This is a genomic window from Mycolicibacterium nivoides, from assembly GCF_003855255.1.
Classification (GTDB): domain Bacteria; phylum Actinomycetota; class Actinomycetes; order Mycobacteriales; family Mycobacteriaceae; genus Mycobacterium; species Mycobacterium nivoides.
Window position 1 is genome coordinate 4,439,872 of sequence record NZ_CP034072.1, and the last position, 57,671, is coordinate 4,497,542.

The 57,671-nt window shown below is 67.2% G+C and carries 45 protein-coding genes (2 of these 45 only partly in view); 19 read left to right on the forward strand and 26 right to left on the reverse strand.

Going from position 1 to position 57,671, the window contains the following annotated elements; all coding sequences use genetic code 11:
- Positions 1-473 carry the 5' portion of a MarR family winged helix-turn-helix transcriptional regulator gene (locus EH231_RS21635; protein ID WP_064957336.1) on the reverse strand. Its footprint begins 40 nt before the window's first position, so the window shows 473 of its 513 coding nt (coding positions 1-473); its start codon is at positions 471-473; the stop codon falls past the left edge of the window.
- A 67-nt stretch (positions 474-540) separates the two neighbouring features.
- Here EH231_RS21635 and EH231_RS21640 point away from each other — a divergent pair, with 67 nt between their 5' ends.
- On the forward strand, positions 541-1,518 hold the full coding sequence (locus EH231_RS21640; protein ID WP_090429961.1) for an NAD(P)H-quinone oxidoreductase: 978 nt from the start codon (positions 541-543) through the stop codon (positions 1,516-1,518).
- A 22-nt stretch (positions 1,519-1,540) separates the two neighbouring features.
- Here EH231_RS21640 and EH231_RS21645 read toward each other — a convergent pair whose 3' ends face one another.
- Positions 1,541-2,737 carry a cysteine desulfurase-like protein gene (locus EH231_RS21645; protein WP_090429959.1) on the reverse strand — a complete coding sequence of 399 codons (1,197 nt, stop codon included), beginning with the start codon at positions 2,735-2,737 and terminating at the stop codon, positions 1,541-1,543.
- Positions 2,738-2,861: 124 nt separating this feature from the next.
- On the opposite strand from EH231_RS21645, the gene EH231_RS21650 reads away from it, so the two are divergent.
- Genes EH231_RS21650 through wzm form a run of 5 tightly spaced genes read left to right on the forward strand, consistent with a single transcriptional unit; the run spans position 2,862 to position 7,892 of the window.
- Positions 2,862-4,823 (forward strand): DUF6541 family protein, encoded by a 1,962-nt coding sequence (locus EH231_RS21650; protein WP_090429957.1) that lies wholly within the window; start codon positions 2,862-2,864, stop codon positions 4,821-4,823.
- 35 nt (positions 4,824-4,858) lie between these two features.
- Positions 4,859-5,374, forward strand: coding sequence for a bacterial proteasome activator family protein (locus EH231_RS21655; protein ID WP_090429955.1), 516 nt, complete (start codon positions 4,859-4,861; stop codon positions 5,372-5,374).
- A 7-nt stretch (positions 5,375-5,381) separates the two neighbouring features.
- Entirely contained in the window at positions 5,382-6,179 is a 798-nt protein-coding gene (gene wzt, locus EH231_RS21660; protein WP_090429953.1) for a galactan export ABC transporter ATP-binding subunit Wzt/RfbE, read from the forward strand.
- Positions 6,169-7,065, forward strand: coding sequence for a galactofuranosyltransferase GlfT1 (gene glfT1, locus EH231_RS21665; protein ID WP_124713315.1), 897 nt, complete (start codon positions 6,169-6,171; stop codon positions 7,063-7,065). Before wzt ends, glfT1 begins: the two co-directional genes overlap by 11 nt.
- Positions 7,062-7,892, forward strand: coding sequence for a galactan export ABC transporter permease subunit Wzm/RfbD (gene wzm, locus EH231_RS21670; RefSeq protein ID WP_090429950.1), 831 nt, complete (start codon positions 7,062-7,064; stop codon positions 7,890-7,892). The genes glfT1 and wzm overlap by 4 nt, the downstream gene beginning before the upstream one ends.
- Before the next feature lie 4 nt (positions 7,893-7,896).
- Here wzm and EH231_RS21675 read toward each other — a convergent pair whose 3' ends face one another.
- Positions 7,897-8,316, reverse strand: a complete 420-nt coding sequence (locus tag EH231_RS21675) for a pyridoxamine 5'-phosphate oxidase family protein (protein ID WP_124713316.1) — start codon at positions 8,314-8,316, stop codon at positions 7,897-7,899.
- Positions 8,317-8,413: 97 nt separating this feature from the next.
- Positions 8,414-9,061, reverse strand: a complete 648-nt coding sequence (locus tag EH231_RS21680) for a porin MspA (protein WP_124713317.1) — start codon at positions 9,059-9,061, stop codon at positions 8,414-8,416.
- 674 nt (positions 9,062-9,735) lie between these two features.
- Here EH231_RS21680 and EH231_RS21685 point away from each other — a divergent pair.
- Positions 9,736-10,071, forward strand: a complete 336-nt coding sequence (locus tag EH231_RS21685; protein ID WP_090429945.1) for a TFIIB-type zinc ribbon-containing protein — start codon at positions 9,736-9,738, stop codon at positions 10,069-10,071.
- Here the strand turns inward: EH231_RS21685 and EH231_RS21690 are convergent.
- Together EH231_RS21690 and EH231_RS21695 are read right to left on the reverse strand one after the other, a co-directional pair.
- Positions 10,029-10,808, reverse strand: a complete 780-nt coding sequence (locus tag EH231_RS21690; RefSeq protein WP_090429943.1) for a phosphotransferase family protein — start codon at positions 10,806-10,808, stop codon at positions 10,029-10,031. The two genes, EH231_RS21685 and EH231_RS21690, sit on opposite strands and share 43 nt — an antisense overlap.
- Before the next feature lie 20 nt (positions 10,809-10,828).
- Positions 10,829-11,299, reverse strand: coding sequence for a carboxymuconolactone decarboxylase family protein (locus EH231_RS21695; RefSeq protein WP_090429941.1), 471 nt, complete (start codon positions 11,297-11,299; stop codon positions 10,829-10,831).
- A gap of 49 nt (positions 11,300-11,348) precedes the next feature.
- Here EH231_RS21695 and pdxR point away from each other — a divergent pair, with 49 nt between their 5' ends.
- Positions 11,349-12,758 carry a MocR-like pyridoxine biosynthesis transcription factor PdxR gene (gene pdxR, locus EH231_RS21700; RefSeq protein ID WP_124713318.1) on the forward strand — a complete coding sequence of 470 codons (1,410 nt, stop codon included), beginning with the start codon at positions 11,349-11,351 and terminating at the stop codon, positions 12,756-12,758.
- On the opposite strand, the gene EH231_RS21705 is transcribed toward pdxR, so the two are convergent.
- A complete protein-coding gene (locus EH231_RS21705; protein WP_090429937.1) occupies positions 12,755-13,381 on the reverse strand; it encodes a trimeric intracellular cation channel family protein in 627 nt (208 codons plus the stop codon). The genes pdxR and EH231_RS21705 overlap by 4 nt on opposite strands.
- A 48-nt stretch (positions 13,382-13,429) precedes the next feature.
- On the opposite strand from EH231_RS21705, the gene EH231_RS21710 reads away from it, so the two are divergent.
- From EH231_RS21710 to katG, 4 genes are all read left to right on the forward strand, one after another.
- On the forward strand, positions 13,430-13,852 hold the full coding sequence (locus EH231_RS21710; protein WP_090430774.1) for a GtrA family protein: 423 nt from the start codon (positions 13,430-13,432) through the stop codon (positions 13,850-13,852).
- Between the two features lie 38 nt (positions 13,853-13,890).
- The gene (locus EH231_RS21715) at positions 13,891-15,273 is read left to right on the forward strand and encodes a decaprenylphosphoryl-beta-D-ribose oxidase (protein WP_090429935.1); all 1,383 of its coding nucleotides are present in this window, start codon (positions 13,891-13,893) and stop codon (positions 15,271-15,273) included.
- A 101-nt stretch (positions 15,274-15,374) separates the two neighbouring features.
- A complete protein-coding gene (locus tag EH231_RS21720; protein ID WP_164481235.1) occupies positions 15,375-15,779 on the forward strand; it encodes a Fur family transcriptional regulator in 405 nt (134 codons plus the stop codon).
- Between the two features lie 33 nt (positions 15,780-15,812).
- On the forward strand, positions 15,813-18,011 hold the full coding sequence (gene katG, locus EH231_RS21725) for a catalase/peroxidase HPI (protein ID WP_090429932.1): 2,199 nt from the start codon (positions 15,813-15,815) through the stop codon (positions 18,009-18,011).
- Positions 18,012-18,093: 82 nt separating this feature from the next.
- Here the strand turns inward: katG and EH231_RS21730 are convergent, their stop codons facing one another.
- The 3 genes from EH231_RS21730 to EH231_RS21740 are packed head-to-tail and all read right to left on the reverse strand — an operon-like array spanning position 18,094 to position 20,017.
- A complete protein-coding gene (locus EH231_RS21730) occupies positions 18,094-18,717 on the reverse strand; it encodes a TetR/AcrR family transcriptional regulator (protein ID WP_090429930.1) in 624 nt (207 codons plus the stop codon).
- Positions 18,718-18,727: 10 nt separating this feature from the next.
- Entirely contained in the window at positions 18,728-18,943 is a 216-nt protein-coding gene (locus tag EH231_RS21735; RefSeq protein WP_090429928.1) for a hypothetical protein, read from the reverse strand.
- Positions 18,944-18,946: 3 nt separating this feature from the next.
- Entirely contained in the window at positions 18,947-20,017 is a 1,071-nt protein-coding gene (locus EH231_RS21740; RefSeq protein WP_090429926.1) for an oxygenase MpaB family protein, read from the reverse strand.
- 147 nt (positions 20,018-20,164) lie between these two features.
- On the opposite strand from EH231_RS21740, the gene EH231_RS21745 reads away from it, so the two are divergent.
- The 5 genes from EH231_RS21745 to EH231_RS21765 all read left to right on the forward strand — a co-directional run bounded on the left by EH231_RS21745 (position 20,165) and on the right by EH231_RS21765 (position 32,768).
- Positions 20,165-20,929, forward strand: coding sequence for a decaprenylphospho-beta-D-erythro-pentofuranosid-2-ulose 2-reductase (locus EH231_RS21745; RefSeq protein WP_090429924.1), 765 nt, complete (start codon positions 20,165-20,167; stop codon positions 20,927-20,929).
- On the forward strand, positions 20,929-22,809 hold the full coding sequence (locus EH231_RS21750) for a galactan 5-O-arabinofuranosyltransferase (protein ID WP_124713319.1): 1,881 nt from the start codon (positions 20,929-20,931) through the stop codon (positions 22,807-22,809). Before EH231_RS21745 ends, EH231_RS21750 begins: the two co-directional genes overlap by 1 nt.
- Positions 22,799-26,077, forward strand: a complete 3,279-nt coding sequence (locus EH231_RS21755; protein ID WP_409544609.1) for an arabinosyltransferase domain-containing protein — start codon at positions 22,799-22,801, stop codon at positions 26,075-26,077. The genes EH231_RS21750 and EH231_RS21755 overlap by 11 nt, the downstream gene beginning before the upstream one ends.
- A gap of 215 nt (positions 26,078-26,292) precedes the next feature.
- Positions 26,293-29,559: an arabinosyltransferase domain-containing protein gene (locus EH231_RS21760; RefSeq protein ID WP_241177786.1), complete on the forward strand. Its 3,267-nt coding sequence runs from the start codon at positions 26,293-26,295 to the stop codon at positions 29,557-29,559.
- The gene (locus EH231_RS21765; protein WP_124713320.1) at positions 29,556-32,768 is read left to right on the forward strand and encodes an arabinosyltransferase domain-containing protein; all 3,213 of its coding nucleotides are present in this window, start codon (positions 29,556-29,558) and stop codon (positions 32,766-32,768) included. The genes EH231_RS21760 and EH231_RS21765 overlap by 4 nt, the downstream gene beginning before the upstream one ends.
- Positions 32,769-32,812: 44 nt before the next feature.
- Here EH231_RS21765 and EH231_RS21770 read toward each other — a convergent pair whose 3' ends face one another.
- On the reverse strand, positions 32,813-33,259 hold the full coding sequence (locus EH231_RS21770) for an SRPBCC family protein (protein ID WP_164480976.1): 447 nt from the start codon (positions 33,257-33,259) through the stop codon (positions 32,813-32,815).
- Between the two features lie 40 nt (positions 33,260-33,299).
- Here EH231_RS21770 and EH231_RS21775 point away from each other — a divergent pair, with 40 nt between their 5' ends.
- A complete protein-coding gene (locus EH231_RS21775) occupies positions 33,300-33,932 on the forward strand; it encodes a TetR/AcrR family transcriptional regulator (protein ID WP_090430772.1) in 633 nt (210 codons plus the stop codon).
- On the opposite strand, the gene EH231_RS21780 is transcribed toward EH231_RS21775, so the two are convergent.
- The 5 genes from EH231_RS21780 to EH231_RS21800 all read right to left on the reverse strand — a co-directional run bounded on the left by EH231_RS21780 (position 33,917) and on the right by EH231_RS21800 (position 39,683).
- Positions 33,917-34,363, reverse strand: coding sequence for an RDD family protein (locus tag EH231_RS21780; RefSeq protein ID WP_090429913.1), 447 nt, complete (start codon positions 34,361-34,363; stop codon positions 33,917-33,919). The genes EH231_RS21775 and EH231_RS21780 overlap by 16 nt on opposite strands.
- Positions 34,360-34,818, reverse strand: a complete 459-nt coding sequence (locus EH231_RS21785) for a hypothetical protein (protein WP_409547956.1) — start codon at positions 34,816-34,818, stop codon at positions 34,360-34,362. The genes EH231_RS21780 and EH231_RS21785 overlap by 4 nt, the downstream gene beginning before the upstream one ends.
- A gap of 190 nt (positions 34,819-35,008) precedes the next feature.
- Positions 35,009-36,439: a phytoene desaturase family protein gene (locus tag EH231_RS21790; protein ID WP_124713322.1), complete on the reverse strand. Its 1,431-nt coding sequence runs from the start codon at positions 36,437-36,439 to the stop codon at positions 35,009-35,011.
- Positions 36,436-38,202, reverse strand: a complete 1,767-nt coding sequence (locus tag EH231_RS21795; RefSeq protein WP_124713323.1) for a DUF3556 domain-containing protein — start codon at positions 38,200-38,202, stop codon at positions 36,436-36,438. Before EH231_RS21795 ends, EH231_RS21790 begins: the two co-directional genes overlap by 4 nt.
- Positions 38,203-38,225: 23 nt before the next feature.
- On the reverse strand, positions 38,226-39,683 hold the full coding sequence (locus tag EH231_RS21800; RefSeq protein WP_124713324.1) for a class I adenylate-forming enzyme family protein: 1,458 nt from the start codon (positions 39,681-39,683) through the stop codon (positions 38,226-38,228).
- 106 nt (positions 39,684-39,789) lie between these two features.
- Here EH231_RS21800 and EH231_RS21805 point away from each other — a divergent pair, with 106 nt between their 5' ends.
- Complete coding sequence (locus EH231_RS21805; RefSeq protein WP_090429909.1) at positions 39,790-41,055, forward strand: PucR family transcriptional regulator; 1,266 nt, start codon at positions 39,790-39,792, stop codon at positions 41,053-41,055.
- Between the two features lie 15 nt (positions 41,056-41,070).
- On the opposite strand, the gene EH231_RS21810 is transcribed toward EH231_RS21805, so the two are convergent.
- From EH231_RS21810 to EH231_RS21855, 10 genes are all read right to left on the reverse strand, one after another.
- Positions 41,071-42,624, reverse strand: coding sequence for an acyl-CoA carboxylase subunit beta (locus EH231_RS21810; RefSeq protein ID WP_090429907.1), 1,554 nt, complete (start codon positions 42,622-42,624; stop codon positions 41,071-41,073).
- A complete protein-coding gene (gene pks13 / locus EH231_RS21815) occupies positions 42,621-48,044 on the reverse strand; it encodes a polyketide synthase Pks13 (protein ID WP_164480977.1) in 5,424 nt (1,807 codons plus the stop codon). The genes EH231_RS21810 and pks13 overlap by 4 nt, the downstream gene beginning before the upstream one ends.
- A 63-nt stretch (positions 48,045-48,107) precedes the next feature.
- Entirely contained in the window at positions 48,108-49,997 is a 1,890-nt protein-coding gene (gene fadD32, locus EH231_RS21820; RefSeq protein WP_090429905.1) for a long-chain-fatty-acid--AMP ligase FadD32, read from the reverse strand.
- Between the two features lie 254 nt (positions 49,998-50,251).
- Entirely contained in the window at positions 50,252-51,265 is a 1,014-nt protein-coding gene (gene culp6 / locus EH231_RS21825; RefSeq protein ID WP_090429903.1) for a carboxylesterase Culp6, read from the reverse strand.
- Positions 51,266-51,306: 41 nt separating this feature from the next.
- Positions 51,307-51,756, reverse strand: a complete 450-nt coding sequence (locus EH231_RS21830) for a hypothetical protein (RefSeq protein ID WP_090430765.1) — start codon at positions 51,754-51,756, stop codon at positions 51,307-51,309.
- A 74-nt stretch (positions 51,757-51,830) separates the two neighbouring features.
- Entirely contained in the window at positions 51,831-52,742 is a 912-nt protein-coding gene (locus EH231_RS21835) for an alpha/beta hydrolase-fold protein (RefSeq protein WP_090430763.1), read from the reverse strand.
- A 168-nt stretch (positions 52,743-52,910) separates the two neighbouring features.
- The gene (locus EH231_RS21840; protein WP_044513844.1) at positions 52,911-53,906 is read right to left on the reverse strand and encodes an esterase family protein; all 996 of its coding nucleotides are present in this window, start codon (positions 53,904-53,906) and stop codon (positions 52,911-52,913) included.
- A gap of 320 nt (positions 53,907-54,226) precedes the next feature.
- Positions 54,227-56,272, reverse strand: a complete 2,046-nt coding sequence (aftB, locus tag EH231_RS21845; protein WP_277425611.1) for a terminal beta-(1->2)-arabinofuranosyltransferase — start codon at positions 56,270-56,272, stop codon at positions 54,227-54,229.
- Positions 56,250-57,191 carry a decaprenyl-phosphate phosphoribosyltransferase gene (locus EH231_RS21850; RefSeq protein ID WP_090429901.1) on the reverse strand — a complete coding sequence of 314 codons (942 nt, stop codon included), beginning with the start codon at positions 57,189-57,191 and terminating at the stop codon, positions 56,250-56,252. Before EH231_RS21850 ends, aftB begins: the two co-directional genes overlap by 23 nt.
- On the reverse strand, positions 57,188-57,671 hold the 3' portion of the coding sequence (locus EH231_RS21855) for a phosphatase PAP2 family protein (RefSeq protein ID WP_090429899.1). It continues 50 nt past the right edge of the window; only the last 484 of its 534 coding nucleotides appear in the window; the start codon falls outside the window, past its right edge; it ends in the stop codon at positions 57,188-57,190. Before EH231_RS21855 ends, EH231_RS21850 begins: the two co-directional genes overlap by 4 nt.

The window sequence follows — 57,671 nt, forward strand, 5'->3', positions numbered from 1 at the left end:
AGTGCGACGCTGATCCGGCGACAGTTCTCCCCCATCGCCGCGATCTGCGGACGCGAGAGCCTGCCGAGGAAGTGTGACCGGACACCCTGCCCGTAGGTCACCATCGCCTCACGAACAGCGGCCCTGCCCTCTTCGGTGATCGTGGCGACCACCCCGCGCCCGTCGTCGGGACTGGCACACCTGGTCACCAGGTTCTGGACTTCCAGCCGCCGGATCTGCCGGGTCACCCGGCTGGGCAGTGACATCAGCCGTTCGGCCAAGTCACCCATCCGGGCCGACCCGGTCGATGACTTGTCCAAGATGTCGAGCAGGCGCACATCATTGAGGGTGAGGTGATGTGCGTCCACCAGCGACCGGTTCAAGGTCGCATACATTCGCAAGGCCGAGTCGAGGTAGTTCTGCCATGACCTCTGCTCGGCGATGTCCAGGCCCGGCATGTCACCCGCCGTGCGCCCCGCAATCATCCCCGCCATGGGCGCAATCGTAAGGGACGTCAGTATTGCTGCGCTTGGGAAACAGCATGCTTGTAGCGTGGAAATAATGCATGCAATTGTCGCCTCCGTTAACGGCCATCTGACCTGGGAAAATGTCGCTGATATCGAAGCAGCAAACGAAGAAGTTCTGATCCGCGTTCACGCCGCGGGCGTCAATCGCGCCGACCTGCTCCAGGCCGCGGGCAAGTATCCGCCCCCGCCAGGCGCCAGTGAGGTCATCGGATTGGAGGTGTCGGGCACCGTCGCCGCCCTCGGCTCGAATGTTACCGACTGGTCAGTTGGGCAACCCGTGTGCGCATTGCTCGCAGGCGGCGGTTACGCCGAGTATGTCGCCGTACCCGCCGCACAGGTGCTGCCATTGCCCGATGGCGTTGCTTTCAACGATGCCGCCGGACTGCCCGAGGTGGCCTGCACGGTGTGGTCGAACCTCGTCATGACCGCAGGGTTGACACCCGGTCATCTCGTCCTCTTGCACGGCGGTGCGAGCGGCATCGGCACCCACGCAATTCAGGTGGCCCACGCGCTCGGCGCGCGCGTCGCGGTGACGGCCGGCTCCGCCGACAAGCTCGCGCTGTGCCGTGAACTGGGCGCCGACATCACCATCAACTATCGCGACGAGGACTTCGTCGAGCGGGTCCGGGCCGAGACCGGCGGCGCGGGGGCCGACGTGATCCTCGACATCATGGGAGCGGCCTACCTGGACCGCAATGTGGACGCCCTGGCCACCGGCGGACGCCTGGTGATCATCGGCATGCAGGGCGGCATCAAGGCCGAACTGAACATCGCCAAGCTGCTCGGCAAGCGGGCCGGGGTCATCGCCACCTCGCTGCGCCCCCGGCCGGTGGACGGACCGGGCGGCAAGGGGGAGATCGTCCGTGCGGTGCTCGACAACGTCTGGCCGATGATCGCCGACGGACGGGTACGTCCGATCATCGGCGCCGAACTGCCCATTCAGCAGGCCCAGCGGGCCCACGAACTGCTGGCTTCGGGTGAGGTGTCGGGGAAGATCGTGCTTACCGTCTAGCCCACCGCGACGGGAGGAGCAATCAGCCCAGCGAGGCCAGTGCCCGCACGAGCTGGTCGACCTCGGCGCCCGTCGAGTAGTGGGACAGCCCGACGGTCACCGCGCCGCCGATGTCGTTCACACCGATCACGTCGAGCACGCGGGAGCTGGCATTCGAGATCGCCAGGATGCCGTTGTCGGCCAACCGCTGCACCACCCGCTCGGCCGGGATGTCGCGCACCACGAAACTGAGCACCGGAATCTGCGACTCCGGCCTGCCGATCACCATCACCAACGGCAACGAGCGCAGCGAGGTCACCAGGTACTCGAAAAGGCGGTCCAGATACGCGCCGGCCGACTGCATCGAGACGGTGAGCCTTTCGCGGCGCGAGCCGCTGGCCGTGTCGTCGAGGTTGGACAGGTACTCGATGCTGGCGACCACGCCGCCGAGCAGTCCGTACTGATGCGCGCCCACCTCGAGGCGGGCCGGACCCGTCGCCTGCGGGTTCAACGACACCGAGGCCAACGAATCGATCGTCGAGGGGTCGCGGAACACCAGGGCGCCGATCGGCGGGCCGCCCCACGGCACAGCGTTGAGGGCGACCACATCGGCATCGATCTCGTTGATGTCGATCAGCCGGTACGGAGCTGCGGCCGAGTGGTCGACGACGACCATGCCGCCTACCTCGTGGGTGAGCTTGGTCACCTCACCCAGGTCGGTGATGGTTCCCAGGGTCGACGAGGCCGACGCGATGGCCACCAGGCGGGTGGGCTTGTCGATCAGCCCTTCCCACTGCCAGGCCGGGAGCTCACCGGTCTCGATATCGACCTCGGCCCACTTGACCTTGGCGCCATAGCGATTCGCCGCCCGCAACCACGGCGCGATGTTCGCCTCGTCATCCAGGCGGGTGACCACCACCTCGTAGCCGAGCCCGACCCGGCTCGAGGAGGCCTCGGCCAGCGCGGTCAGCAGCTGGGCCCGGTCCGCGCCCAGGACCACGCCCCGCGGATCCGCGTTGACCAGATCTGCGATGGCCTGGCGGGCTGCGGTGAGAACGGCCGCGCTGCGGCGTGCCGATGGGTGCGGTCCCACAGCGGTGGGCATCGAGCCGCGGAAGGCGGTAGAAACCGTCGTCGCGACCGAATCGGGCACCAACATGCCGTTCTGGGCATCGAAGTGGACCCACCCATCGCCCAATGACGGATGCAAGCCACGCACCCGGGCGACGTCGTATGCCATGCCAGCCACCTTAGAGCGTCCGCAAATATCACAAACCGACACGATTTGGTGAGCGCCCGACCGCACGTTTGCACTTCCGAGACCATGCTCGGACCGGGTCACCCTGGGCAGCCATACTAGTCCAGTGGGCTTCGGGTTCGGAGTGCTAATCGCACTGTTGTTGCTGGTGATCCCCGGGGCACTGATAGCCAGGGCGGGCGGACTGACCGCGTCGACGGCGGTCGCAGTGGGTCCAGCCTTGACCTACGGCACCGTCGCGCTGACGATCGTTCCGCTCGGGGCCGTCGGTGTGCCGTGGAACGCGTGGACGGCGTTGTTTGCTGTAGCCGTCGTTTCCGCCATTGCGGCGGGGTTGCGGAGGGTGCTGGCCCGCTACCGTGACCGCGATGCCGAGGCATCGGGCCTGTCGCGGCGGCCGGCCCTGGTGGTTGCGGCGGGAGTGCTGCTGGGGGCCGCGCTGATCGCCGCCGCCGCGTTCGCCGGACTGCCGCACTGGCAATCCATCCCCAGCACCTGGGACTCGGTGTGGCACGCCAACACCATCCGGTGGATCCTCGACACCGGCCAGGCCTCACCCACCCACATGGGCGAGCTGCGCAACGTGGAGACCCATGAGGCGCTCTACTACCCGTCGGCCTTCCACGCGCTGGCCGCCGTCTACTGCCAGCTCACCGGCGCCGCCGCGACCACCGCCTACACCGTGAGTTCGGTCACCGCCGCCGTGTGGCTGTTCCCGGTCAGCGCCGCGGTGCTGACGTGGAAGATGGTCCGCCCGCACGCCTGCGAGATGCGCACCGCCGTCGCCGCGGCCACCGCGGCAGCGCTCACCGCGTCGTTCACCGCGGTGCCCTACGTCGAATTCGATGTGGCGGCAATGCCCAACCTGGTCGCCTACGGGCTCGCCGTGCCGGTGTTCGCCCTGATCATCTCGACACCGGCGCACCGCGACCGCATCGGTCTGGCCGTGCTCGCGACTGTCGGCGTCTTCTCGGTGCACCTCACCGGCGGTGTGGTGACCGTGCTGCTGGTCGGCGTCTGGTGGCTGGTGGAAGCGCTGTGGCACCCGGTGCGCAGCCGGCTGACCGACTTCCTGGCGCTGGCCGCCGTCGCGCTGCCGACCCTGCTGATCATGCTTCCCCAGTTTCTCGGGGTCCTTCAGCAAGCCGACATCATCGTGGGCCACGCCTTCGTCAACCACCTCGGCAAGAAGCACTCGCTGTTCGCGGCGATCGTCCAGCACACCCGCCACCTCAACGACTTCCCGATCCAGAACGCACTCATCGCGCTGGCCGCCATCGGCGGACTGGTCATGCTGGTCAAGAAGATCTGGTGGCCGCTGGCCGTGTGGCTGCTCCTCATCGCGTCGATCGTGCATTCCGGCGCACCGTTCGGGGGACCGCTGGGCGTCATCACCGGCAAGTTCAGCGACCTGTTCTACAGCGACCCGCGTCGCTTGTCGGCCGTCGTCGCGATGCTGTACGCACCCATGGCGGCGATCGGCCTGTGCGCACTGGTCCTGCTGGGCGCCGCTGCCCTGCGCCGAACCGGTGCCCGCCCGGCCTGGATCCGCGCGACGGCCGCCGTCGCGCTGGTCGCCACCACGGTGGGGCTGGCCTGGCACTACTTCCCCCGGCACAAGTACCTGTTCGGGCAGAAGTACGACTCGGTGATGATCGACGCCAAGGACCTGGAGGCCTTCGCCTACCTGGCCACGCTGCCCGACGCCCGCACCACGCTGATCGGCGACGCCAACACCGACGGCACCGCCTGGATGTACGCGGTGTCAGGGCTACACCCGCTGTGGACCCACTACGACTACCCCATGCAACAGGGCCCCGGGTACAACCGGTTCATCTTCTGGGCCTACGCCGACGACGCGGACACCGATCCGAGGGTTGCCGAGGCAGTCGAGGCGCTCAACATCCGCTATGTGCTCACCAGCACCCCGGTGGTTCGAGGGTTCGTCATGCCCGACGGGCTAGTGTCGCTAGACAGCTCACGGTCGTGGGAGAAGATCTACGACAACGGTGAGGACCGCATCTACCGCTGGCGCGGAGAGAACGCGGCCACCAGGGCGACAAACTGACACGACCCAGAACTGACGAGATCCAAGGGAAGGCAATGACGATCAACCCCGACGATGACAACATCGAGATCCTGGCGAGCACGCCTGATGAGACCGATGCCGACGCGGACGGCAAGTCGCTGACAGACCTCGTCGAACAACCGGCGAAGGTCATGCGCATCGGCACCATGATCAAGCAACTGCTGGAAGAGGTGCGCGCGGCTCCGCTCGACGACGCCAGCCGGGAGCGGCTACGCGACATCCACCGCACCAGCATCCACGAACTCGAGGACGGTCTGGCCCCCGAGCTGCGTGAAGAACTCGAGCGGCTGACGCTGCCCTTCACCGAGGACAATGTGCCGTCGGACGCCGAACTGCGCATCGCGCAGGCGCAGCTGGTGGGCTGGCTGGAAGGCCTGTTCCACGGCATCCAGACGGCGTTGTTCGCCCAGCAGATGGCCGCCCGCGCACAGCTCGAGCAGATGCGCCAGGGCGCCCTTCCGCCAGGGCTGCAGGTCCCCGGCGGACAGCGCGGCGGGCCGTCCCATCCCGGCACCGGTCAGTACTTGTAGGCCTGAGTTGTCTGATCCGTACATCTCGACGCGCGAAGCATGGGTGGAGTTCCCCATCTTCGACGCCAAGACGCGTTCGCTGAAGAAGGCGTTCCTCGGCAAGGCCGGCGGCGCCATCGGGCGCAACGAGTCCAACGTCGTCGTCATCGAGGCGCTCCGCGACATCACGATGTCACTGAAAATGGGTGACCGGGTCGGGTTGGTCGGCCACAACGGCGCGGGCAAATCCACACTGCTGCGGCTGCTTTCGGGCATCTACGAGCCGACCCGCGGCTCTGCCACGGTCAGCGGCCGGGTGGCCCCGGTGTTCGACCTCGGCGTCGGGATGGACCCGGAGATCTCGGGTTTCGAGAACATCATCATCCGCGGGCTGTTCCTCGGGCAGACCCGCAAGCAGATGCTGGCCAAGGTCGACGAGATCGCGGAGTTCACCGAACTCGGCGAGTACCTGTCGATGCCGCTCCGCACCTATTCGACCGGCATGCGGGTGCGCCTGGCTATGGGCGTGGTCACCAGCATCGACCCCGAGATCCTGCTGCTCGACGAAGGCATCGGTGCGGTCGATGCGGAGTTCCTGAAGAAGGCGCAGTCACGGCTGCAGAGCCTGGTCGAGCGGTCCGGAATCCTGGTGTTCGCAAGCCATTCCAATGAGTTCCTGGCCCGGCTCTGCAAGACCGCGATGTGGATCGACCACGGCACCATCAAGATGACCGGCGGCATCGAAGAAGTCGTCGGCGCCTACGAGGGACCGGACGCTGCGCGTCACGTGCGCGAGGTGTTGGAGGAAACGGCCCGTGGAGCCTGAATCCGTCGTCGCGGTGATCGTGACGCACCGGCGTCGGGAACTGCTGACCAAGTCCCTTGCCGCAGTGGTGAACCAGGATCGCAGACCCGACCACCTGATCGTCGTCGACAACGACGACGACGAGGCCGTGCGCGATCTGGTCCTCGGCCAGCCGGTGCCGGCCACCTATCTCGGTTCCCGCCGAAACCTCGGCGGCGCAGGCGGTTTCGCACTGGGCATGCTGCACGCCCTGGCTCAGGGTGCCGACTGGATCTGGCTGGCCGACGACGACGGCCGCCCCGCCGACGACACCGTGCTGTCCACCCTGCTGGCCTGCGCCGAGCAGTACACCCTGGCAGAGGTCTCGCCCATGGTGTGCAACCTCGACGATCCCGAACGATTGGCGTTCCCGCTGCGCCGAGGACTGGTGTGGCGGCGGTTTGTCAGCGAATTGCGCACCGAGAGTACGAGCGACGTGCTGCCCGGCATCGCGTCGCTGTTCAATGGCGCCCTGTTCCGGGCCGCCACGGTCGAGGCCGTCGGTGTCCCGGATCTGCGCCTGTTCGTCCGCGGCGACGAGGTCGAACTGCACCGGCGCCTGGTGCGCTCCGGCCTGCCGTTCGGAACATGCTTGACCGCAAGCTATCTGCACCCGTGCGGCACCGACGAGTTCAAACCGATCCTCGGCGGCCGGATGCACACTCAGTACCCCGACGACGAGACCAAACGGTTCTTCACCTACCGCAACCGTGGCTACCTGCTGTCCCAGCCGGGGTTGCGCAAACTCCTGCCCCAGGAGTGGGTCCGGTTCGGCTGGTACTTTCTGGTGTCCCGACGCGACCCCGCGGGTCTGCGCGAATGGATTCGCCTGCGGCGGTTGGGCAGGAGCGAAAGGTTCCAGAGATGACATTCACCGACGCGGCGTCCGAGTCCAAGACCATGACCCGGGCCGTACGCGATCTCACCGAAGGCTTCAGCAAGCGCGAACTGTGGCTGCATCTGGGCTGGCAGGACATCAAGCAGCGCTACCGGCGCAGCGTGCTCGGACCGTTCTGGATCACGATCGCCACCGGCACCACCGCAGTGGCGATGGGCCTGCTGTACTCGAAGCTGTTCAAGCTGCCACTCGAGGAGCACCTGCCCTACGTCACGCTCGGCCTGATCATCTGGAACCTGATCAACGCCTCGATCCTCGAAGGCGCCGACGTCTTCATCGCCAACGAAGGTCTGATCAAACAACTTCCGACGCCGTTGTCGGTCCACGTCTACCGGCTGGTGTGGCGGCAGTTGATCCTGTTCGGCCACAACATCGTCATCTTCGTGGTCATCGCGATCATCTATCCGAAACCGTGGAAGTGGACCGATCTGGCGGTCATCCCCGCGCTGGCGCTGATCGTGCTGAACTGCGTATGGGTGTCGATCTGTTTCGGCATCCTCGCCACCCGATACCGCGACATCGGGCCGCTGCTGGCCTCGGTGGTGCAGCTGCTGTTCTTCATGACACCCATCATCTGGAACGAGTCGACGCTGCAGCAGCAGGGCGCCGGATCCTGGGCCAAGATCGTCGAGATCAACCCGCTGCTGCACTATCTGGATATCGTGCGCGCACCATTGCTGGGCGCCGATCAGGAAGTGCGGCACTGGGTGGTGGTGCTGGCACTCACGGCGATCGGGTGGACGTTCGCGGCGTTGGCCATGCGCCAGTACCGCGCACGCGTCCCGTACTGGGTCTGAGCCGCTACCCGTCCCCCGGCACGCCACCGAACACGAACCGGCGCCCGGAGACCTCTTTGGGCTGGATCCGCACGTAGCGCCGCTTCGTGGTGGCGATCCACGACAACAGCTGGGCGCGCTCGGCCTCGGCGATCTCCTCCGGTGTCTCAAGGAGCTGCGGTACACCCCGCACGATCACACTCCACCCGCCGACGCCCGTGTGGTCGTCGGCCTCGAACAGCACCCGGTCGTTGAACAGGGTGCTGATCAGCTTGGTGCCCTCGGCCGTACGGAACAGCACCGTGCGGTGCTGGACGACGAAGTTGACCGGGAAGATCTCCAGTCTGGTGCCGATCGTCGAGACAAGGCGGCCCAGGGTCACGCTGGACAGCAGCTGCCAGCTCTCGTCCTCCCCGAGCACCGAAACCGGGCTCTGCGGCGTCATGAGGCCACCGTAGCCGTCATATGACAATCGGCGCGCCCTGCTTCTCAGGAGAAGCGGGACGCGCCGATGCGAAGGTGCCTACTGGACGTTCATGTCCTCAGTTCATGTTCCAGGGCTCGCCGTAGGTGGTGACGCTGTCACCGGTGGAGGCGATCAGGCGGGCGAACGGACGCAGCAGCACGCCACCGGCAGCACCGGTCACGGTGCCGTGCGCGTTGGACACCGCCACACCGCCGGCCGGACCCTTGACGTCCACCGAGAAGGTCGCCACTTCCTGGATACCCGGGCCGTTGCCCAGGTCAGCGCTGATCGACACACCCGGGAACAGGTTCGGGGTGATGACCGAGTTCAGGCCAAACGGCGGGCCGGTGATGTCACCATCGTCGATCAGGATGTTCGGGGTGGTGTAGGAGAAGTTGATCCCCACACCCAGCGACCAGGGGAAGCCGATCTGGTAACCCAGCTCCAGCGTGCCCGCGAAGTCGTCGGCACCCGGACCGGCCACCGTGTACTTGGCACGACCGGAGTGGAACCACTCACGGGTCAGCCGGTTGCGGTCCAGGGGGAACACACCGTTGAGGAAGGTGTCCCACTGCTGAACCGTCAGGGTCCGGTCCTGACCATCAACCAGGCTCAGTTCATTGTCCAGACCCGCATGAGAAGTGCCCGTGCCTATGAAGAGGCCAGCGATGACCCCGGCCATTGCGGTCACCAATGCGACCAGCACCCGACTGAATGCCTTCATGTTCTCCCTAGCTATGTCGGTGATCCGATTCGTTCCTCACCAACCAGGGCCCCCGCCCTAGAGATCCATCGGCTGCCGACCGCCCGATTAGGGAGATCACACCCGGTTCTCATGCCTTGCTCATGATTGGCAGGAGGAAACGTAACCGGGCGGCATCCGGGCGGCAACGGCAACGGTTTCCCGTTACCGGACATACAAATAGCGATACAAAGTTTGCTAGATCAGCACCGGCGTGCGTCACACCGTCGCTGCCGGTTACCTGTGAACACCGAGTCCTCAGCGCACATCGCACCGGCGTCCAGAAACCGGGGCAAGCCTTCACCAAGCGGCCGGAGCTGGCATTTCTCCCGTTCCGCAGAGCGCGGAACGGGCAATCACGCTGAGCGGAATGATTGCCGGCACAATCGTCAATATCGCGGACCGGCCCGCCAACCGCCCCAGGTTTGCGCTTGCTGTGTAAACGTCCCGTTACACGGTGCCGAACACCGGGATTAACTGAACGGCCGCGGATCGATTCAACGGACCCGCGGCCGATATTCCGAATAGTGTCGGACATCACACCGAAAGCGGCGGCGCAACCGCCTTCGAGTCCGGCCGAGGCCCCCGATCGGGCCTTACGCAACCCCGCACATACCTCACAGGCACTTCACAGCACGGTGGGACGTTATGCCGATATGAGCATCCCGCCATATGAGCCCCCGAAATCCCCGCCGCCTTCCGGTATCGGCAACACCTTGCTGTGTCCGAAGTGCGCCGGGGTCATGAAGACCTATGAGCGCAACGGCATCCACCTGGAGCAATGCGACACATGTCGCGGCATCTTCCTGGACTTCGGCGAGCTCGAGGCGCTGACTCAGATGGAGAACCGGTTTGTCCAGGCGCCGCCACCGCCGCCGCAGGCGCACTCGGGCTACGACCAGGGCTACTCGGACTATGGGCCGGGCTGGGGCCACCGCGGCAACAAGCACTACCGCAAGCAGGGCTTCGGCCGGCTGTTCTTCTCCAGCTGAGGCATCCGCGCGCAGGCCGCCGCCAGCAGTTCGTCATCGGGATCGTTGGCGGCGGACTGGATGACGGCGGCCCGGGCGAACGGCTCGAGCACGGGCCACGGATCCCCGGGCGGCAACGCCGGGCCACCGGCCGCCCGGTAGGCATCGAGGAACAGGAACCAATCGGCGTCGGGAACAAGCCCGGCCGCCCAGAACCCGGCGGGACGCGCCAAATCCCAAGCCGGATCGCCCAATCCGAGGTCATCGACATCGATGAGCAGCCAGCGCCCGTCGTGCCGCCCCACTTGACCCAGGTGAAAGTCGCCGTGGACGAGGGTGAGTGGCCGGTCTGTTGACCCCGGCCGCCACGCGTCGTCGGGCAGACCTGCCGCGGCGCGCGACACCACCCGGTCACCACGCCGCCGGGCCTGCCCGACCGCGCGCCTCAGCCTCGCTGGCCAGCCGTGTGGTGGCAGCCGCGCGGTGACCGGTTCGGTGTGCAACGCCGCCAGCAGCCGCCCGATGTCGGCCCACGGCACGCTTTCGGGTTGCACTGCAAGGGTTTCCGCCAGGGGCCACCGGGTCAGCCAGTGGCCGTCGACCGCATCGGGCAATTCGGACACCGGACTCAGCAGGGCATCGATGCGGCCGGCTGCGCGGAGCCGGACGCGCAGTGCGCGCGGATCGGTCCCCGGCCGGTGCAGCTTGTGCACGACTGCGCCGTGCACAGTGACATCTGCACCTGACCGGGTCCGCACACCTCCAGTTTCCCGCGGGATCAACGCCGCGGGGCAGGCATCCGCACGGTGACGTTGATCCGGTTCCACGCGTTGATGGTCACGGCCATCGCGATCACCTGACCGAGCTCGCGTTCGGTGAACACGGCGGCGGCGCGCGCGTACACGGCGTCGGGAACGTGGCCGTTGCCCAGTTCGGTGATGGCCTCGGTCAGGGCCAGCGCCGCCTGCTCACGTTCGGTGAACAGGTCACCCGCCTCCTGCCAGGCTGCGATGAGCGCGAGCCGCTGCTCGGTCTCGCCCTGCTTGCGGGCGTCGTGGGTGTGCATGTCGAGGCAGAACGCGCAGTGGTTGATCTGCGACGCCCGGATCTTGACGAGCTCGCCGATCGTGGGATCGACGTCCTTGGCGGCGGCGTTCGACAGCGTCATCATCGCGTCGTAGAGCTCGGGAGAAACCTTGTAGATCTTGAGGCGGTCGACGGTGGCGGCGGGTTCGAGTGTCTGTGTCATGCCGTCAACGCTAGCCGGGAAAATACCGCCTAGATGGTTCAATATTGCAGTGACTTCGCGGGCCAATTCCGACCGGGACTTGCATCTCGACCTGCGCGCGATGATCGAGCCCGGCAGTCGCACCGCCCGCGAGCAGCTGATCACCGCGCTTCGGGAGGGGATTCGCAGCGGAAGGTTGGGTACCGACACGCGGCTGCCGCCATCGCGCGCGCTGGCGTCCGATCTGGGATTGGCCCGCAACACCGTCGCCGAGGCGTACGCCGAACTGGTTGCCGAAGGCTGGCTGGCCTCCCGCCAGGGCGCGGGCACCTGGGTCGCGCGCGCCACCGCACCGGGGCCGGCGCCGCGCCCGCGCCGCATTCCTGCCGTCCCCCGGCACAACCTCATGCCCGGCTCCCCCGATGTGTCGGAGTTTCCGCGGTCGGCCTGGTTGGCGTCGGCGCGCCGAGCCATCACGGACGCGCCGGTCTCCGCACTGCGGATGGGCGACCCGCGTGGACCGGTCGTGCTGCGCGAGGCTCTCACCGAATATCTGGGCCGCGTGCGCGGCGTGCGGACCACCCCCGAGTCGATCGTGATCTGTTCCGGGGTGCGCGACGGCGTCGACCTGCTGGGCCGGGTGCTCGGAACCCAGCGACCGATCGCCGTGGAAGCCTACGGGCTGTTCATCTTCCGCGACGCGCTCGCGGGCCTGGGCGTACCGACAACGCCGATCGGCGTCGACGCCCACGGCGCGGTGATCAGCGATCTGGGCCGGCTGGACACCCCGGCGGTACTACTGACTCCCGCGCACCAGAGCCCCTTCGGGATGGCACTGCACCCGGCGCGCCGCACCGCGGTCATCGACTGGGCCCAGCGCACCGGCGGGTACGCGGTGGACGACGACTACGACGGCGAGTTCCGCTACGACCGCCAACCCGTCGGCGCCTTGCAGTCGCTGAACCCGGAACGCGTCGTCTACCTGGGTTCGGCCAGCAAGAGCATGGCCCAGGTGATGCGGGTGGGCTGGATGGTGCTGCCCGACGCATTGATCGATCCGGTCATCGCGGCGGCCGGCGGGGCGCAGTACCACGTCGACGCGCTCACCGCGCTGACCCTGGCCGACTTCATCCGCAGCGGCGGCTACGACCGGCACATCCGGCGGATGCGCAACCGCTATCGGCGGCGACGCGACACCCTCGCCGCCGCACTGGCCGGGTTCGACCTCGGCATCGGCGGGCTGGCCGCGGGCGTCAACATGCTGCTGACCCTGCCCGACGGCGCCGAACCCGAGGTGCTGCGCCGGGCCGGTGAAGCCGGGATCGCGTTGAGCGGACTGTCGATCATGCGGCACCCCCTGGCCGGACCGGATACCCCCGACCCCGACGGGGTGATCATCGGATTCGGGGCGCCCGCGGACCACGCCTTCGGGCCTGCCGTCGACGCTCTGTGCGGCGTGCTGTCAGCGGCGCTGCGCTAGGAGTCCTCACCCGCGATCAGGTCCGACGGGCCGGTGGGCAACCGCCAATGGAATGCCAGACCGGCCAGGCGCAGCGTCGTGGCCAGCACCGTGCCCACCGCCAGTCCGACCCACTGCGGGCCCAAGTAGTCGATGACCGCGTACGTCGTCGCACCCATCAGCGCCGGGACGGCATACAGATCGTCCGGCCGCATCAACATCGGGATCTCCCGGACCAGCACGTCGCGGATGATGCCGCCGCCGATCGCGGTGGTCATCCCGATCAGCACCGCCGCGAACCAGCTGGCCCCGTGGTCGACGGCGAACGCCGCGCCGGAGGTCGCGAAGAAGCCCATGCCGATGGCGTCCAGCGGCAGCACAATGTGGTTGAACCGGATCAGGTGCTTGGCGGTGAGGGTCGCCACAGCTGTCGCGGCCACCGCAACGGTGATGTTGGGCCAGTGCTGAATAGAGGTGGGTGGATGGACGCCGAGGAAGAGGTCGCGGATCACCCCGCCACTCACGCCGGTCAGCACCCCGAGGGCCGCGATACCGAACAGGTCGAAGCCCTTGCGTATCGCGACCATCGCCCCCGACGACGCGAACACCGCGATCCCGAGGTCGTTGAGCACCGTCTGCAGCACGAGTGCACCGTACGGCCTCGCTAAGCTGCCCAGGTGGCCGAACCCGTGATGTCGCCGACCCTGAGCCTGAAGACCCAGGCGGTCAGATTCATCATCACGGGCGGACTTGCCGCGATAGTGGACTTCGGCCTGTACATCACCTTCCTCCGGCTCTTCGCCACGTTCTGGCACGTCGACGAGGACATCCGGGTCAACGTCGCGAAGACCATCAGCTTCATCGCCGGCACCGCCACGGCGTATCTGATCAACCGGCGCTGGACCTTCCAGGCACCTCCGAGCACTGCCCGTTTCATCGCCGTCTGTGTTCTCTACGCGGTGACCTACGCGGTGCAGGTGGGCATCAACTTCGTGTTCTACATGCAGTTCGAGAACCAGCCCTGGCGGGTGCCGGTCGCGTTCATCATCGCCCAGGGCACCGCCACGGTGATCAACTTCATCGTCCAGCGCGCGGTGATCTTCAAGCTGCACTGAGGTCCGGGACCGGCTACTGCCGGGTACGCTTCTCTGCGATGTCGACTACCGATTTGCCGACCACTCCCAAGCGCCTGACAGGCTGGGGCCGGACCGCACCGACCGTGGCACAGGTGCTTTCAACCAGCGATCCCGAGGTCATCGTCCGGGCCGTAGCGCGCGCCGCCGAGCAGAAGGGCCGGGGTGTGATCGCCCGCGGACTGGGCCGCTCCTACGGCGACAACGCGCAGAACGGTGGCGGTCTCGTCATCGACATGTCGTCGCTGAACCAGATCCACTCGATCGACGCCGGCACAAAGCTGGTCGACGTGGACGGCGGGGTGAACCTCGACCAGCTGATGCGGGCCGCGCTGCCCCACGGACTGTGGGTTCCGGTGCTGCCGGGCACCCGCCAGGTGACCATCGGCGGCGCCATCGGCTGCGACATCCACGGCAAGAACCACCACAGCGCAGGCAGTTTCGGCAACCACGTGCGCTCGATGGATCTGCTGACCGCCAACGGCGAGGTGCTGCACCTGACCCCGGAAGGCGACAACGCCGACATCTTCTGGGCCACGGTCGGCGGCAACGGCCTGACGGGCATCATCCTGCGCGCCACCATCGAGATGACGCCCACGGAGACTGCGTATTTCATCGCCGACGGCGATGTCACCAAGTCGCTCGACGAGACCATCGAGTTCCACAGCGACGGCAGTGAGTCCAACTACACCTATTCGTCGGCCTGGTTCGATGCGATCAGCAAGCCACCGAAGCTCGGCCGCGCCGCGATCTCGCGAGGTTCACTGGCAACCCTGGACCAGCTGCCCCCGAAGCTGCAGAAGGACCCGCTGAAATTCGATGCGCCGCAACTACTCACGTTGCCGGACGTGTTCCCGAACGGGTTGGCCAACAAGCTGACGTTCATGCCGATCGGCGAGTTGTGGTACCTGAAGTCGGGTACCTACCGCAACAAGGTGCAGAACCTGACGCAGTTCTATCACCCGCTGGACATGTTCGGAGAATGGAACCGCGCCTACGGTCCGGCGGGTTTCCTGCAGTACCAATTCGTGGTTCCCACCGAGGCCGTCGAGGAGTTCAAGGGCATCATCCTCGATATCCAGCGCTCGGGGCACTACTCGTTCCTCAACGTGTTCAAGCTGTTCGGCCCCGGCAATCAGGCACCGCTGAGCTTCCCGATCCCCGGCTGGAACGTCTGCGTCGACTTCCCGATCAAGGCCGGGCTGAACGAGTTCGTCACCGAACTCGACCGCCGGGTACTGGAATTCGGTGGCCGGCTGTACACCGCCAAGGATTCCCGCACGACGGCCGAGACGTTCCACGCGATGTACCCGCGCATCGACGAGTGGCTGGCCGTGCGCCGCAGGGTCGATCCCGACGGCCTGTTCGTGTCCGACATGGCACGCCGGCTGGAGCTCGTCTAGCCCTCACCGTTCCCCTCGAATTGGCGAGAATTTTATTCTTGACTAATTCCAGAAAAGGGACAAGACTTCGGTCCGTGGCGACAACCGCGGACTTCCAGCAGATGCTGAGAAGCGCCGACATGCGTGTGACCCGCCCCCGAGTGGCGGTCCTGCACGCGGTCCATGCGCACCCACACGCTGATACGGACACCATCATCCGTTCGGTGCGCAAAGACCTGCCCGACGTCTCCCACCAAGCCGTATATGACTCATTGCATGCGCTGACCGCGGCAGCACTGGTACGGCGCATCCAACCATCCGGTTCAGTCGCCCGGTACGAATCACGTATCGGCGACAACCACCACCACGTCGTGTGCCGATCGTGTGGCGCAATCGCCGACGTGGACTGCGCGGCCGGGTCGGCCCCATGCCTGACCGCGTCACACGACCACGGTTTCGAGATCGATGAAGCCGAGGTCATCTATTGGGGTACTTGCCCCGAATGTTCCACTGCCCCAACTAGATAACCCTTAACCCGCCAGCCCCGGAAAGGATTTGTCATGGCCGACGCCGAAACTCACCCCCCGATTGGTGAAGCACAAACCGAACCCGCCGAAAGCGGCTGTCCGATGCGGATCAAACCTCCCGTCGAGGGCGGCAGCAACCGCGACTGGTGGCCCAACGCGGTCAACCTGAAGATCCTCCAGAAGAACCCGCCCGCCATCGACCCGACGGACGAGGGCTACGACTATCGCGAGGCCGTCAAGACCCTCGATTTCGAGGCCTTCGAGCGCGATTTCGATGCCCTGCTGACGGATTCGCAGGAGTGGTGGCCGGCCGACTTCGGTCACTACGGCCCGCTGTTCGTCCGGATGTCATGGCACGCGGCGGGCACCTACCGCGTGCAGGACGGCCGCGGTGGCGGCGGTCGCGGTATGCAGCGGTTCGCCCCGCTGAACAGCTGGCCCGACAACGTCAGCCTGGACAAGGCCCGTCGTCTGCTCTGGCCGCTGAAGAAGAAGTACGGCAAGAAGATCTCCTGGTCCGACCTGATCGTCTACGCGGGCAACCGGGCGATGGAGCACATGGGCTTCAAGACCGCCGGCTTCGCCTTCGGCCGCCCGGACTTCTGGGAGCCCGAGGAGGACATCTACTGGGGCGCCGAGCACGAGTGGCTCGGTTCGCAGGATCGCTACGCCGGCAACAGTGACCGCACCAAGCTGGAGAACCCGCTGGCCGCCAGCCACATGGGTCTGATCTACGTGAACCCCGAAGGCCCCGAAGGCAATCCGGATTACCTGGCAGCAGCCATCGACATCCGCGAGACGTTCGGCCGGATGGCGATGAACGACATCGAGACCGCGGCGCTGATCGTCGGTGGTCACACCTTCGGCAAGACCCACGGCGCCACCGACATCGAGAACGGCGTGGAGCCCGAAGCCGCACCGCTCGAGCAGATGGGCCTGGGCTGGGCCAACCCCGGTCTGGGCAACGAGACCGTCAGCAGCGGCATCGAGGTGACCTGGACGCACACCCCCACCAAGTGGGACAACAGCTTCCTGGAGATCCTCTACAGCAACGAGTGGGAGCTGACCAAGAGCCCGGCGGGCGCCAACCAGTGGAAGCCCAAGGACAACGGCTGGGCCAACTCGGTGCCGATGGCGCAGGGCACCGGCAAGACCCACCCGTCGATGCTCACCACCGATCTGTCGATGCGGTTCGACCCGATCTACGGCGAGATCACCCGCCGCTGGCTGGATCACCCGGAGGAGCTGGCCGAGGAGTACGCCAAGGCCTGGTTCAAGTTGCTGCATCGCGACCTGGGTCCGGTGACCCGCTACCTCGGACCGCTGGTGCCCAAGCAGACCTGGCTGTGGCAGGACGTCGTTCCGGCCGGTAAGACCCTGAGCGACGCCGATGTCGACGCGCTCAAGGCCGCCATCGCGGACTCGGGTCTGACTGTCCAGCAGCTGGTTTCGACGGCATGGAAGGCAGCGTCGTCGTTCCGTTCCAGCGATATGCGCGGTGGCGCCAACGGCGGCCGGATCCGCCTGCAGCCGCAGCTGGGCTGGGAGGCCAACGAGCCCGACGAGCTGGCCCAGGTGATCCGCAAGCTGGAGGAGATCCAGGCCGCGTCCGACACGGGTGTGTCGTTCGCCGATCTGGTGGTCCTCGGCGGGGCCGTCGGTGTCGAGAAGGCGGCCAAGGACGCCGGATTCGACATCACCGTGCCGTTCCTCTCGGGTCGCGGCGACGCCACCCAGGACCAGACCGACGTCGAGTCGTTCGCGTGGCTGGAGACCCTGTCCGACGGGTTCCGCAACCACGTCGGCAAGGGTGACCCGCTACCCCCGGAGTACCGGGTGATCGACAAGGCCAACCTGTTGGGCCTGTCAGGTCCGGAGCTGACCGTGCTCATCGGTGGCCTGCGCGTGCTGGGCGCCAACCACGGTGACTCGGATCTCGGTGTGCTGACCGCCAACAAGGGCAAGCTGACGAACGACTACTTCGTCAACCTGACCGACATGGGCATCAAGTGGGCGCCGTCGCCGGCCGATGACGGCACCTACGTCGGCTCCGACCGGGCCAGCGGTGCGCAGAAGTTCACCGCCAGCCGCGTCGACCTGCTGTTCGGCTCGAACTCGCAGCTGCGGGCCCTGGCCGAGGTGTACGCCGAGGACGATTCCAAGGAGAAGTTCGTCAAGGACTTCGTCGCCGCCTGGAACAAGGTGATGAACGCCGACCGGTTCGATGTCTGATCTGTCGGCTCAGCCGACGGTCTGATCTGACCAGTAACTCAACACCCCGCGGGCCTGAAGCTCGCGGGGTGTTGTTGTTGCACTAGGGTTTTGCGCGCATCGCCCGATAGGCCGCCTTGCCGAAGGTTTCGGCCACCAACTCTGAATCGCCGTCGGCGTCGAGCATCTTCCGGACGGCGGCCTCGCAGATCGCCAGGAACACCTCGACCAGCATGGGCAGTGCGATGTCGAGGTCAGCGACCTGCCACCGTTGCAGCAGCGGGCGCATCACGGTCGCGAGCTGGTTGCGGAGACGGTCCCGGCCACGCACGATGGCCGCGGTGAGCACCGGGTCGGGATCCGCGCCGAACATGATGCGCCACGACGCGGGACGCTCGCGCACGGTGCTGTGCAGCGCGCGGAACCCGTCGACGAACAATTGCTCGATGGAGCCGGTGCGCTGCGGCGGCAACAGTTCGAGCAGGCTCGCCAGCACCTCGTCGGTTTCCCGATCCAACAGTGCGGCAAGCACTTCCCCACGCCCGGGGTAGCAGGCGTAGACCACCGGCCGGGTGACACCCAGACGGTTTGCGATGTTACCCATCGTCACATCGGCCAGCCCCTGCTGCGCGGCGATCTCCAATGCGGTGTCGAGGACCTGCGGCCGGCGCCGGTCCGGGCCCAGATGCTCGGCGCGGCCCCGGTTGGCGATCGCGGCTTCGTTCACTTCGCTTCACTCATGTCAGCGTGACATTAGCGATGATGAGCACCGGCCACGCGACGATCTCGCCCAACAGCGAGAACAGCTTGTCCGGCCCCGTGAGCCCAGCGATGTGATCGCTGTGAGTGAGGGCCCAGATCATGCCGATCACGAAGTACGGGGCCCCCACCACGACCGCGAGGTAGACGAGTTGCCGGATGCTCAACCGGTAGTCGAGAAGATTCTTGAGCACGAGCTATCCGATCCTCCCGAGAATCGGCTGGGACTCCACGATGCCCTCGTCACTCGGCGCGAGGCCTTCGCCGAACACGCGGACCGCCTGCCTCTCCCGAAATTCGAAGTGCGCCTGGCTCGGTGCGGCGTAGCCGTAGCGACGTTGAGCCTCGCGCGGTGTGGTGGTGATCGGATCCTTCGGCGGAACCGAAAGCAGGACCCGTGCGCCGATCGGCAGGGTCGCCGGCGAGAGCAACCGCAGCAGGATCAGCTGGAGCCGCTTGCTCATGGCGATCACCGTGAACGCGGCATTCAGCGGCGGCACCACCAGCGCGTCGAGAAGCCGGGATGTGCTGAGCCCGGCCATCTCTCGCATCCATCGCGGCATCGTCGCCAGGGTGCCGCGGCGCAGGAACGCGGTGATCACCCTGGTGCCGGGACGAAGCAGCAGCGGCATCCTGGGCAGCATCACCTCGGCGCCCAGCAGGTGATGCATGGCCTGTCGGGCGATATCCGAGCCGATCAGCTGGGGGCGCATCTTCTCGAAGTACTCCCGGATGCCCTCGCGGGTCAGGGGAACGTCGGAGGGATCGCAGGTCTGCAGTTCGGCGGCGATCGCGCATTCGCGCCAGTACTGCAATTCCTCTTCGGGGGACAGCGGTCCGGGACCGTACTTCTCGTAGGCCACCAGGATGGAATGCCACGCGGTCAGGTGGATCCACAGCTGCGAATCCGGGTTGTTGGCGTCGTAGGTCTTTCCCGTGACCGGGTCGGTGCCGATGGCCTTGGAGTGGATCTTGACCAGAACGTCGGCCGCCTTCGTGGTCGAGCGACTGTCGTCGAACGCCACCATGGCGAAGTAGCGCAGCGTCCGGTCGTACCGGGTGCGCGGCCGCGAGTAGATCTCGTGGGTCTTGTCGACCGCCGCGACGAGCGCGGGATCCAGTTCCTCGATGACGACGGCGCGCTGGAACCCGATCGACAGCGAGGTGGGATAGCTCCACACCTTCCAAGTCACCGAATCGGGGCCGAAGAACCCGTAGTCCTCCCCCGGTTCCGTCTCGGGCAATGCCAGCCAGTCACGGATCGTCATGATCTCCCCATTTCCTACACGGTGTAGAAAAAAGCTACGTCGTGTAGGAAATGCGGTCAAGGTCCTGCGCTCGGATTGCTCGAATTTTCGAAGGAAACCGCACGGTACCCTCGTCACGATGTCCCCCGAGGCTTGGAGCTGCGCTAGATGGTGTTCGACGCCGTAGGTAACCCCCAGACGATTCTGCTGCTCGGCGGCACTTCAGAGATCGGGCTGGCGATCTGTGAGCGCTATCTGCGCGACGCCTCTGCCCGCATCGTGCTGGCCGCCCTCCCCGGGGATCCGGGCCGCGACGACGCGGTGGCCCAGCTGCGTAACGCCGGTGCCAGTTCGGTCGAGGTCATCGACTTCGACGCAGTCGACACCGCCAGCCACCCCGATGTGATCGACAAGGCGTTCGCCTCCGGTGACGTGGATGTCGCGATCGTCGCCTTCGGCCTGCTCGGCGATGCCGAAGAGTTGTGGCAGAACCAGCGCAAGGCCGTGCAGATCGCCGAAATCAACTACACCGCAGCGGTTTCCGTCGGTGTCCTGGTCGGCGAGAAGATGCGCGCCCAAGGCTACGGCCAGATCATCGCGATGAGCTCGGCCGCGGGCGAGCGGGTGCGCCGGTCCAACTTCGTCTACGGCTCCACCAAGGCCGGACTCGACGGGTTCTACCTCGGCCTCGGTGAGGCCCTGCGCGAGTTCGGCGTGCGGGTCCTGGTGATCCGGCCCGGTCAGGTGCGGACCCGCATGAGCGCCCATGTCAAGGAAGCCCCGCTGACCGTCGACAAGGAATACGTGGCAGAACTGGCCGTCACCGCGTCGGCCAAGGGCAAGGAGCTGGTCTGGGCGCCTGGCGCGTTCCGCTACGTGATGATGGTTCTGCGGCACATCCCGCGGCCCATCTTCCGCAAGCTTCCCATCTGATGCAGGCCGGACTGGCCGGTCCGGCCAGGGTGACCGGACACATGGTGATCGCCCTCATGCTCGCCTCGGCGGTGGCCGGGGTGTCGATCGCGGCGATCGCCCAGGTCCAATGGCCGGCCTACAACACGTCCAACCAACTGCACGCGCTCACCACGGTGGGCCAGGTCGGCGCGCTGGCCGGAATCTTCGCCGCCGGACTGATCTGGCGTAGAGGCCGGCGCACCCTGGCCCGGCTGGCCGCACTGATCTTCCTGTCCGCGTTCTCGGTGGTCACCCTGGCGATGCCGCTGGGCGCCACCAAGCTGTACCTGTTCGGGGTCTCGGTCGACCAGCAGTTCCGCACCGAGTACCTGACCCGGCTGGCCGATGCCCCCGGCCTGCACGACATGACCTACTTCGGCCTTCCGCCGTACTACCCGGCCGGGTGGTTCTGGATGGGCGGGCGCATCGCCTCGTCCACCGGCACCCCGGCCTGGGAGATGTTCAAGCCCTGGTCGATCGTCTCGATCACCATCGCCGTGGCACTCGCTTTTGTGTTGTGGGCAACCATGATTCGGTTCGAGTACGCACTGATCGTGACCACCGCGAGCACCGCGGCCATGCTGGCCTACTCCTCCACCGAGCCCTACGCCGCGATCATCACCGTGCTGTTGCCGCCGGTGTTCGTGCTGGCCTGGTCGGGGTTGAGAGGCAAGACCCGCAACGGGGGCTGGGCCGCCGTCATCGGCGTCGGGATCTTCCTCGGCTTCGCCGCCCTCTTCTACACCCTGCTGCTGGCCTACTGCGCATTCACGCTGGCCTTGATGGCGCTGGTGCTGGCGATCGCGCGGCGCCGGATCGACCCGCTGCTGCGCCTGCTGGTCATCGCCCTGATCTCCGGGGCGATCGCCCTGATCACCTGGGGCCCGTACCTGCTGGCCGCGCTGCGCGGTGAACCCGCCGAGAAGGGCACCGCGCAGCACTATCTACCCGACGCCGGCGCCCAGCTGACCTTCCCGATGCTGAGCTTCACGCTGCTCGGCGCGCTGTGCATGCTCGGCACGTTGTGGCTGGTGGTCCGCGCGCGCACCTCGACGCGGGCCGGGGCCCTGGCCATCGCGGTGCTCGCCGTCTACGCCTGGTCACTGCTGTCGATGCTGACCACCCTGGCCGGCACCACGCTGCTGTCCTTCCGGTTGCAGCCCGCACTGACCGTGCTGCTCACCACCGCGGGCGCGTTCGGTTTCATCGAGGCGACGCGGGCCATCGCACGGCGCTACCAGCCGGAAACCGCGCAGCGCGTCACCATCGCGGCCGCCGCCGTCGGCGTGATCGGCGCCGTCACCTTCAGCCAGGACATCCCCGACGTGCTGCGCCCCGACATCAACGTGGCCTACACCGACACCGACGGAACCGGGCAGCGGGCAGACCGCCGGGCGCCCGGTGCCGAGCGCTACTACCGCGAGATCGACGCCAAGATCGCCGAGGTCACCGGAGTGCCGCGCAACCAGACCGTGGTGCTGACCGCCGACTACAGCTTCCTGTCGTACTACCCCTACTACGGGTTCCAGGGCCTGACGTCGCACTATGCCAACCCGCTTGCCGAATTCGACAAGCGCGCCAAGGCAATCGAGGGCTGGGCCACGCTGAGCGAGGCCGACCAGTTCGTGAAGGCGCTTGACGAGATGCCCTGGAAGGCGCCGACCGTGTTCCTGATGCGCCACGGCGCGAACGACACCTACACGCTGCGCCTGGCCTCCGACGTCTACCCCAACCAGCCGAACGTGCGCCGCTACCACGTGGCGCTCGACGCGGCACTGTTCAAAGATCCACGTTTCGAGGTGACCGACATCGGCCCGTTCGTCCTGGCGATCAGAAAGCCAACTCCCGATGGCCATTAATTCCGGCGCAGACGCGCCGATAACATCAGAGCCCGTGACGGGACCGCAAGGAACCGCCGGCCGCAACCACCGGACAGTGCGGCTCATCGCGGTCGTCGCCGGTCTGCTCGGCGTATTGATGGCGGTGGCGACACCGCTGCTTCCGGTCAAGCAGACGACCGCCCAGCTGAACTGGCCGCAGAACGGCACCTGGCAGAGCGTCAACGCGCCGCTGATCGGGTACGTCGCCACCGATCTGACCATCACCGTGCCGTGCCAGGCCGCCGCAGGCCTGGCGGGACCGGAGAACCGCGGCCGCACGGTCCTGCTGTCGACCGTGCCCAAGCAGGCGCCCAAGGCCGTCGACCGCGGCCTGCTGATCGAACGGGTCAACAACGACCTGCTGGTCATCGTGCGCAACACCCCGGTGGTCAGCGCGCCGCTGGACGCGGTGCTCAGCCCGGCCTGCCAGACCCTGACCTTCACCGCGCACGCCGACAAGGTGACCGGCGAATTCGTCGGGCTCACGCAGGCCGACGCCAGTGACACCGCCGACGAACCCGACGCACCCCTGCGCGGTGAGCGCGGCGGCTACGACTTCCGGCCGCAGATCGTCGGCGTCTTCACCGACCTGTCCGGCCCCGCACCCGAGGGCCTGAAGTTCTCGGCCACCATCGACTCCCGGTACAGCAGTGCCCCGACGCTGCTCAAACTGATGGCGATGATCATCGGCGTCGCCATGACCGTCATCGCCCTGGGCGCGCTGCATCGTCTCGACTCCGCCGACGGCGTCCGGCACCGGCGTTTCCTGCCGCCCCGCTGGTGGTCGATGACGCCACTGGACGGACTGGTCACCGCGGTCCTGGTGTGGTGGCACTTCGTCGGGGCCAACACGTCCGACGACGGCTACATCCTGACCATGGCCCGGGTGTCCGAGCGGGCCGGCTATATGGCCAACTACTACCGCTGGTTCGGCACCCCCGAGGCTCCGTTCGGTTGGTACTACGACCTGCTGGCACTGTGGGCCCACGTCTCCACCGCCAGCATCTGGCTGCGGCTACCCACGTTGCTCATGGCGCTGGCCTGCTGGTGGGTGATCAGCCGTGAGGTGCTGCCGCGACTCGGCCGAGCCGTCAAGACCAACCGTGCGGCCGCCTGGACCGCCGCAGGCATGTTCCTGGCGTTCTGGCTTCCGCTCAACAACGGCCTTCGCCCCGAACCGATCATCGCCCTCGGCATTCTGCTGACGTGGTGTTCGGTGGAACGCGGGGTGGCCACCAACCGCATGTTGCCGGTGGCCATCGCGATCATCATCGGTGCGCTGACCCTGTTCTCCGGCCCCACCGGCGTCGCCGCCGTCGGCGCCCTACTGGTCGCCGTGGGACCGCTGAAAACCATTGTGGCCCGGCATACCTCGCGCTTCGGGCATCTACCGCTGCTGGCCCCGATCCTGGCCGCATGCACCGTGACGATCATCCTGATCTTCCGCGATCAGACCCTGGCCGGCGAGATCCAGGCCAGCACCTTCAAATCCGCGGTCGGCCCCAGCCTGGCCTGGTTCGACGAGCACATCCGCTACTCGCGGTTGTTCACCTCGAGCCCGGACGGCTCGGTGGCGCGACGCTTCGCGGTGCTGACCCTGCTGGTGGCACTGGCGGTGTCGCTGGCAATGACGCTTCGCAAGGGCCGCATCCCCGGCACTGCCGCCGGGCCGAGCCGCCGCATCATCGGCATCACGATCATCTCGTTCCTGGCGATGATGTTCACCCCGACCAAGTGGACGCACCACTTCGGCGTGTTCGCCGGGCTGGCCGGATCCCTCGGGGCGCTGGCCGCCGTCGCCGTGACCGCCGCCGCGATGAAGTCGCGTCGCAACCGGTCGATGTTCGCCGCCCTCGTGCTGTTCGTGGTGGCGCTGTCGTTCGCCACCGTCAACGGCTGGTGGTACGTCTCCAACTTCGGTGTGCCGTGGTCGAACTCGTTCCCCGAGTACAAGTTCGGGTTCACCACCATCCTGCTCGGTTTCTCGGTGCTGACCTTGTTGTTGGCGGCCTGGTTCCACTTCAGCGGCCGCGACAAGTCGCCTGACGAGCCGCAGAGACGCTGGCAGCGGATCGTGCAATCGCCACTGGCCATCGCCGCGTGGGTGCTGGTGATGTTCGAGGTGGTGTCACTGACCCTGGCGATGACCAATCAGTACCCGGCCTGGTCCGTCGGGCGTTCCAACCTGGAGGCGCTCACCGGCAAGACCTGCGGGCTGGCCAGCGACGTGATGGTCGAGGAGAACGCGAACGCCGGCCTGCTGGCCCCGATCAACGAACCTCCCGGCCAGGCCCTCGGTGCGGTCACCGCGCAGGGATTCGGCCCCAACGGCATCCCGTCGGACGTCTCGGCCGACCCGGTGATGGAACAGCCCGGCGCCGGTAACTTCGCCGACAGCGACTCCGGCACCGTGACCGGCAGCGAGGTGGGCACCGAGGGTGGCACCACCGCGGCCGCCGGCGTCAACGGGTCCCGGGCCCGGCTGCCCTACGGACTCGACCCCGCCACCACCCCGGTGCTGGGCAGCTGGCGCGCCGGCACCCAGCAGCCGGCGATCATGCGCTCGGCCTGGTACCGGCTGCCCGACCGCGATCAGGCCGGCCCGCTGCTGGTCGTGGCGGCCGCAGGACGCTTCGATCCGGGCGAGGTCGTGGTGCAGTGGGCCACCGACGCGCAGGCCGCCGAGAACAAGCCCGGCGGCGGCATCGGATTCGCCGATGTGGGCGCCGCCCCGGCCTGGCGCAACCTGCGGGCCCCCATGGCCGCCATCCCGCGCGAGGCCACCCAGATCCGGTTGGTCGCCTCGGACGATGACCTGGCCCCGCAGCACTGGATCGCGGTGACCCCGCCGCGGATCCCGCAGCTGCGCACCCTCCAGGACGTGGTCGGATCGCAGGACCCCGTCCTGCTGGACTGGCTCGTGGGCCTGGCGTTCCCGTGCCAGCGGCCGTTCGGCCATCAGTACGGCGTCACCGAGGTGCCCAAGTGGCGGATCCTGCCGGACCGCTTCGGCGCCGAGGCCAACTCGCCGGTGATGGACTACCTGGGCGGCGGCCCGCTGGGCATCTCCGAACTACTGCTGCGGCCGTCGAGCGTGCCGACCTATCTGCGGGACGACTGGTTCCGGGACTGGGGCTCGCTGCAACGGCTCACGCCGTGGTACCCGGACGCCGAACCGGCCCGTCTGGACCTGGGCACCGCGATCCGCAGCGGACTGTGGAGCCCGGCCCCCCTGCGCCACAGCTAGGACGGCGTCGGGGCCAGGTCTCCCGCACTGGGCGGCGGATTGCAGTCACTATCACGCAGTGATCCGCCGCGCAGGCACCTGCGCGCCCGCGATCCGCAGCGGACTGTGGAGCCCGGCCCCCCTGCGCCACAGCTAGGACACAGCTCGGTCAACTCTGCTCAGAGCGCGGCAGGGCAGACCGGGGCTCACATGCGGGTCGCATAACATCGAGCCTCGTGCCTTCCGATGAGCCAACCGACCGTGTTGTGGGCATCGCACGCCTGATCGCCATCATCGCGGGCATCGCGGGTGTGGTGCTGTGCGCGCTGGTGCCGCTGCTGCCCGTCAACCAGACCACTGCGACCATCCTGTGGCCGCAGGGGACCGACGCGGGAGGAAACGTCACCGCGGTGACGGCCCCGCTGGTGTCGGGCGCCCCGCAGTCGCTCGACGTGTCCATCCCGTGCTCGGCGATCGCGACCCTGCCCGCCGAGGGCGGCCTGGTGTTCTCGACGATCCCCTCGGGTGGCATCGACGCCAGCCGCAACGGGCTGTTCGTGCGGGCCAACGCCGAAACCGTGGTCGTGGCGTTCCGCGACTCGGTGGCCGCCGTCGCCCCCCGTGCGGCGATCAACGCGGGCGGCTGCAGCGCTCTGCACCTGTGGGCGAACGTCGGCGGCGTCGGCGCAGACTTCGTCGGCATCCCCGGTGCCACCGGCACCGCGGCTGTGGAGAAGAAGCCACAGGTCGCCGGACTGTTCACCGACCTGAAGGTGGCACCGCAGCCCGGGTTGAGCGCCCGCGTCGACATCGACACCCGCTTCATCACCTCGCCCACCCCGCTGAAATTGCTGGTGATGGCGCTCGGCGTGCTGTGCGTGGTGGCCTCGATCATCGCGCTGGCCATGCTCGACCGGCGCGGAGGACACCGCGCGGGCGGGGCGTGGAGACGCTTCGTGAAGGTTCCGGTCGGAACCTGGATCGCCGACATCGGCGTCATCGGCGGCCTGCTGCTGTGGCACGTCATCGGCGCCATCTCGTCGGACGACGGCTACAACCTGACCATCGCGCGGGTATCGGCCGACGCCGGCTACACCGCCAACTACTTCCGCTATTTCGGCGCAACCGAGGCCCCGTTCGACTGGTACCAGTCAGTGCTGTCCCAGTTCGCGGCGATCAGCACGGCCGGCGTCTGGATGCGGGTCCCGGCCACCCTGGCCGCCATCGGCACGTGGCTGTTGCTCAGCCGCTGGGTGATCCCCCGGCTCGGACGTCGCGTCGCGCGCAACAGCGTCACCATGTGGACCGCGGGCGCGGTCTTCCTGGCCGCCTGGATGCCGTTCAACAACGGCCTGCGACCCGAGCCGCTGATCGCCTTCGGCGTGCTCGCGGTGTGGGCACTTGTGGAAAACACGATCGCCACCCGCCGCATCTGGCCCACCTGCCTGGCGATCGTCGTCGCGGCGTTCAGCGTGACCCTGGCCCCACAGGGAATCATCGCGGTGGCTCCCCTGCTGGTCGGTGCCCGCAGCGTCGTCGGCATCATCCGCCGCCGCCGCATCGCCCTGCCCGCACTGGCCGCGCTCGCCGGATCGGCCGCACTGGTGTTCGTCGTCGTGTTCCGCGACCAGACCCTGGCCAGCGTCGCCGAATCGGCCCGGATCAAATACACCGTCGGCCCGACCATCTCCTGGTACCAGGAATTCCTGCGCTACTACTTCCTGACGGTCGAAGACTCTGTAGACAGCTCGCTGACCCGACGGTTCGCGGTGCTGACCATGATGCTGTGCCTCTTCGGCATGATCGCGGTGCTGCTGCGCAAGGGACGGGTGCCGGGGCTGGCCAGCGGCCCGGTCTGGCGGCTGATCGGCACCACCGCGATCGGCCTGCTGCTGCTGCACTTCACCCCGACCAAATGGGCCGTGCAGTTCGGCGCCTTCGCCGGGCTGGCAGCCGCCCTCGGTGCGGTGACGGCATTCGCCTTCGCCCTGGTGGGCCTGCACAGCCGACGCAACCTGGCCCTCTACGTCACCGCGCTGCTGTTCGTCCTCGCCTGGGCCACCTCCGGCATCAACGGCTGGTTCTACGTCGGCAACTACGGCGTGCCGTGGTTCGACCGTCAGCCGGTGATCGCCGGTTATCCGGTGACCACCATGTTCCTGGCCCTGGCGATCATCACCGCGGTGCTGGCCGGCTGGCTGCACTTCCGGATCGACTACGCCGGGCACACCGAGGTGGCGAACACCCGGCGCAACCGGGCCCTGGCGTCGACGCCGCTGCTGGTGGTCGCGACCATCATGGTGGTGCTCGAAGTCGGCTCGATGGCCAAGGGCTTCGTCCAGCGCTACCCCGTCTACACCACCGCCAAGGCCAACGTCTCGGCGCTGACCTCGGGACTGTCGTCCAACAGTTGCGCCATGGCCGACGACGTCCTGGTCGAGGCCGACACCAACGCCGGCATGCTGCAACCGGTCGAAGGCCAGACCTACGGCGAGTACGGCCCGCTGGGCGGCGAGAACCCGGTCGGATTCACCCCCAACGGAATCAGCGACACCCTCGAACCGCCGAAACCGGTCGTCGCCAACCCCGGCACGGTGAACTCCGACGGATCGCCCAACAAGCCCAACGTCGGCATCGCCTACGCCGCCGGCACCGGCGGCGGCTACGGACCCGTCGGCGTCAACGGCTCCCGGGTGTACCTGCCGTTCGGCCTGGATCCCACGCGCACACCCGTGATGGGCAGCTACAAGGAGAACACCGTCGCGGCCAAGGCCACCTCGGCCTGGTACCAACTGCCGCCCCGCACCGCGGACCGGCCGCTGGTGACGGTCGCCGCCGCGGGCGCCATCTGGTACTACGACGAGGAGCACGAGTTCCACTACGGCCAGTCGCTGAAACTGCAGTGGGGCGTGCACCGTCCCGACGGCAGCTTCCAGGCCCTCGACGCCGTGCAACCGATCGACGTGTTCGCCCAATACGCCTGGCGCAACCTGCGTTTCCCGCTGGCCTGGGCGCCGCCGGAGGCCAACGTGGCCAGGATCGTCGCCGACGATCCGAACCTCTCCGATGACCAGTGGTTCGGCTTCACCCCGCCGCGGGTGCCGACCCTGCAGACCGCGCAGCAGTTCCTGGGCGCACAGACCCCGGTGCTGATGGATATCGCGACCGCCGCGAATTTCCCCTGCCAGCGCCCGTTCTCCGAGCGCCTCGGTGTGGCCGAGCTGCCGGAGTACCGCATCCTTCCCAACGTCAAGCAAGTGGTGGTGTCGTCGAACATGTGGCAGTCCGCCCAAAAGGGTGGTCCCTTCCTCTTCATCCAGGCGCTGCTGCGCACGTCGACCATTCCGACGTATCTGCGTGACGACTGGTACCGGGACTGGGGCTCGATCGAGAAATACGACCCGGTGGTGCCGGCCGGGCAGGCGCCCGTCGCCAACATCGATGAGGGAACCCAGCGAGTGTTCGGCTTCAGCCGGCCCGGACCGATCCGAGCCCTGCCATGACCGTGACCGTGCGTGAACACAGCGCCGAGAAGAACGTTCAGGTGACCCGCTGGGTCGCGATGATCGCCGGCCTGATCGGTTTCCTGTGCGCGGTGGCCACGCCGCTGCTGCCGGTGGTGCAGACCACCGCCACGCTGAACTGGCCTCAGGCCGGGCAGATGAACAGCGTCACCGCACCGCTGATCACCCAGACGCCTGTCACGATGTCGGTGACGGTGCCCTGTGAGGTGATCCGGTCGATGCCGCCCGAGGGCGGCCTGGTGCTGGGCACCGCACCCAAGGAGGGCAGGCAGGCCGCGCTCAACGCGCTGTTCGTCAATGTCAACAGCAAGCGCGTCGACATCACCGACCGCAACGTGGTGATCGCGAGCGTGACGCGGGACAAGGTCGCCGGAGCCGGCGGTGCGCCCGGATGTTCCAGCATCGAGATCACGTCGTCGGACGCGGGTACCTTCGCCACGTTCGTCGGGCTCACCGGCACCGACGGCAAGGAGCTGCGCACCGGCTTCGCCGACCCGAACCTGCGGCCGCAGATCGTCGGTGTCTTCACCGAACTGAGCGGACCTGCCCCGCAAGGGCTTTCCCTCTCGGCCACCATCGACACCCGGTTCACCTCCAAGCCCACCCCACTCAAGCTGGTGGCCATCCTGCTCGGCATCGCGGCCACGGTGGTCGCGGTGCTGGCGCTCTGGCGGCTCGACCGGCTCGACGGACGGCGGATGCACCACCTGATCCCGACCCGCTGGCGCACGTTCAGCGCTGTCGATGTGGTGGTGGTCGGCGGGTTCCTGACCTGGCATGTGATCGGGGCGAACTCGTCGGACGACGGCTACATCCTGCAGATGGCACGCGTGGCCGACCACGCCGGCTACATGTCGAACTACTTCCGCTGGTTCGGCAGCCCCGAGGATCCGTTCGGCTGGTTCTACAACCTGCTGGCCCTGATGACACATGTCAGCGACGCCAGCATCTGGATGCGACTGCCCGACCTGATCTGTGCACTGGTGTGCTGGCTGCTGCTGTCGCGTGAGGTGCTGCCCCGCCTCGGGCCCGCGGTGATCGCCTCCAAACCCGCGCTGTGGGCTGCGGGCCTGGTTCTGATGGCGGCCTGGATGCCGTTCAACAACGGTCTGCGCCCCGAGGGCCAGATCGCCACCGGCGCACTGATCACCTACGTGCTGATCGAACGGGCCATCATCTCCGGACGGCTCACCCCCGCCGCCATGGCGATCATCTCCGCGGCCTTCACCCTCGGCATCCAGCCGACCGGCCTGATCGCCGTCGCCGCGCTGCTCGCCGGCGGTCGTCCGCTGCTGCGCATCCTGGTGCGCCGTGGCCGCACGCTCGGCGTGTGGCCGCTGGTGCTGCCGCTGCTGGCCGCGGGCACAGTGATCCTGACCGTGGTGTTCGCCGACCAGACGTTGGCAACGGTGCTGGAAGCGACCAGGATTCGCACCGCGATCGGCCCGAGCCAGGAGTGGTACACCGAGAACCTGCGCTACTACTACCTGATCCTGCCGACCGTCGACGGCTCGCTGTCGCGCCGGTTCGGCTTCATCATCACCGCGCTGAGCCTGTTCGCCTCGCTGTTCATCATGTTGCGGCGCAAGCGGATTCCCGGGGTGGCCCGCGGGCCGGTATGGCGGCTGATGGGCATCATCTTCGCCACCATGTTCTGCCTGATGTTCACCCCCACCAAGTGGGTGCACCACTTCGGCCTGTTCGCCGCGGTGGGTGCGGCGATGGCAGCGGTGGTCACGGTGCTGGCGTCGCCGGTCGTGCTGCGTTCGGCACGCAACCGGATGGCGTTCACGTCTGCCGTGTTGTTCGTCCTCGCGCTGTGCTTCGCCACCACCAACGGTTGGTGGTACGTGTCCAGCTACGGCGTGCCGTTCAACAACGACAAGCCCGCCATCGGTGGAATCACCCTGAGCGCCATCTTCTTCGCGCTGTTCGCCATCACCGCCCTGTGGGCGTACTGGCTGCACCTGCGGCCCTCGGCCGAGGGCCGGCTGGCACGGGCACTGACCGCCGCACCGGTGCCGATCGCGGCCGGGTTCATGGTGGTGGTGTTCGTCGGTTCGATGCTCTACGGGGTCGTGCGCCAGGACGGCACCTACTCCAACGCGTCGTCGAACCTGCGCGCCTTCGCCGGCGGCTGTGGCCTGGCCGACGATGTGCTCGTCGAACCCGACACCAACGACGGGTTCCTGACCCCGGCGCCGGGCGACTACGGGCCGCTGGGACCGCTGGGCGGTACCGCACCGACCGGGTTCACCCCGAACGGGGTGCCGGACCACATTGTCGCCGAGGCGATCCGGATCACCGTGCCGATGCCGGGCATCGACGCCGACTGGAACGCGGAAGCCAAGCTGGACACCCCCGGCATCAACGGATCGACGGTGCCGCTGCCCTACGGGCTGGACCCGGCCCGGGTTCCGCTGGCCGGCAGCTACGTCGAAGGCCCGGCACAGCAGGAGAGCAAGCTGGCCTCGGCCTGGTACCAGCTGCCCGCCCCAGACGCCGCCCATCCGCTGGTGGTCGTCACCGCGGCCGGAACCATCACCGGCAACAGCATTTTCAACGGCCGCACCGAAGGCCAGACGGTCCAGCTCGAATACGGACGGCCCGGGCCCGACGGCGCAGCGGTGCCGGCGGGACGGGTTACGCCCTACGATCTCGGACCGATCCCGTCATGGCGCAACCTGCGGTTCGACCGCAGCGAGATTCCGGCCGACGCAACGTTCGTCCGGGTCATCGCCGAGGACAAGTCGCTGAGCCTCGGCGACTGGATCGCGGTCACGCCGCCCCGTGTGCCCGAGGTCAAGACCGTGCAGGAGTACATCGGCTCGCAGCAGCCGGTGCTGATGGACTGGGCCGTGGGCCTGGCCTTCCCCTGCCAGCAGCCGATGCTGCACGCCAACGGTGTCACCGAGGTGCCGAAGTTCCGGATCACCCCGGACTACAACGCCAAGATGAAGGACACCGACACCTGGGAGGACGGGATCAACGGCGGCCTGCTGGGCATCAGCGACCTGCTGCTGCGCCAGCACGTGATGGCCACCTACCTGAACAAGGACTGGGGCCGCGACTGGGGTTCGCTGCGCAAGTTCGACACCATCGTCGACGCGGTTCCCGCCACGATCGAGCTTGGGACAGCGACACATTCCGGGCTCTACAAGCCGGGCCGGATCCGCATCAAGCCGTAGTCGTTCCGCACCGCGAGCGTGCGCACACGCGCACGCTCGCGGCGTCAGGAGCGCCGCTCAGCGGTGGCTACAAGCTTGCGTGACAGCGTCCCGAGCACCGCGCGAAGGACGAGCCAGTAGGCCAATCCGACTACCCGCCAACGGGTCTGGTACCCGCCCCGCCAGGTCACCTGCGTCCCGCCTGTAGCCTCGGTGAACGTCACCTCGGCCTGATAGTCGCGGATCGGACCATCGGTGAGCATGGTGTATCCGTGCCGGTGGTCCGGTTCGTGGATCGTGGTCATCTCGCGGGTCGGCTTCTTCCGCGTGCCCACAGCCCGGATCGCCCCGACCCCGCCGTCTCCGGCCGGGCCGCGGGATTCCCATGTCGAGTAGGGAATCAGTGGCGAGGCCCACTCGGACCAGCGGGATCCGTCGGACACGATGGCGAACAGGGTCCGCGGCGACGCTGTGGTGTGGCGGCGGACGACGCATTCATAGTGACGGTACACGGATCGCGACTTTAACAGAACAGTGTTCTATTATCTGGAAATGCCGGAATCCGCCCCACCTTTCACCCGCGCACGCAGCGAGGCGCAGCGCCAGGACCGGTTGTCCGGGCTGGTGACAGCGACACGGGAGTGCCTGGCGCAGACGCGCGCGGCGACGCTGACGCTGGGCGAGGTGGCCGCCGCTGCCGGCCTGGCGAAGTCGGGCATCCTGCGGTACGTCGGCTCCCGCGAAGCGCTACTGCTGCGGGTGATGTACGACGAGCACCTGCGTTGGATCGATGCACTGGCGGTCGAACTCCGCACCGTCGCTCCGGCGGCGGCACTGGCCCACACGCTGGCCGCGCGACCGGTGCTGTGCGATCTCATCGCGGCCTCTCCGGTGCTCATCAGCCGGCTCGGCCCGGACGATCTCCGCGTCCTGGCGGCCCAGGCGCAGGATTCCCAGCAGCGGCTCGGCGCCGCGCTGCAGCCGTCGCTGCCGTTGTCCGATGATCGGCTCCGCTCACTGACGGCAGCCGTCCACGCATTCACCGGGACCGCGTGGGCGTGGGCCACCCCGGGATCGGCAGGGCACAACACGATGGTCACCGATTTCGAATCCACCGTGGCCGGGCTGCTCGCGATCTTCATCGCGGGCCTGACGCAGCGCGGGGCGGCTCACGGCTTGACGTAGACCACCCTGCTGCTGAACACGATGTCCTGCAACGACCTTCGTCTGGCATCGACGGCCACCCAGAGCAGGCCCACCGGAAACAGGACATAGGCGACCGCGCGCAAGAGCGCGACCACCGGAGACAGCCGGTCGGCGCGGACGGCCGTCACGCGCAAGCCCATCGTCACCGCCCCGGCCGTGCACCCCGACACCGTCCAGCACCCGGTCAGATACAGCACCGCGACGCCGAACATCACCGCCGTCGAGAACACCACGCTCAGCGTGGGAAGGCTGAATGCGGTGGGGTTGAACATCAGTCGGGTCAGCACCAGCCCCAGGTACAGGGCACCGAGCACGACGCCGACGACCACGAGGTCGATCACCGCCGCGATGCCCCGACTGACGATGCCCGCGGCGCGCGCCTGCTCGTCGGCCGAACCAACCGAGGTCAACTCAGGTCCCGCTCACGGCCGAGCAGCCGATCGACGAACCCGGAAACCACGTCGTCCGCACGCTCACTCTGCGTGCGCACATCGCTCATCACCTCGGTGGTCACCGATTCGGTGGACTGCCGAATGATGGCAGGCAGATCGATTCCGTCGACCACCTCGTTGGCCAACCCGATCAGATCGACCCGTTCACGCACCAGCTCGTTGAGGTCGAGCTCGTCGAGCACCCGGTCCACGATCTGCACGGCAATCGTGCTGACCGCCGATTTGACCGGTTCGACGCCTGCGGCGATGACCTGCTCCCCGCGGGCCGCCAGGTCCGTTCTCGCCCGCCGCAACCAGCCGCCGACAACCGGCAGTCCCTCGACACCCCGGTAGGCCGATACCGCACCACCGACGACGGTGGCCGCCGCACCGGCGGCAACCGTCACCGCAGGATGATCCGCCAGGCCGGGCACGGATGGAATGGTAGCCGCGACCAGGACCCACACACATCAGCGGGAATCCCGCTAACACCGGTGGCCTGTGGACAACTTGTGGATGGTTTTCCACGGGCCCGATATCACCGCTGTTCATACCGCATGTATTTGAATTACACGCTTGTGAGTAGGAATGTGTGTCGATGGCCTGTCGCAAACTTCACCCGACTCACCGCTTCAGGGCGGCGAGTGCGACCGCGGCGGCGTTGGCGCCGCACATGCCGTGCGCTCCGGGCCCCGGTGGAGTGGCCGCCGAACACAGGTACATGCCGGGAACACCAATTCGGTAGGGCTGCAGCGTAGTCCGTGGGCCGAACACCAATTGCCGAATGTCCTTGGCACCCGTACAGATGTCACCGCCGACATAGTTCGCGTTGTACACCGACATCTCGGTCGTCGAGCGCACCGCCATCCCCACGATCCGGTCGCGGAAACCGGGAGCGAACCGCTCGAACTGACCGATGATCGCCTCCGTGGCATCCCCGGTGTAGCCATGTGGCACATGGGCATACGAGTACACCGGATTGATGTTGCCGACCGAACGCCCCGGATCGGCCACATACTGCTGCCCGACGAGCACGAACGGCCGCCGCGGCATCCGGCCGGCCTGGATCTCCCGCTCGGTCGTGGCGATCTCGCCCAAGCCTCCGCCCAGATGCACCGTCCCGGCGCCGCCGACCGCGGGATTCTTCCACGGCACGGGACCGTCCAGCGCGAAGTCGACCTTGAATGCCCCTGGACCGTAACGGAATCTACCCAGGCCACGGGACACCCGCCTGGGCAACCGGTCCCCGAGAATGTCGACGACCGCCGTGGGTGCGAGATCGAACATCGTCACGTCGGCCGGCGGGAGCTGCGCCGCGGTGGTAACCCGAACACCGGTTTCCACCTTGACGTCCAACTCCGCGAGCACCGACGCCAGTGCATCGGTGATGGCCTGCGAACCGCCCTGCGCCACCGCCCAACCGTGCCGGTGCCCCGCCGTGATGATGCCGAGGCCGATGGCCGATGTCAGCGGATGATGCAAGGGCCGGAAGGTATGTGCCGCAACACCGCCGAACAATGCCCGGGCGCGTTCGGTACGGAACAGCCGGGCGAACGCCGAAGCCGGCAGCACCGTCGGCACGCCGAACCGGGCCAACGCCACCGGATGCTTCGGCACCCGCAGCAGCGGCCCCATGATGTCTTGCGACAGGGTGTCGAACTTCGCCGACGGCCCGCCGAAGGCCCTCCGCCACCGACCGCCGTCCGCGCCGAGCGCCGCTGCGGTGTCGTCGACGCTGCGGTACAGCAGGCCGGCAGCACCGTCGTCGAGCGGATGCGCACAATCGACCTCAGGCCATTTCCACTGCAGTCCATGGCGTTCCAGCCCGAGACCGTTCAGGAAGGCCGAGCCGACCGCCATCGGATGGATGGCCGAGCAGTGGTCGACAACGAGGCCGTCGGGGAAACCGTCCACGAGGCTCCGGCTCGACGAGCGCACCCCGCCGCCGATCGCGTCGTCGGCCTCCAGCACGGTGACGTCCAGACCGGCCGATGCCAGCGTGATGGCGGCCGCGAGCCCGTTGGGCCCGGCGCCGACCACCACCGCGGTACTCACGCCAGGACTCCGGCCCGCCGCCACGTCACGTTGAGCGGGATAGGGCCGTTGGGCAGCCACGGCTGCTCGTCGACCAGATCTTCGACGTTCCAGGTGCCCCGCTCGATCACCCCGAGGGCCGCGTCAATCACCTTGTACTCCTGGGTCTTCTTGTGGATCGGCTGCGATTCCACCCATGCCACCACGAACTCGCCCGGTTCGAACTGTGCCTCGGTCTGGATCGCGGCGATCAGATCCTCATTGTGCAGGTGCCCGTCACCGAAGTTGAAGCCGATGATCGTATTGCACGACATCTCCCCCTCACGCACGGTACGCGTGTCGATGTCGGGCAGGCTGTTCAGCAGCACCGAGTACAGGCCGCGGCCCTGGCTGTGCAACGCCCGCCACGCCGTGACCTGCTGGGTGAAGACCTCGGCGACCAGTGGTTCCCAACCGAACTTGATGTATTGGTCCACCGTGTTGGGCGACGACCGGGTGACCCGGTTCAGTTTCTGCTCGGCACCCGGAGTGAAGGTCCATACCGCCGAGGCCCAGTTCCCGGCGTACTGCCGCATCGCGGGCAGGAACGACACCAGGTCGGGGCGCAGGTTGCCCAGCACCGGGAAGAAGCACAACCCGACCAGCAACGCGACAGTCAGCCACGGCGAGGACATGTCCGCGATGGCGTAACCGCCCCAATTCGGGAAGCCGAGGAACAGAAAGATCGTGATATAGGCGAACAGCGCGTTCCACTCCACCGGAACCGCCAGCGGGAACGTCGAGATGATGAACAGGTGGAAGCACACCATGACCGCGGCAGCGCCGAACGTGAGCCATGGCCACGGAGACAAGAGAAGCGCCAGCGGGGCGACGATCTCCACGAAACTGCCCGGGCCGTGTGCCATGAACGTCGCGAGGTGCGACGGCCGCAGATCGTGCGGGAAGTTGCGGTAGTGCGCACGCTTGAGCCACTTGAACGGGATGGTGGGGCTGTTGCTCACCATCGGCGGGATCACGTTCGTGAAATGCAGGCCGAACTTCGATATGCCGGCCCAGATCCACACCGTGCCGATCAGCAGCTTGCCCGCGACGATCATGTCGACGAACGGCAGTGTCGCGAAGAACAACAATGCGGGCAGGTACTGCTCACCGCGGGCGGCCAGGAAGATGGTCTTGTCCCGCAGGCCGATGACCACCAGCAGCACCATCGGAAGTATCAGCAGGACCGGATTGACCCGTCCCGACGTGTTCTCCGGTAGCACCGCGCTCAGCGAATCACTGTGCACACCAGGCAGAACAAGGGCCACCACGATGCTGACGTTCAGCGCCAGGTACACCAGGACGTCGAACCAGGTCCGCCGGTCACCGTTGGTGAACGGCACTGCCTTCCATGGTCGTAGCCGAATCGTGTTGAGCTTGGCCCAGAATCGGTAGCCACCGGTCATCGGTTTGGTCTTGCCGGCCAGCGGACCCCACGAGCCGGCCAGCCCGAGGAGCTCGAGCAGGATGGTCCACAGGATCAGCTTCTGGTACACGATCGGCTGGTTCCACCACTCCGACAGATGCCAGAATGCCGGCAGGTGGGAGGTCGTCGTCGCGATGACCACGCCACCGAGCGCGTAGAGGACGACGAGCTTCACGATGTAGAGCACATGGATCATGCGTGGTGCGCCGAGACCGTGGTCGGCCCACTTGGTGGTCATGATCCGGATGCGCTCCATTAGCGGCATCCGCACAAACTCTTCGAAGTCGACGTCAGGCAGCGTCGGGTTGACGAATCCCATGATGGGCTCCCTTGGATTTCAGGCTAGGTTCGGGCAGCGGTGAGGGTCTTACGCAGCGACGGCTTGTCGATCTTGCCTACCGCGTTCTTGGGCAGCTCTGGGAGGACTGTGATCTCCACGGGCAGTTTGTATTTCGACAGCGATGCGGTCAGGTGTTCGCGAATGCGCTCGATGGGCAGCTCGGCATCGGCGTGCAATGAGGCGAACAGCACCGGCTCTTCGCCGTAGAGCGAGTTGGCCCGTCCGACGACAGCGGCCTCGGCGATTGCGGGCAGCTGGTAGGCCACGGTCTCGATCTCCTTGGGGTAGATGTTCTCCCCACCGCGGATGATCATGTCCTTGGCCCGGTCCACCAGCACGAGATAGCCGTCCTCGTCGAGCCGGCCGATGTCACCGGTGTGCAGCCAGCCGTCGACGACGGTCTTCGCGGTCTCTTCCGGTCGGTTCAGATAGCCCCGCATGACGTTGGGGCCCTTGATGATCACTTCGCCCAACTCGCCTTGCGGGAGCGGCGCACCAGACGCATCAACAATCCGGATCTCCTGCCCCGGCAACGGGATACCGACTGTGCCGGGCTTACGCTTGCCGTTGAGCGGGTTGCCGGTGCTGGCGCACGAGCCCTCGGAGAGACCGTAGCCCTCGATGAGGCCGATGCCGTAGCGCCGTTCGAACCGGTCCAGCAGTTCGACACTGGCCGGGGCAGCGCCGCACACCGCGAAGCGCACCGAGGCGGTGTCGGGCTGCACCTCGGACGGCAGCCCGGCCAGCATGGTGTAGATCGTGGGGACTGCGGAAAAGTATGTGGCGCGGGTGCTTTCGATCCGGCCAAAGAAGGTGTCAGGGTTGAACCGGCCCGCGATGGTGGTCCGGCCGCCGGCTATGAGCGGCGACAAGGTGCTGACCACGATGGCGTTCACGTGGAACAGCGGCAGGATCAGCAGACTGTGGTCAGCCTCGGTGAGCTCGAAACCCTCGATCACCATCGCGCACATGACATTGACGTTGGCGTGGTCGAGCATGACGCCCTTGGGCCGGCCCGTCGTGCCGCTCGTGTAGATCAGCAGCGCCAGCGCGTCGTCGGCATTGTCGGCGGGTTCAAACGGCTCAGGATCCCCGGCGGCCAGCTCATCGAGCGTGAGCACCGGCACCTCGGCGTCGGTCGGGCCGTCGACGACCAGCACGCGGGACCCCGCGTCGGCGACCTGGTAGGCCGTCTCGGCGGGCACCAGGGTCGGACTGATCGGGGTAACCGCGGCACCCAGGCGCCAGGCAGCGAAGAGCCCCACGACGAACTCGGCGCGGTTGGGCAACTGGAGTGCGACGACGTCGCCGGGCCCGACGCCCACCGACCGGAGCGCGGCAGCGGCACGCATCACGGCGTCGAGGAATGCGGCGTTGTCGAGGTTCAGGGCGTCGTCGGCGACGGCGGAAGCATGCGGGGCCCGGGCGGCGCGGCGATCTGGCAGGGTCGCGAGGTTCATGTCACGACGGTAGGTAGCCGGTGACATGCCTCACATCATCTCGCGGCGATGAAGTCGGCCCGGCGGTTTGTCGCCTCAAGACAAATCTGCGATCTAGGGTCAGCACATGGACACCGATGTCGCTGCCGCATCCGCCGTGGTGATGGATCGCTTGATGGCGCGTCAAGTGGCGGTGAGCCATTCCGTACAACAGGCCCTGGCCAGCGACATTACGGAGTTGCGTGGCGATCCCGAGTTGGTGCAACTACTGGGATCCAGTGTCGCGGGCAATGTCGAGACCATCTTCCATGCGCTTCGCCACGACATATCGCTGGGCAACATCGAACCGCCGACCGCGGCCCTGGAGTACGCCCGCCGCGTGGCCCAGCGCGGCGTGCCGATGGAGGCGCTGGTGCGGGCATACCGGTTGGGGCACGCCCTGGTGATCGACGCCGCGGCCGAGGAGGTCAACGCGGCCGGACTGCAGGCTCGAATCGGGTTGGCGGTGTTCGAGCGGATCACCTCGGTGTCGTTCCGCTACATCGACTGGATCAGCCAGCAGGTGGTGGTGGTCTACGAAGCCGAACGCGACCGGTGGCTGGCCAACCGGAACAGCACCAGGGCGCTGCGGGTGCGCGAGCTACTCGCGACGCCACTGTCGGTCTCGGTGTCCGACCCCGACACGCTCACCGCGACGCTGCGGTACCCGATGCAGCGGACACATCTTGCCGTCGTGATGTGGTGGCCGGCCGACTCCGAACTGGACGACGGGCTCGGGCGGCTGGAGTCCGCACTCCGGGACCTGGCAGAAGCTGTTGGAACACAAAGTAGTCCGCTGTTCATCGCGGCTGATCGCAACACCGGCTGGGGGTGGATACCGCTGTCGGTCGCTGCGGCGACGACCGCGGTCGAGGTAGTCCGCTCCCACCTGAGCGGACAGCACACCGGCCCGGCCGCTGCGCTCGGCACACCGTTGTACGGCGTCGACGGCTTCCGCAGATCACACCACCAGGCGCTGCGAGCCCGCCGCGTCGCGATCGCGGCCGGGACCGGCGGAGTCACCGTTGCCGGCGATCCGGGGCTGGCCGCCGCGGCGCTAATCGGGGAAAACCTGGATGACGCACGGGAATTCGTATCCGAGACTTTGGGGGCGCTGGCGTCGGACACCGCCAACGACGCGCGGCTGCGTGAGACCCTTCGCGTGTATCTGCACGACGGCTCGAGCTACAAGAAAGCCGGCGAGAAACTCAACCTGCACTTCAACTCGGTGAAGTACCGCGTCGGCCGGGCTGAGGAGCGCCGCGGCAGGCCGGTCGACGACGATCGGCTCGACGTCGAACTGGCCCTGCTGTTGTGCCACCGGTACGGCACCGCGGTGCTGTCCGGCCCCTGACCCCGCGGAGAAGAACTAGATCGGGGTCAGGCCGTGCTTGCGCTGGACCTTGGGCATGTTCTGCTTGTCCCGCAACAGGTGCAGAGACTTGCGCAGCAGCAGCCGGGTCTCGTGCGGCTGGATCACGCCGTCGATGTAGCCGCGCTCAGCGGCGATCCACGGAGTGGCCAGGTTGAGGTTGTATCCCTCGATGAAGTCGGCACGGATCTTCTGCACCTCGGGTGCGGTCGGATCCGGGAACCGCTTGACCAACAGCTGCGCCGCACCCTCGGCGCCGATCACCGCGATACGTGCGGTCGGCCAGGCGAAGTTCAGGTCCGCGGACAGCTGCTTGGAACCCATCACCGCATACCCGCCGCCGTACGCCTTGCGGATGATGATGGTCACCTTCGGCACATCGGCCTCGACGATGGCGTTGAAGAACCGGCCGCCGCGCTTGATGATCCCCTTCTCCTCCTCGGCGAAGCCCGGCATGGCGCCGGGGGTGTCCACCACGAAAACCAAAGGCAGGTTGAAGGAGTCGCAGAACCGGATGAAGCTGGCGGCCTTGTCGGAGGCATCGGTGTCCACCACGCCGGACAGGTGCATGGGCTGATTGGCGATCACACCGACCGGCCGGCCGTCCACCCGGGCGAACGCGGTGATCATGGCCGGGCCGCGCTTCTCCGCGATCTCGAAGATGTCACCGTCGTCGAAGATCCGCAGCAGGATCTCATGCATGTCGTAGGACGTGTTGTCGGCGTCCGGGACGATCGAGTCCAGCTCCAGATCGTGCGGGGTGATCTCGGGTTCCAGACCCGGGTTCACGATCGGCGCGTCGTCGAAGTGGTTGGACGGCAGGAACGAAAGGTAGTCACGGACGTACTGGAACGCCGCGGCCTCGTCCTCGACAACCTTGTGGATGTTGCCGCGCTGGGCCTGTACGTCGGCACCGCCGAGTTCATCGAAGGTCACATCCTCGCCGGTGACGTCCTTGATCACGTCAGGTCCGGTGATGAACATGTAGCCCTGATCGCGCACCGCCACCAGCAGATCCGTCTGGATCGGCGAATACACCGCTCCACCGGCGCATTTACCCAGGATGATCGAGATCTCCGGCACCAGACCGCGCAGCATTTCGTGTCGGCGGCCCAGCTCGGCGTACCAGGCCAGTGAGGTCACCGCGTCCTGGATGCGGGCACCGGCCGAGTCGTTGATGCCGATGATCGGGCAGCCCACCATGGCCACCCACTCCATGAGCTTGGCCACCTTGCGGCCGAACATCTCACCGACCGAACCCTGGAACACCGTCTGGTCGTGGCTGAACACACCGACCGGACGTCCGTTGATGGTGCCGTGGCCGGTGACCACGCCGTCGCCGAAGAGCGCGTTGGGGTCACCGGGAGTGCGCGCCAGTGCACCGATCTCGAGGAAGCTGCCCGGATCGAGCAGTGAGTGAATCCTGGCCCGGGCAGAAGGGATGCCCTTCTTGTCCCGGCGGGCCCTGGCCTTCTCATCGCCGGGATCGGCAGCCAGTTCCAGCTTCTCGCGGAGCTCGGCCAGCAGTTCAGCCGTGGTTTTGTTCGTCACTTGCTCTCGCTCTCCGCTTCGATACGGTTGATCGCCTCGCTCATGTGAGCACCGACTTTGGCAATGTACGGCTCGTCGATGGCCTGGATGTGCTCGCCCCCGATGGGCACCACCTCGAGATCTTTGACGTACTCCCCCCAGCCGCCGTCGGGCTTGCGGGTGGCATACGCGGGCTCGAAGACGATCGCGTCATCGTGGTAGCGATCGGCCAAGTACAGCGTGACGTGTCCGTCGTAGGACTGGACCTCGATGGTGGCCAGGGCACGCTGATCCAGATACGACGTGCGCTGATGCTCGATGATCCCGCCCGGGATCTGCACACCGCTGTCCTTGATCGCGTCCAGCACGAACTTCACCTGGCCCTCGTCGTCGAGCTGCTCCAGCTCCTCGTACGGGATCGCCGGGATCTCGACATTGAACGTGCGCTGGGCGAACAGGGCGTAGCGATCCCAACGGGCCCGCATCCCCTCCTTGCTCTGGTCGATCGGCTCGCCCGGAAGCGCGAGGTCGATCAGCCCGACGAACCGGACATCGGCACCCGCCTGCTTCAGTCCGATCGCACATGCGTAGGCCAGCGCCCCGCCCAGCGACCAGCCGGCCAGGACGAACGGGCCCTTGTGCATCTCCAACAGCTTGGGCACGTACTCGGCGGCCCGCTCCTCGATCGCACCCTCGACGCGCTCGATGCCGTAGACCGGAGTGTCGGCCGGAAGCCGCTTCATCAGCGGCTCGTAGACGACGGTGGATCCGCCGGCCGGGTGGAACACGAACAGCGGCACGTGCGAGCTTCCCTCTTTCGGGGCCCGCAGGGTACGGACGAATCCGTCGACCACGCCCTCTTCGAGCTGATCGCGCACGATCGTGGACAGCTCTTCGATGTTCTTCGCCGAGCGCACCTGCTCGACCGAGACAGTGCCCTCGGCCCGCTCGGAGAGCCGCTCGGACAGCTTCGTCGCCGTCTCGACATCGACGAAGGGCAGCTCGTTGAAGATGCCGCCCGGCGACTTGCCGGTGACGATCGCCCAGGTCGCGAACGTGACGCGCTCGGCGGCGTCACGCGGGGGCACGTCGGCGCCCAGCGCCTCGGTGACCGCTTCCTGGGTGAGCACCTTGGCGGCCGCCGCGGCCGCGGTGGCCTTGCTCGGTCCGGACGGATCCGACGGCGGAGCCGGGATCGCCGGCCCGCTCGGATCGCTGGGCGGCGCCGGGATGTCCAGCGCGGGCGCGGCTTCAGCGACTTCAGCGGCTTCAGCGCTGTCTTCGGAGGTCTTCTCCGCCAACGGATGTCCGGCATCGGCCAGCTTGGCCTCGAGCTCGGCGACCGTGGAGGCACCGCCCAGGAGTTCGGACTGCTCCGCAGCGATCTCTTCGGCCGTCTTGCCCTTCTGGGACTCGGCGATCTGATCCACCTCGTCGCGGTGCTCGATCGCGTACTTGATGAGATCCTCGACGTTGTACAGATTGGCGTCGCGCACCGCGGTCAGCTGGATCGGAGGCAGGTCGAAGTCGTACTCGACCCGGTTCTTGATCCGCACCGCCATCAGGGAATCCAGGCCCAGCTCGATCAGCGGCACCTCCCACGGCAGGTCCTCGGGCTCGTAGCCCATGGCGCCGCCGACGATGGTGCCTAGTCGCTGTGCGATGGTCTCGCCCGAATCCGGTGACCACTTGGCAAAGCCCGCACCGAGATTGGCGCCCTTGGTCAGGTTGTCGGACAGAATCGCCGCATCGTCCTCGACCTCGGGCTCAGCCACCGCTGCCGGGGCGGCCGAAACCTGCTCGGCGACCACACCGGCGCCGACCGCGGTCGGCAGCGCTGCCGCGGCGCCGCCGCGGATCACGATCGCGTCGTAGACCAGGGTGAAGGACTCGTCGATCCTGGCGTGCACCTGCACCGAGGCGCCGCCCGGGTGCCGGGTCAGCGTGGTGACCAGGCGCGAGCCCTCGGCGGCCACCGCACGCTGCTCGGAGGCGGTCAGCTTGGCATCCGGAAGCACCTGCGCGGCAGCCGATTTCACGAGAGCAGCGAGGTCAGCGGCGCCCTTCGGCACGAACTCCCAGACATGCTTGCCGTCGGGTGTCGCGACGTGGTTGCCGGGCATCACTGCCGAACTGTCCGCGGTGAACTGGGCGTCGAGCCAGTGCTGCTTGCGCTTGAACCGGGTGGGCGGGATGTTGGCGAAGTCAAGGGCACCGGCCAAACCGCTGGACTTGCGCGGGAACAGGGTCCGGAAGTCCAGATCATGGCCGTGCACGAACAGGTGGGCCATGGCCGTGACCATCGACTCGACCTCGTCCTGCTTACGGGCCAGGGTCGCCACCAACTGCGCGTCGTGCAGGCCCGCCGACGCGGTGGTCAGCCCAACCTGCATGAGCGCCACCGGGTTCGGCGCCAGCTCAAGGAACGTGGTGTGACCGTTGTCCACCGCGTTGCGGATGCCGTGGGTGAAGTAGACGCTGTGCCGCAGGCCCTTCTTCCAGTAGTCCACATCGTGGATCGGCTCGGCGCCGGCCCGGATGAACTTGCCCTCGTGCACGGTCGAGAAGTAACCCGTGGTCAGCGGATGCGGTTCGATACCTTGGATTTCGGCGGAAAGCTCACCGAGCAGCGGGTCCATCTGCTGGGTGTGGCTGGCGCCCTTGGTCTGCAGCTTGCGGGCGAACTTGCCCTCCGATTCGGCGCGGGCGATGATCGCGTCGATCTGCTCCGGCGGGCCGCCGATGACGGTCTGGGTCGGGGCCGCGTAGACACACACCTCGAGGCCCGGGTAGTCGGCGAAGACGGTCTTGATCTCGTCGGCCGAGTACTCCACGAGCGCCATCAGCCGGATGTACTCACCGAACAGCATCGCCTCGCCCTCACCCATCAGGTGCGCGCGCGAGCAGATGGTCCGGGTGGCATCGGCCAGCGACAGGCCGCCCGCGAAGTACGCGGCAGCCGCTTCACCGAGCGACTGTCCCACCACCGCACCGGGTTTCGCACCGTGGGCCTTGAGGAACTCACCGAGCGCGATCTGGAGGGCGAAGATCACCGTCTGGACCACTTCGATGGGGTATTCGCAGGTCTCGTTGGTGTAGTCGATCGCGTCATCGAGAATCAGCTCGACGATCGAGTACCCGCGCTCATCCTGGATGAGCGCGTCGACCTTGTTGATCCACTCGGCGAACACCGGCTCGCGCAGGTACAGGCTCTTGCCCATCTTGCGGTGCTGCGCACCGAATCCGGCGAGCACCCACACCGGGCCGTTGGTCACCGGGCCGTCGGCCGAGATCACCGTCGGATGCTGCTTGCCCTCGGCGATCGCCCGCAGGCCCTTGATGGCCTCGTCGTGGTCGTGGGCCAGCACCACCGCGCGGGAACGGCCGTGGTTGCGGCGCGACAGCGAGCGTCCGATGGCCTCGAGCGACGATGCGCGGCCTTCCTCGCTGTCCATCCAGTCCGCCAATTCCGCCGCGGCGACCTTCTTGCGTGAACTCAGGAATGCCGAAACAGCCAGCGGGACAATCTTCTTCGTGGGCTCGGCAGCTTCTGCCGCCGCCAGCTCCGCACGGGCCGCCTCCAACAGGCGCAGCGCCTCGTCCGTCAGGCCGGGCAGCTCATGGTTTGCCTCGTCGTAGGCCGGGTATCCGGAAGACTCCGGCGCTCCGTCTTCCTCGTGGATGAACTCGCCGTACTCGTCCATCCGCACACCACCGACGTACGTCGCGTTGGCCTCATCGGAATCGGACTTGTCCTCTGAGGACTGCGGCGCCGGTTCTGGTTCAACCAGGTCAGTCGGCAAGACCTCACGCAGCACCAGGTGGGCGTTGGCGCCACCGAAGCCGAAGCCCGAGACGCCGGCGATGGCGTGCCCGCTGTAACGCGGCCACTCCGAGACGGTGTCGTTGACCTTGAGGTGTTCCTTGTCGAAGTCGATGTACGGGTTGGGACCCGCGTAGTTGATCGACGGGGGCAGCTTGTCGTGCTGCAGCGAGAGGGTCATCTTCGCCAGGCTGGCCGCGCCGGCGGCCGACTCCAGGTGTCCCACATTGGATTTCACCGCACCCAGCAGGGCGGGCTTGTCCGCATCGCGACCGCGGCCGACCACCCGGCCCAGTGCGTCGGCCTCGATCGGGTCACCCAGGATGGTGCCGGTGCCGTGCGCCTCGATGTAGTCGACGTCGCGCGGGTTGATCCCGGCGTCCTTGTAGGCCTTGCGCAGCACGTCTTCCTGCGCGTCCGGGTTCGGCGCGAGCATGCCGTTGGACCGGCCGTCATGGTTGATCGCGCTGCCGGCGATCACGGCGAGGATGGTGTCCCCGTCGCGGCGGGCATCCGAGACCCGCTTGAACACCAGCATGCCGCCGCCCTCGGAGCGGGCATATCCGTTGGCGTCGGAGGAGAACGACTTGATCCGGCCGTCCGGGGCCAGCACTCCGCCGACCTCGTCGAAACCGATCGTGACGATCGGGGTGATCATGGCGTTGACCCCGCCGACGATGGCCACATCGGCCTCGCCGGAGCGCAGCGCCTGCACGCCCTGGTGCGCGGCGACCAGCGAGCTGGAGCAGGCGGTGTCGACCGACACCGACGGTCCGCGGAAATCGTAGAAGTAGGACACCCGGTTGGCGATGATCGAGGTGGCGGTACCGGTGATCGCGTACGGGTGCGCGGCCGTGGGGTCCATCAGGGCGAGGAACTGGTAGTCGTTGTTGGAACTACCCACGTACACAGCGACATTGGTGCCGCGCAGGCTCGACGCCGGGATACGGGCATGCTCGAGGGCCTGCCAGGTCAGTTCGAGCGCCATCCGCTGCTGCGGATCGATGTTGTCGGCTTCCATCTTCGACAGTGCGAAGAACTCGGAGTCGAAACCCTTGATATCCGAGAGATAGCCGCCGCGAATGCTGGCCTTGCCGACGCGCTCGGCGATCCGCGGCTCGGCGAGGAACTCCTCCCAGCGGCCCTCGGGCAGGTCCGTGATGGCGTCGCGGCCTTCCAGCAGCGCCTCCCACATCTCGTCAGGGGAATTCATGTCCCCCGGGAAGCGGGTGGCGACGCCGACAATCGCGATGTCCTCCACATCGGAGGCACGCGACCAGTCTTCGTCGCCGGTGTCCTCGGGCTCGGGCTCGCCCTCGATGATCACGGTGGCCAGCGACTCGATGGTCGGGTGCCGGAAGAGCACCGTCGCCGTCAGCGTGACGCCGGTGAGGTCCTCGATATCGCTGGCCATCGCCACCGCGTCACGCGAGGACAGGCCCAGCTCGATCAGCGGCGTGGTCTCGTCGATCGCGTCGGGCGACTGGCTGGTGGCGGTCGCCACCGCCTTGCGCAGCCATTCGCGCATCTCCGCGACGGTCAGGTCCGGGCGCGACGCCGGTGCCCCGGCGGGCTGGGTGCCCTCTGGAAGATTCGAATTGCTTTGTGTTTCATCCATATTCAGGTCACCTTGCATCAGACGTGCGCTCGTCGGCGTCGTGTCGTTGGGTGGAGGTTTCGATTAGTCCGTCTCGTCGGGGAACGCGTTGGCGATCTTCCCGCTGCGCAGGGTGCCGTCCAGGTACGCGGAGCGGCAGGCCCGACGGCCGATCTTGCCGCTGGAAGTACGGGGGATGGCACCTGCCGCGGTCAGCAGCACGTCGCGCACGGTGACACCGTGCCGCACAGCGATCGCGGCCCGGATGTCGTCGGTGATCGGGCCGACTTCGAGCTTGTGCGAGCCGGGGGCACGCTCGGCGACGATGACCAGCTGCTCGGAGCTGTCGTCGTCGTCACGGTGCAGGCCCGCATGCGCGTTCTCGAACACCTCGTCGGGCAGCTGGTTGGCCGGCACCGAGAAGGCCGCGACGTAGCCGGTGCGCAACGCCTTGCTGGCCTCCTGCGCCGAATACTCGAGGTCCTGCGGGTAGTGGTTGCGGCCGTCGATGATCACCAGGTCCTTCACGCGGCCGGTGATGTAGAGGTCGCCGTCGTAGAAGGCACCGTAGTCGCCGGTGCGGACCCAGGTGGCGTCGTCTTCAGCGCCTTCGGCGTGCGACGGGCTGGTCCGCGATTTGAGGGTGTTCTGGAAAACCTGAACAGACTCTTCGGGCTTACCCCAGTACCCGGTGCCCATGTTCTGGCCGCTCATCCAGATCTCGCCGATCTGGCCGTCGGGCAGCTCGGTCGCGCTCTCGGCGTCCACGATGACGGCCCACTCCGAGACGCCGACCTTGCCGGCCGAGGCCTGGGCGACCGCCTTTGGCGAGTCGCCGTCCACCTCGACGATGCGGCCGGTGTTGAGCTCGTCGCGGTCGACGTAGATGATCTTGGGCTCTTCGGCGGACGGCGTGGTCGACACCATCAACGTCGCCTCGGCAAGACCGTAGGACGGCTTGATCGCCTTGGCCGGGAAGCCGAACGGGCTGAACGCCTCGTTGAACCGGCGAACGGTGGCCGCCGAGATCGGCTCGCTGCCGTTGAGCACGGCCTTGACGTTGGACAGGTCCAGCGGCTCGCCGTCTTTCGGGACGCCGCGAGCGGCCGCATGGTCGAACGCGAAGTTCGGCGCCACCGAGATGACACCTCCGGTGTCGCCTTCCTTGCGGGCCATCTCCCGGATCCAGCGCTCGGGCCGGCGCACGAAGGCTGCCGGGGTCATGAAGGTGAAGTAGTGGCCGATCATCGGAGCGATCAGGCCGGTGACCAGACCCATGTCGTGGAAGAACGGCAGCCAGGACAGACCGCGGTCGCCCTCTTCGCCTTCGAGCGCCTCGACGATCTGCACCACGTTGGTGGCCATGTTCAGGTGGGTGATCTGCACACCGGTCGGGATCCGGGTCGAGCCGGAGGTGTACTGCAGGTAGGCGATGGTGGTCTCGTCAGGACCCTCCGGGTGAACCCAGGTGGCGGCGACGTCGTCGGGCACCGCATCCACCGCGATGACGCGGGGACGCTGGTTGGCGGGGCGGCTGCGGAAGAACTTGCGGACGCCCTCGGCGGCCTCGGTGGTGGTCAGGACGGCCGACGGATGGCAGTTGTCCAGCACCGCGTGCAGGCGGCCGACGTGTCCGGGCTCCGACGGGTCGAACAGCGGCACCGCGATGCGGCCGGCGTAGAGCGCGCCGAAGAAGGCGACGAGGTAGTCGAGGTTCTGCGGGCACAGGATGGCGACGCGATCACCGGGCTGGGTGACCTGCTGAAGCCGTGCGGCCACCGCCTTGTTTCGCGCGCTGAACTGCGACCAGGTCAGGTCGCGGGCGACGCCGTCGCGTTCGGTCGAGAAGTCCAGGAAGCGGTATGCCAGTTTGTCGCTTCGAACCCTGGCCCAGCGCTCGACGTGCTCGACGATGCTGGCGCCGTCAGGGAACTTGATCTGACCGTCCTTGATGAACGGATTGATGAACGGCATATAACTCTCCTGTCAGAGCGGTACTCGTCGCGTTGGCGCACGTCACTGGCGGTGCGTCGCAGCCACTCGGCGGCCGTACGTACCCAAACCCGGACGATCGTACCGGGCGTGCCGATCCGTGCCCACGAATCAGCTGACGGCTCTATCCAACCCACTACTCACGCGCGATGCTCTTATTTTTCTCTTAATGTTAAGGGACCGTGACGGTCCCGGCCAAATCCGCCGCGCGAGTCGCGCCCCGGGCGTGTTCGGGGTCAACCGTGCTTGGGATGAGGCGCGTTGTCCACCAGGTCCTTGGCCCAGGCCAAGGTCCACTGGGTGGCGGTCTGCCCGTTCTCCACCCAGAACTGCGGGGTGTTGTACAGGGCGTGCACCGGCCCGGCCGCGCTGCCGGTCAGTGTCTCCAGCGTCTTGGGCAGGTTGAAGATCGAGAACGCCTCCTCAGGCGCCGAGCAGATCAGGTCTCCCTTGCCACAGATCTGGTTGGTCCGGTTGTTGAGCGCCCCGAAGCCGCCCTGCCGCGGGCCCGTCATGGTCAGGCCCATCTCGGACAGCACCGGCACCTCGTGCAGCGTGATCTCGGCGCCCTGGCCCGGCGGGTTGGGGCCGACGTCCTGCCCGACACCGAGCTCGCGACGGCCGTCGGCGATCAACGTCACACCCAGCACCAGGTCCTCGTCGACCGGCCCGCGGCCGTTGCCGATGTCGCTGGCGAGGTCACCGCCGATCACCGCACCCTGCGAGAACCCGGCGATCACGTAGCTGGTCAGCGGGCAGCGGTCGTTCATGTCCGTCATCGCCTTGACCGCGGTGCGCTTTCCCTCGGCGCGGCTGTCGTTGTACGACATCTGGTTGTCGGCGGAGAACGGGTTATGGAACTGCGCGGTGTAGGGCACCGTGTAGACCTCGAGGCGGTCCGTCCCGAACTGCTCAGCCATCGGCCGGCTGATGTTGGACATCAGCGACAGCGGGAACTGGGTCGGATTGAACGGGTCGTCCAGCGGTGAGGACTCCCAGGTGCCGGGGATCGAGACCAGCATCACGTCGGGGCAGTCGGCGGACTGGAACTCCGGGCGCGGCTTACGCGTCGCCGACGGGCCCGGCACCCCGGCCGGGGGCTCGGCCGACGGCGGTGCCGACGGGGTTTCGGGACGACGCATCACGATCACCACGATCGTCACCACCAGCACCACGACGAGTGCCATCGCCGCAGCGGCGATCAGGGCCAGGATGCGGTGACGCTTCCTGCGGCTGGCATTTTTGGCCATGGGTTACTCGGGCTCCTCGCGTGCGGTGCGGTGATCTGCGGCTAGCAGAGATGATCGGTGGCGATACGGATGTAGTCGGTGGCGGCGGTGTCGATCTCGCCGGGTGTCGGGCTTTCCTGGCCGGACCGGGCGGCACGGACATCACTGCGCACCAGCGGCAGGACGAATTCGCGCACGGCCTGGTCATCCTGCTTGGCGGCGCGGCCCTGGCACACGTACGACCCGATCGACAGCGCCAGCAGCTCACTGGACGGTTTGATCCCGGCGGCCTTGAGTTCATCGAGATAGGTGTGCTGCTGCGACGTGATCGCCAGCTCACCGCTGCTACCCGGCTGAGGCTGCGCGGATGCCGCCTGCGGCTGCGCACCCCTTACCTGTGACGTGGGCAGGGCGAGCGGCGCCATGATGTCACCGCCCGCATCGCAAGCCGTCAGCAACGACGCAGCGGACACCACTACCACCAGGGTGGCCGACCGTACCGTGTGCTGCACGCTTCCACCGTACCGGCTGGTGAATTGTGTCCCGGCGCAGCTGATTCTGGTCACGACGGCAGGCCGCACGGCCTCTACTTGATGGTCGCGACCAGTTCGCCCGACATCTGCGCCAGCTGCGGAGCCCAGCTGCCCCAGTCGTGCTGGCCGCCCGCAGGCATGTCGAAGTGCCCGTTGCTTCCGCCGACGGTGCGGTAATGCTGGTAGAACGACCTGTTGCTGCCCTGGGCGAGATCGCAGACACCGATCATCGCGGCCGGGTCGCTGCACGTCAGCGTGCCCGGGCTGTACACCCACAGCCGGGTGTTGGCATCGGCCAGCAACTGCACGTGCACGTCGGGGTCATGCCACTTCCAGCGGCCCAGCTGTGGGGCACCCCACATGCCGTAGCTGTCGACGCCACCGAACTGCGCCAAGCCGGCGGTGATCGCGCCGTTGAGGGTCGTGGCCGACGGCGTCAGGAAGCCCGACAGCGATCCGGCGAAGCGGAACCGGTCCGGATGGAACGCGGCCAGCGTCAGCGCACCGGTGCCACCCTGCGAGGCGCCCACGATCCCGTGCCCGCCCGGGGCGAGACCCTTGTTGGCGGCCAGCCAGTCCGGCAGCTCGGCGGAAAGGAAGGTCTCCCACTGCTTGCTGCCGTCCTGTTCCCAGTTCGTGTACAGGCTCCACGCGCCACCTGCCGGGGCCGCCACCGAGATACCGCGGCCGGCGAGGGTCGACATCGCGTGGCCGGCGTTGACCCAGTTGCTCACATCGGGAGCCGCGTTGAATGCGTCGAGCAGGAACACCGCATGCGGGCCACCACCCTGGAACGCCACCGGGATGTCGCGGCCCATCGCGGCCGACGGGACCATCAGGTACTCGACGCCGTCGGCTCGGGCCGGAGCGCTCGTCGTCGCCGAAACGGCCCATAGGCCAGCACCGAGCACCGGAGCCAACAGGGCCAGCAGCATCGCCCGCATCAGACTCAACGCACGTCTCATCATCAACCTCTCCTGCTGCCGGTCGTTCGTAGTGCCCCCGCACACGTAACCCGCGTTGTAGTGAACCACATCGCAACCACAGCCGGGGCTTCAAATGACTGACGGCGGCGTCCCCTTGAGGGGAGCGCCGCCGTCAGCTTCGACTGCGTTGAGCCGCTATGCCGTCCGCTAGGCGGTCGGGGTCGCGCCCAGGACGCGCTGCAGGTCAGGCTTCATGGCCTGCAACTGCTGGCCCCAGTAGGCCCAGTTGTGCGTACCGCTCTGCGGGAAGTTGAACACAGCGTTCTTGCCACCGGCCGCGATGTACTTCTCCTGGAAGGTGGAGTTCGTCCGGCAGACGAAGCCCTCGAGGAACTTCGCGGGCATATCGGCGCCGCCCAGCTCGCCCGGCTTGCCGTTACCGCAGTACACCCAGAGCCGGGTGCCGTTGTTGGCCAGGGTCGCGACGTTCTCGGTCGGGTCGTTGGCCTTCCAGGCGTTGTTCGGGTCGCCCGTCGAGCCCCACATGTCGTCGGCCTTGTAGCCACCGGCGTCACCCATCGAGACACCGATCAGCATCGGCCACCAGCCCTCGGACGGGTTCAACGTGCCCGACAGCGAGGACGCGTAGATGAACTGATCCGGGTGGCGAGCCGACAGCATCAGCGCCGACGAACCGGCCATCGACAGACCGACCACAGCGCTGCCGGTCGACTTCACGTCCTTGTTGGCCGCCAGCCACGCCGGGAGCTCCTGGGTCAGGAAGGTCTCCCACTTGTAGGTCTTGCAGCCACCGTCCTTGCTGCCACAGGCCGGCTTGTACCAGTCGCTGTAGAAGCTGGACTGGCCACCGACCGGCATCACAACCGAGATGCCCGAGTTCAGGAACCACTCGAACGTCGGGAGTTCGATGTCCCAGCCGTTCTGGTCTTCGCGAGCGCGCATACCGTCGAGCAGGTACAGCGCGGGTGCGCCAGCGCCACCGCTCTGGAACTCGACCTTGATGTCACGCCCCATCGCTGCCGACGGAACTTCGAGATACTCGACCGGCAAGCCGGGTCGCGACCAGGCTCCAGCGGTCGCCGAGCCGCCTACGACGCCAACCAGGCCAGGCAGCACGGCCGCAGCGGCGACCGCAACCGTCAACCGGCGCGACAGGCCGCGCATCTTCCCAACGAACTTCATACCGCTCCCTATCTGAATCTCTTCTTCGTATTCCGCACATCGATTAAGACCGACGTAAGCGGCTCACGTGCCCGTGTAGTCAACCACACGAACGCGCGGTGCTTCTCTGCAGCAGTTCTCGTCCCTGGTCGGCCCTGCTCCATTGCCGGTCGCGATCAGGTCTGGTTCGGGTGCCTGCGACCAGGTGTCGATACCAGAGGTCAACATCGGTTTTTCGTACCGTCCGTTCAAGATCGGTGTGCAGGCTCGTCTGGGTATCGGTCCGGACGGGCCGGGCGTTACCAAACACACAGAATTCCTCAGAACAGTGACGGAACCGGTTACGGGCCGGTGGCCGGCATCCCGGTGTACGGCGGGTTCTTGGGCTCGGGAACCGGCAGTCCGCACCGCTTCAGGTCATAGAGCGGCACCCGGTCGATCCGGTACTTGGTGAACTCGTACGCGTGACCCAGGTTGGACAGGAACCGCCGCGGGCTCATCTCCCCGCGTACCGAGTTGAGCATCGACTCGGTGGCCGGACAGGCCAGCGCGGCCTCGGCCTGGGCAATCCATTCCTCGTCCAGGTAGGCCGGGATGTAAGGGCGGGTCTTGAGGAACGGCCCCTCGGCCACGGCCCAGTCCGGGAACAGGTTCTTGTCGTGGCCGATACGGCCGTCGGTCAACCGCTGGGTGTGCATCGCAAGCGGATTCGTCAGACCGATCTGGTCGATGACCCGGACGTCGAGGCCGACATTCATGCCCAACATGCCCATGTTGGTGAAGAACACGGTGTGCGGGGTTCTCAACGCCCGCCGGTCCGCCGGGCTGAGATCGGGCGGAGGCGGGTAGGCGGGTACGACGTCCCATTGGTCGTAGTTGCCCGACGGCAGCAACAGCGCGCCGTCGGGGGTGTTGTTGATCGCCGTCAGCACCGCACGCATGCGCGGGTAGTCCAGGTAATCGGCAGCGGTCAACGGGTGCGCATGACCGGTGGCCTGCGAATAGAACCGGCGCTCGTCGACGATGCCGGTGTAGGTGACGCGCGTGCCGTCGGCGCCCAGGCCGGGCGAGTTGGCGGCCCAGATCGACCAGCCCACCACCGCGGCCCACAGCACGCTGGTGGCGGCGGCCAGCAGATAACCCGTCTCCCTGGTGAACTTGGTGCCGTCGGGCAGCACCACGGGTATCACCGCGACGGGCATCAGCATGCAGAACAGCGGTGTCAGCAACACCCGGCCGTGCATGAAGTCACCGCCCTGGCGCACCCAGTAGATCGCCTGCAGCAGCCCGCTGACGAACATGAAAAGCACTACGGCAGCCGGACTTTGAACGGTACGGGCCAGCCAGCCGTAGCCGCGGGGCACCTGATGGCGCACCCACCACGGCCGGGTCCTTGTGGTCAGCAGGACGGCGCTGAGCGCGGCCAGCAGCATCACCGGTACCCACAACAGGTAGGGCTGGTTGAAATTGCTCAGATAGGTGAAGCCCTGGGACCATTTGGCGCCCGAGGCGTCCTTGGCCACCGCGGTCCCAGGCACGATCAGCGCGTAGTAACCCATCCGGAAGATCTGGTAGGCAACCGGCAGCAGTCCACCGGCCACCAGGATCAGGACGCGGCGGCGCCAGCCTCGCGCCGCGATCAGCATCATGACCAGTGCGCCCCCGCCGATCAACGCCAGCTCGGGGCGGATCAGCACGCTCAGCCCGGCGACGGCGGCCAGCGCTCCTTCGAAGTACCGGCTGGAGACCGGACCCGGCGCAGTCTTCGGGCTGCCACGACCGGCTGTTTTGGGAGCCGCGCGCAAAGCCTGCGACCAGCACACCATCATCCACCACAGCAGGCCCAAATAGGCCAGCACCAAACCGTTTTCGAGCCCCGAGGTGGCGAAGTCGCGGGCCGGCGGGACCGCGATGTAGACCAGCGCACCCGCGGGCAGCAGCAGCGCCCGGCGGCCTTGCAGGCTCGGGGCGTACAGCCGGCCGGTGCCCAGCATCGCCAGCACGACGCCGAGCACGCTCAGCGTCAGCGCGAAGGCCAGCGCCACGTACTCCATCCGCACCGGGCCGCCGAGCCATGCGCCCAGCGTCACCAGGTAGGTCCACACCGTTGAGGTGTTGGCCTCGATCCGCTCACCCGCGTTGAAGACAGGGCCGTTGCCCGCCAACAGGTTCCGCACCGTGCGCAGCACGATCAGGCCGTCGTCGGCGATCCAGCGGCGCTGCCAGGCGCCCCAGCCGAACAGCCCGGCGACCACGACCACACTCACCCACAGGCTGATCCGTACCGTGACGTCGTACGGAAACACCGGCCAGCGCGACAACCGGTCACCGACGCCGCCCGCCAGGCGGCGCAGAGTGATTCGGTCAGCTGAAGTAGACAGCTGCACCGATGGTTCCGATCCACGCCAGGAACAGGATCTGCAGCACTCGGTCTTTCAGCGCGATCTCCTCTGGCTCACCGGCGATGCCACCATCGATGTCAACGGCATAACGCAGGATCGCGATGGTGAACGGAACCATCGTGATCGCATACCACGACGCATCCTGGCCGTCGAGCCCCAGAGCATCGTTGGCACTGTCGCGCCCGAATGCCCACAGGCCGTAGCAGAGCACCATCGCGGTCGCCGACAACGTCCAGACGAAACGCAGGTAGCTGCTGGTGTAACTCTCCAGCGACTTGCGGATCTTGGCGCCCGTGCGCTCGGCCAGCTGCAGTTCGGCGAACCGCTTGCCTGCTGCCATGAACAGCGAGCCGAAGGCCATCACCAACAGGAACCATTGCGACAACGGGATATCGGCGGCCACGCCACCGGCGATGGCGCGGAGCAGGAAGCCCGAGGACACGATGCAGATGTCGAGCACGGCCTGGTGCTTGAGCCCGAAGCAGTAGGCCAACTGGATGGCGATGTACACCGCCATCACCAATGCCAGATTCGGTGTCAGCAGCCACGAGATGCCCAGCGAGGCCAGCGCGAGCACGACCGCCAGCACGTAGGCCAGTGACTGCGGCACCACGCCTGCGGCGATGGGCCGGAACCGTTTGGTGGGATGGGCGCGGTCGGCCTCGACGTCGCGCGCGTCGTTGACCAGATAGATCGATGATGCCGCCAGGCAGAACACCACGAAGGCGATCGACACCTTGTACGCGAGGTCGGCGTAGTTGTACTCGATGCCGCTGCCGACCGCAGCCAGCGGCGCGGCCAGCACCAGCAGGTTCTTGATCCACTGGCGCGGACGGATCGCCTTGATCAGCCCGGAGGCCAGATTCTTGGGCGGCCCGAGCTCCGGCTGCGCTTCCTCACTCATCGGCCACAGTCTCCTTCGGCCCCAACACCGGCAGTTTTTCCGACCACAGAACCCACGAGCGTCCCCACGGCCACGCCGGTCACTACGTCGGTGGGATAGTGCACACCCAGCACCAGGCGCGACAGCGCCATGGGAACCACCAGAACCGCGCGCAGCGGCAGACCCGTGGTCCGGGCCAACAGTACGGCGGCCGCCGCGGTCGAGGTGGCATGTGCCGATGGGAAACTCAACCGGCTCGGCGTGCCGACGTTCACTGCGATGGCCGGATGATGCGGGCGCTCACGACGCACCACCCGCTTGATCAGGACGGCGGCGGCATGGGCCAGAAACGCACCGGCGCCCACCGCCAGCCATGACTTGCGCTTGGCCGGCTGGGCCAGCGCACCGGCGGCCGCGACCGCGAGCCAACCCAGGCTGTGTTCACCGAAGTGCGACAGCGCACGCGCGCCGCTCAGCACGCCCGGTCTGGTGGCCAGGGCC

What these genes read in the sequence shown, in the direction of transcription:
- EH231_RS21775 (WP_090430772.1), top strand. Translation starts at nt 33,300, where the DNA reads ATGCCGGAATCCGCCCCACCTTTCACCCGCGCACGCAGCGAGGCGCAG.
- EH231_RS21720 (WP_164481235.1), top strand. Translation starts at nt 15,375, where the DNA reads ATGCTGAGAAGCGCCGACATGCGTGTGACCCGCCCCCGAGTGGCGGTC.
- EH231_RS21795 (WP_124713323.1), bottom strand. Translation starts at nt 38,202, where the DNA reads ATGGGATTCGTCAACCCGACGCTGCCTGACGTCGACTTCGAAGAGTTT.
- EH231_RS21800 (WP_124713324.1), bottom strand. Translation starts at nt 39,683, where the DNA reads ATGAACCTCGCGACCCTGCCAGATCGCCGCGCCGCCCGGGCCCCGCAT.
- EH231_RS21740 (WP_090429926.1), bottom strand. Translation starts at nt 20,017, where the DNA reads ATGACGATCCGTGACTGGCTGGCATTGCCCGAGACGGAACCGGGGGAG.
- EH231_RS21710 (WP_090430774.1), top strand. Translation starts at nt 13,430, where the DNA reads ATGTCGCCGACCCTGAGCCTGAAGACCCAGGCGGTCAGATTCATCATC.
- EH231_RS21805 (WP_090429909.1), top strand. Translation starts at nt 39,790, where the DNA reads ATGGACACCGATGTCGCTGCCGCATCCGCCGTGGTGATGGATCGCTTG.
- EH231_RS21745 (WP_090429924.1), top strand. Translation starts at nt 20,165, where the DNA reads ATGGTGTTCGACGCCGTAGGTAACCCCCAGACGATTCTGCTGCTCGGC.
- EH231_RS21835 (WP_090430763.1), bottom strand. Translation starts at nt 52,742, where the DNA reads ATGAGACGTGCGTTGAGTCTGATGCGGGCGATGCTGCTGGCCCTGTTG.
- EH231_RS21715 (WP_090429935.1), top strand. Translation starts at nt 13,891, where the DNA reads ATGTCGACTACCGATTTGCCGACCACTCCCAAGCGCCTGACAGGCTGG.
- EH231_RS21765 (WP_124713320.1), top strand. Translation starts at nt 29,556, where the DNA reads ATGACCGTGACCGTGCGTGAACACAGCGCCGAGAAGAACGTTCAGGTG.
- wzm (WP_090429950.1), top strand. Translation starts at nt 7,062, where the DNA reads ATGACATTCACCGACGCGGCGTCCGAGTCCAAGACCATGACCCGGGCC.
- culp6 (WP_090429903.1), bottom strand. Translation starts at nt 51,265, where the DNA reads ATGGCCAAAAATGCCAGCCGCAGGAAGCGTCACCGCATCCTGGCCCTG.
- EH231_RS21695 (WP_090429941.1), bottom strand. Translation starts at nt 11,299, where the DNA reads ATGACACAGACACTCGAACCCGCCGCCACCGTCGACCGCCTCAAGATC.
- pks13 (WP_164480977.1), bottom strand. Translation starts at nt 48,044, where the DNA reads ATGGATGAAACACAAAGCAATTCGAATCTTCCAGAGGGCACCCAGCCC.
- EH231_RS21750 (WP_124713319.1), top strand. Translation starts at nt 20,929, where the DNA reads ATGCAGGCCGGACTGGCCGGTCCGGCCAGGGTGACCGGACACATGGTG.
- EH231_RS21685 (WP_090429945.1), top strand. Translation starts at nt 9,736, where the DNA reads ATGAGCATCCCGCCATATGAGCCCCCGAAATCCCCGCCGCCTTCCGGT.
- katG (WP_090429932.1), top strand. Translation starts at nt 15,813, where the DNA reads ATGGCCGACGCCGAAACTCACCCCCCGATTGGTGAAGCACAAACCGAA.
- EH231_RS21645 (WP_090429959.1), bottom strand. Translation starts at nt 2,737, where the DNA reads ATGGCATACGACGTCGCCCGGGTGCGTGGCTTGCATCCGTCATTGGGC.
- EH231_RS21755 (WP_409544609.1), top strand. Translation starts at nt 22,799, where the DNA reads ATGGCCATTAATTCCGGCGCAGACGCGCCGATAACATCAGAGCCCGTG.
- EH231_RS21850 (WP_090429901.1), bottom strand. Translation starts at nt 57,191, where the DNA reads ATGAGTGAGGAAGCGCAGCCGGAGCTCGGGCCGCCCAAGAATCTGGCC.
- EH231_RS21675 (WP_124713316.1), bottom strand. Translation starts at nt 8,316, where the DNA reads ATGACGCCGCAGAGCCCGGTTTCGGTGCTCGGGGAGGACGAGAGCTGG.
- EH231_RS21640 (WP_090429961.1), top strand. Translation starts at nt 541, where the DNA reads ATGCATGCAATTGTCGCCTCCGTTAACGGCCATCTGACCTGGGAAAAT.
- EH231_RS21680 (WP_124713317.1), bottom strand. Translation starts at nt 9,061, where the DNA reads ATGAAGGCATTCAGTCGGGTGCTGGTCGCATTGGTGACCGCAATGGCC.
- fadD32 (WP_090429905.1), bottom strand. Translation starts at nt 49,997, where the DNA reads ATGCCGTTCATCAATCCGTTCATCAAGGACGGTCAGATCAAGTTCCCT.
- EH231_RS21655 (WP_090429955.1), top strand. Translation starts at nt 4,859, where the DNA reads ATGACGATCAACCCCGACGATGACAACATCGAGATCCTGGCGAGCACG.
- EH231_RS21840 (WP_044513844.1), bottom strand. Translation starts at nt 53,906, where the DNA reads ATGAAGTTCGTTGGGAAGATGCGCGGCCTGTCGCGCCGGTTGACGGTT.